The sequence below is a fragment of the Natrinema sp. HArc-T2 genome, assembly GCF_041821085.1.
Lineage (GTDB): Archaea > Halobacteriota > Halobacteria > Halobacteriales > Natrialbaceae > Natrinema.
On record NZ_JBGUAZ010000002.1, the window covers coordinates 54,595 to 108,716 of the forward strand.

The window sequence follows — 54,122 nt, forward strand, 5'->3', positions numbered from 1 at the left end:
ACCCGCACCGGGCAAGATCACCGAGAGACCGGCAGCGAGGATCGCGCGGAGCCATGTCATTGTCGGCTAGTGGGAGACCGCTGCCCTTAACATTCCGATTTCGGTTATTCTCGAGCGACAGACTGATCAGGCGCTACAAACGGGTGTGAACCACTCGGTGAATAGCTATGACTCGTTGCACGCGTTGACGGTCGTTTCGATCGTCGTCGATCCCGTCGTGGCCCTGATTTCGATCGGCACGGAAGCCGTAGCGTTACACGATGCACCACTCACATCGATCGAGCCGGTCTCGTCAGCTCCGACAGCGTCGTCGGGCGGGTCAACCGTCACGTTCGATGCCTGGTCGTTGGCTCCTGAGTCGGCAACGGTTGCCGCCTCGACCGAGAGTGGTTCCGGAAGACGGTTCGTCACCGTCACGACCGACCCGTTCTGCGTGCTGTTGAACGCCACCGACTGCTCCGACTCGTCGTCGGCGATCGCCACCTCGACCGGTCGTTCGACCGCAACCGAACTCACGCCGCCGCTCGAGACGAGAAGCGAGACGAGCGCGAGGCCGACCATCGCGAGCCCGAGTCGCGACGTCATCGCGGCGGGTCACCCCGTCCGATCCGATTGCGATGCGCGTAGCTCGTGTGCACGACCGCGGTAACGCCGAACATCGCAACGAAGATCGCCGCGAGTGCCGTGCCGCCGAGGTTGACGAACGGGAAGATCGCATACCGGGCGAGCACAGTCAGTGCCAGCCCGACGACGGTCAGCCCGAGGTAGACGTGGCTCCACGGGATGTCCTGTGCGGGGACGTACTCGAGGTACATCTGGAGTGCCGCCGCCTCGTCGGTCAGTTCGACGACGCCGCGGGACTGGTCGTACTCGATCGCGCCGGCCTCGTCGAGTTTCGGCAGGTGCGACTGCCGGAGCGCAGTGTAGACGCGCTTTCGCTTCTTCCAGGGCAGCTCGTCGGCTGGGATATCGTACTCCCAGGCTGAAATCGAGTCAACGAGCGACCGCAGGTCGACGCGTTGTTCCTCGGTCTGCTTGAGATAGTGGAGCACCCACCGCCGTCGACGGTTGCTCAGCATCGTGAATATCTCGTCACGTGTCAGTTCGTCCGTCCGCGATTCGTCTCGTTTCGAAAGCGTCGTCACCCCATCATCCCCCACCGACCCTGTTACCGGTTAGTCTGTTAATTAATTGGAAGCTATAGATCTCGACACCGACAACGACCTCGAGGACCGTTGCTCTGGTTCCGGCACGACCATCCCTGAACCGATTCAAACTGATATAACTGAAATGAACTGTCATTCGAGACAGATATGGGCTCGACGACGGTAGATAGAGGCGTTCTAATCCGACGTTTTTCGCTGACAAACGGTGGCTGCAGTGGTGGAAACCAGCCCATAGCAAAACCGGACACTCATGTCCGGTGAAACGACGTGCACCGTATCTCGTCGATACGTCGTCGCGTCAGCGAGGGCTAGAAGACGATGTCAGAAACGGGAGCAGGCGATGGGACAGTGCTTCGACGAGTGGCAACGATCGGTGTCGTCGTCCTCGTCGGTCTGTTGGTGTTCGGACACGTCCTCGGTGTGCCACTCGGGCTCGGCTACGTCGAAACCGGTAGCATGGAGCCGACGATCGACGCCGGCGACGGCTTCGTCGCCGTTCCGACCGCCGTCGCCGGTCCCGTCGAAGAAGGGGACGTCGTCGTCTACGATGCACAGGAGATCGAGGGCGGCGGGCTGACGACCCATCGAGTCGTCGAGAAAACCGATCACGGCTACGTGACGCGGGGGGATGCGAATCCGTTCACCGATCAAGACGGCGGCGAACCCCACGTCACCGACGGGCAGATCGTCGCGAAAGCCTGGCAGATACACGGCGAGGTCGTGACGATTCCCCACCTCGGGACAGCCGCGATGGCCATCCAGGGCGGACTCGAGTCGGCCCAGTGGTGGCTCGCGTCGACGCTCGGCGTCCGAGCGCTGGCCGGCAGTCAGGGACTCTCGTATCTCCTGCTCGGGTTCGGGCTGGTCGTCATCGTCCTATCGGCTGTGTTCGATGGGCGTGGAACGCCCGACCGCGAGCGCGCTCGAGCACGCACGCGTAGAGACGCGTTCGATGCTCGGCGACTCGTCGTCGGGATGGGGGCACTCGTCTTCGTGGTCGCGCTGGCGACGATGGTCGCGATGTCGGGCTCGGTCGAGATCGGCCTCGTGAGCGCCGAGTTCGACTCCGAGCGGCCCGACGTCGTCCCCGCAGGCGACACGAAGACACACACGACCGAACTGCGAAACGGCGGCGTGTTGCCGGTCGTGAGCATCACGGAACCGGCTAGCGACGGCATCGAGATCGACGACGACCCGCGGGTGCTCACCCACGGCGAGCGCGTCAACGCGACCGTCGCGCTGACCGCACCGCCGGAGACGGGCTACTACCTGCGCTCGTACACCGAACGCCGGTACTTCGCGGTGCTGCCGCCGCCAGTAATCGCTCGATTGCACGCGATCCATCCATGGGTGGCGATGACCAGCGTGGCGACCGTCGTCACCGGGCTGTTCGTCCTGCCGGTCGCGCTCCTCGCGGGCACCGGCACGATCAGAACCCGGTCGCGGCGGCGATCGGATTCGACTGACGGATTCTTGAAGTGATAGCTATGCACAGGAGACGTTCGACTCTGGGGAGGTATCGACAGTGAACAGCGATCGGTTACTCGTCCGGGCGCGAGCCGCGCTCGCCGAGTGGTACACCCTCGTCGTCGTGGTGTTGCTCGCGGTGGCGCTGGTCGGCGGCTGGGGGGCGTACACGTCGCTTGCCGGCCCCGCTGAGGAGATGAATCGAGACACGACCGAGTCGTGGTCGACGACCGGCAGCTTCGACCACAGTGCGGAAGTCACGTCGGAGAACGAGGTGTATCCCGTCGGCACGGAACTCTCCGATCGGTCGGTCTACTTCACCGACGTGACGCCCGAACTCGAGGGGACGTTCACCTACCGGTACGACGCCGACGCCGGCGACGTGACCGCCAACGTCGAACTCGAGCGGGTGATCCGCTCTGCCGACGACGAACAGGAGTACTGGGTGGTCAACGAGACGATCGCGGAGACGTCAGCCGAGGGCCTCGCACCCGGCGAGGAGGTGACGACCGACTTTGCGGTCGACGTTCCCGCGACGGTCAACGAGAGCGAACGCATCGAGGAGAGCCTCGGCGGCTCGCCGGGCTCGATCGAAACGGTCGTCGTCGCGACCGTGGCGCTGCAGGGGACGGTCGACGGCGAGTCCGTCGAGCGAACCGAGCAGTACGAGTTGGCGCTCGAGCCCGACGGCTCGACCTACACTGTCAGCGCCACTGAGAGCGACCGAGACGGGGGTCAGCAGACCGAGACCGGCAGCGAGGTCACGACTGCCTCCGCCGGCGGCCTCGGGCTGATTCTCCCGCTGGTGGTACTCCTGGGATCACTGGGCGGACTCGGTGCGATCGTCGCGGCGAGACACAGCGAGCGGCTCGCGCCCTCCGAGGTCGAACTCGAGCGCCTTCGAAGCGAGTACGAGCGCAAGGAATTCGACGAGTGGATCTCTCGCGGCTCGCTGCCCGACGAGGTTCGGGATCGGCCGCGGATCGAGGTGTCGACGCTCGAGGACCTGGTGGACGTGGCGATCGATTGTGATCGGCGCGTGCTCGAGGACGAATCGGCTGGTGAGTACTACGTGGTTGATGGAGAATCGCTGTACGCATACGAATCGGAGGAACTCGAGAACAGCGATCTCCAAGGTGAGACGCCTTCTGACGGGGAAGCGTTCACCGTCGAACCCGTGACTGATGGCAGCGAGATCGAGGACGAGGAGTGACCCCTCGATCGGCTGTGAAAGCCGGTCGCTTCGGTGGCTAGCTTTCCGCGTCACCTCGAATGCGGTTCGTCATTGCGAAGCGTTCACGGGGTCGTGGCTCGCCGTTCTTTGGCACGTTCGTACCCCCGTTTCCAGCCTTCCGTTGGTGTTGAGCATGTTGGGCAGCAGTGCACGCATGGTCGGGGTACGGTCAGGTGAGGATAGCGCCTCGAAAGAGAGCAGACAGAACGTCGCCTCGAGTTTGTCACCCATCTGTGGGCGAGTGTGCGAAGGGTGCGCCCAGAACGGACTCGAACAGTTATTCCACCACAGACAAAGTCGGTGATTCATGCCTTGAAACGGGTCGTCGATGAGGCCAGTTCACAGCGTGCCGGTCTCGCTATCGAAAACGTCACGAGTTGATTATGATCCTGCTACCGTCGGTTAGACGGTCCCCAACATCTCTCGCTTCGAGTAAACAATTGTTTTCCCATCTCTGCAGACGGCCCGTGTCGAGACGACTGGCGATGGCTGCGGTCACCGCTGGCGGTGTATACAAAACAGGGAGTCTCCCATCACCCTGAATCGACGCGTCGAACTCGAGGTGGTCGACGATCGGTTGGTTGACGCGAGCTCGAGAGAGACGCGACAGGTGACAGAACTATGGAACGACGTAAATTCCTGATCGGAGCAGGGAGTACAGCTATCGGTGCAAGCGCGCTCGTCGGTTCAGGCGCATTCACGAGTGTAAGTGCGAATCGAAAGCTAGTGGTTGAGACTGCTGACGATGCTGACGCGTTGTTAGCGCTTGAGGCAGAAGGTACGCCGAACGCTAACGAGTATGTCGATGAGACCGGTAACGCAATATCAATCGATATCTCGACCGCAGCTGGCGACGGCGTCAATGACGACGCGAAAACCATCGTCCGGAATCTCTTCCAAGCGAGTAACGAGGGTTCACAGGCAGTGTACGTGTGGGCAGAAGGACTCCCGACTGGAGTCTCCATGTTCCATGACGACGACGGTGGAACGAACTACAAAATGACAGGTACCGGTAATAACCAGGGTGCATTCTCAGACACAAGCAATCTTGATCCCAGTGACCCAGCCGACGTAAACGACCCAAAGAACCCAGCAGGATACGAAGCTGCACCCAAGCTTACGGTCGGAGAGACCCTACACAACATTGGCCTCTCAGTCGATACTACAAATGGAGAGGTCAACTTCGACGATGACATCGTGATCAAAGCTGTCGCCGCGGCCGAGGTCGAGTAACTGGATTTAGCTGACGGGCGTAAACGTCGCGCCCGTTTGTTATAATCATGAAAAGACGACAGTTCATCGTCGGTCTAGGCGGGCTCGCGGCCAGTTCCAGTCTCGTGCTGGGATCCGATGCCTTCACGAGCGTCGGCGCCGAGCGTCGTTTAGACGTCCAGACCGTGGATGACAACGATGCGTTGTTGATACTCCAACAGCTCGGCGACGGTAAACGAAGTGTCGAGGACGATACACCCGAGAAAGTGGAGTTCAGCTTCCCCGGTCTGGAGGAACGATTAGATGACCCCCGTCTCGGACTCGGCGTCGACTCTGTGTACGAGTTTGACCGAGACGCTAACGAGTCAGGGGATCAAAATTCCACCGAAGGCCTGCTCCGCATCGAGAATCGGGGGACACAGACCGTCACGGTCTACTCCAAACACGAGACCAACTCCGAACTCGAGATCGAACTGTATGACGTGGCGGACGACGATGAAACGTCGCTCCGAGACGACCCTGCCGAACTCGGTGTCGGTGAACACGTCGACGTCGGATTCCGAATCCGGACGTTCGGGGCCGACGCTGGTACCTTCGACGAAACGCTCACGATCATCGCAGAAAAGACGGAGTAGGAACGGTGGGCCCGGTGCCGTTACGGCCGCGGGAAGATTTTCTTTTCTCCTTCGCGAACCAGTACACCGTTCTTCTCGGTTGAGATTACTGAGCAGTAATTAGGCGAGATCAGAAACGAGCCGTGACAGTGTCTCGAGGTCGTACTGTCCCGGCGCAGTCGCCTCCGCAGGATCGACAGGCGCATACCCAATTTTCGACCCGTACACCGGAGCCACCGCACGTGTGTGACTCCCGACCTCGCCCATCGCCATCGTGGCAACAGTGTCCCCGTGCGAGGTCAGCTGCTCGGTCGCCGACAGCAACGCGAGCGTATCGGCCTTCGATTCGGCTGTCACCGCCAGCTTCGCCACGTCGGCGTACTTGCCCGCCTCGGTTAGCGTCCGCACTAGTTCTTTCCGTGGCGGTGTCCCTTCGAAGTCGTGGGCCGACGCGACGATCGACACGTCGCGCTCGCGAGCCGTCTCGAGCACCCCCTCGGCTTCCCCATCCAAAATCGACTCGAGTTCGACGTCAATCGCCTCGACGGCCTCGAACGCGGTTGCCTCGGCCAGTGCCTCGAGTCGTCCTTCATCGTTAGCCTCACCACCCTCCCATTCGGCCCGGTTCGTCGCGAGGATCGGCAACTCGCCGTCGTAGGCCTCGAGCGCAGCCAGCGGCTCGTCGGCTAAGTCCATTCGAAATTCGATCGCATCGGCGTGCTCGCGGGCCGCAGGTTCGTCCGAGAGGTCGGCTGTCGACGCTGCGAGCACGAAGGAATCGAAGGTCAGTCCCATTGCTACGGAGTGCGGTCCAGCGCGACAAAAACGGTATCGTTCCGGCGAGTGCCGCGATTATGCCATTCCGATGGTCTCCTCGGCCTCGAGGAGCTCGTGGTACCGGTTGCGGATGGTGACTTCGGAGATGTCGGCAACGTCGGAGACGGCAGCCTGCGTGGTCTTCTCGTTGGTCAGCAGTGCGGCGGCGTAGACCGCGGCGGCCGCAAGGCCGACCGGCGACTTGCCGCTGTGGACGCCCTTCTCCTTGGCGTTCTGGAGCAGCGAGCGCGCGCGGTGTTCGGCCTCGTCCGAGAGTTCGAGCCCCGAGGCAAAGCGGGGGACGTAGCTCTCGGGGTCGGCGGGCTGGACCTCGAGGCCGAGCTCGCGGACCACGTAGCGGTAGGTGCGCGCGATTTCGTTTTTCTCGACACGGGAGACGTCGGCGATCTCGTCGAGGCTCCGGGGGACGCCGGCCTGGCGGGCGGCAGCGTAGACACAGGCCGTGGAGACGCCCTCGATGGAGCGCCCAGGAAGAAGGTCCTCGTCGAGCGCGCGCCGGTAGATGACGCTGGCCGTCTCGCGGACGTTCGTGGGGAGGCCGAGCGCGGAGGCCATCCGGTCGATCTCGCCGAGTGCCTGTTTCAGGTTGCGCTCCTTGGAGTCGCGCGTGCGGAAGCGCTCGTTCCACTTGCGCAGGCGCTGCATCTTCTCGCGCTGGCGCGAGCCAAGCGAGTTGCCGTAGGCGTCTTTGTTACGCCAGTCGATGTTCGTCGAGAGCCCCTTGTCGTGCATCGTGTTGGTCGTGGGCGCGCCCACGCGGGACTTCTCGTTTTTCTCGGCGGCGTCGAACGCACGCCATTCGGGACCGCGGTCGACCGAGTCTTCCTCGACGACCAGTCCACAGTCCTCACAGACCGTCTCGCCGTGTTCGTCGTCAACGACGAGCTGGCCGGCACATTCGGGACAGACCAGGTCTTCGTCCTCGGTTTCGGTCTCCTGTTCGTTCGTTTGGGGTTCGCTACGTCGTACTCTCGTGTTCGATGGTGCGTTAGTCATACGGTGGCGAGTGCTGCCCGGCCGAACCGATCGCAAAAGCCCGGACGGATCCGTTACCTCCCACGTTCAGACACTCGAAGGATAAGGGTTTCGAAATCTCAGCCAGATAAGCCTCGAAAACGGGTAATTCGGGCAAAAGAGTATGATAGATAGAAACATTAAAGCACAGTATCAGCCGAACCGGAGCCACCAACTGTCCGCCGTTCGAACGGTCGCTATGAAGCTTGCAGTCGGCAGTACAAACCCTGTCAAGGTCGACGCAGTCGAGCGAACGCTCGAGCCATACGAACCGACCGTCGTCGCCGTTGACGTCGACTCCGGGGTGGGCGAACAGCCGTGGTCGATCGAGGAAACCGTCGCCGGCGCCGAGAACCGCGCCCGGCGAGCGCTTGCGGCGACCGATGCCGACTATGGCGTCGGGCTCGAGGGAGGGGTGGCGCGACTCGAGGGCGTGCCGGGACTCTCGTTGATCATGTGGGGAGCCGTGACCGACGGCGATCGACTGGAGCGTGGCAGTGGCCCGGCACTGCGGCTTCCCGACAGCGTCGCCGAGCGGGTTGACGCCGGTGCGGAGTTGGGGCCGGTGATGGACGACCTGCTCGGAACTGACGGCCTCGCCGAATCCGAGGGTGCTGCAGGCGCGCTGACGGCTGGGCTGACCGATCGAACACGGGCACTCGGTGAAGCGGTCGCGTGTTCGATCGGCCCGTTTCTCACGGCGTATTACGGCGGCGACGATTGACGCCCGTCGAACGGCTGGCGCGCTTGACGGTCGATCCACTGATCTGATCACATCGACCAGTAATCATCACGATCAGCTGAGTGTCAGAACCACGAATGGTTTAACCGGCTGTACCAACGGACCCTTTCCGACCGATTATTCATCTCTTACTCGCGGGTAAAACCGCATGACTGGAGCCAGTTAACCGTGCGTACCAAACCCCCTAAGGTCGATCCTGTCATCCACAGATGTATGAGCACTGCAATGGCCCCCGACCTCACGAGCAAACAACAGCGGATTCTGGAGTACCTTCGGAACAACGCGGCGACGAAGACGTACTTCAAATCCCGCCTCATCGGCAAGGAACTCGGGATGACGGCGAAAGAGGTCGGGTCGAACATCACCGCCCTGCAGGAAGGCAACTACGACGTCGAAATCGAGAAATGGGGGTACTCCTCCAGTACCACCTGGAAAGTCGACGTTTAACGCCATCTCGGCATCCGGTGCCATTTCAGCTCGTTTTTACCGATCGTTTCGACCGTCGCCACCCAGCGACCAGCGACGCCGAACTCTCTTTTCGCTGCACGCCCTCCATCCGGATAGATGACGACGGTACTGTTCGACATGGACGGGGTCCTCCTCGAGGAGCCACGCACGGACCCGCAGGTATACGCCGACGCAGCGGACGCGGCCCTCGCCGAACTGGGAGCCGAACCGACGCCGGCCCAGCGTCGCGACTTTAGAACCCACGAGTACGAACGGATTCGGACACACTGCGAGGAGCTCGGAATCGATCCGGCACGGTTCTGGACACTGAAGGAGACACACGCCTCGAGTGGCACGCACGACCGCCTTCGGTCGGGTGAGCGCGGCATCTACGAAGACGTTGCGGCGATCCGCGAACTGACCGATCGAACTACGACCGGTCTGGTCACCAACAATCGCCAGGAAACAGCCGAGTTCGTCACGGAATTCGTGGGAATCGATTTCGACGTCGTTCGCGGGCGCGATCCGACACTCGAGGGCTACGAACGCCGCAAGCCAGATCCGTACTACCTCGAGGAGGCACTCGCCGAGCTTGACGTCTCCGACGGGCTCTACGTCGGCGACTCCCCGAAAGATGTCGTCGCCGGACAGGCGGCTGGCCTCGAGACCGCGTTCCTCCGGCGGTCGCACAACCGCGAGCGCGAGTGTCCGCCGAACGCGACCTACGAACTCGAGTCACTGACCGAGGTGCTGTCGGTCATCGACGAACCAGTACTGTAAGACGATCCGACCTACGAACTCGAGTCACTGACCGAGGTGCTGTCGGTCATCGACGAACCAGTACTGTAAGACGATCTTACCGGCTGCTAATAGTGGCTTAGCCGCGGTAGTCGAGTAACTGATCGGCGTTCCGGGCGAAGTTTTGTGCCCGCTCGCCGAAGGAGTCGGCGTGACCGACGACCAGTAACAACACCGCTTCCGGGCGCTCGACGGCGTAGCCATCGTCCCGCGAGAGGAGGCCGGCCTCCTCGAGTTGGCCGGCGTACTTGCTCACCGTCGGGGCCGAGACGTCGAGCGCCTCGGCGAGGTCGCCGGCGGTGGCGTCGGGATTCGACAGGAGTTCGATCAGCATGCCGCGCGGGGTCTCCCGCCGCAGATAGCCAAGCGCCCGTTTCTCGAATTCGTCGAACCGACCGGCTGTGACGAAGCGTTTGTAGTCGCCGTCGCGATAACGCTCGATCGCACCCGCGTCCTCGAGCCGACGCAAGTGATGTTGGGTTTCGCCGGTGCCGAGCTGGAGGTCGTCACGGATCTTCGAGAAGTGCGCACCGGGCGTCGTCGAGAGATAGCCCGCGATCGCGTCGCGGGCGTCGCTTTCACCCGTTTCGGCCGCCGCCGAACTCGATCGGCCAACCAGCGGGGAGGCGGCACCGAGAGCGGCAAACCGGCGGAGGGTCGCTCGTTTCTCGTCGTCGACCCCATCGGGTGCTGTCATTACTATCTATCGTCCAGCACGGCGCGCCCGGTAAAACCGGTTTCGCTCCGCTTTGTTCACTGAAAACTACTAATTAGCTCTCGAATACAGTTCGAGCACGTGATACAAAACGGGGGTGACTGCGGGCCAGCGCCGTCCGATAGTAGCCATGAGTTCGAAGGCGATGGAATTTCAGCGAAAAGCGACTCAAAAGGGGCGGCGCTGACCGACCGAGTCCGTCGTCAGTTGTTCGTCGCAGTATCCTCCGTGTCGTCGTTCGGCACGTCAGTGCCGCCGTCGGTCTGTCCCTGGAAGTCCTGATCCATTTCCTCGATGACCTCGTCCGGATCGGAGATCTCCGCGGGATCTTTTCCTTCCTTGATCGCCTGGGCCTCCTGTTCCATCGCCTCGACGTCCATGTCCGCCTCCTGATCGATCTCGCCGATGATCTCGGCGATGTCGTCGAGCCCGATCAGCTCGCGGGTTTCCTCGTCGAACTCGCGGCTCTCGAGTTCAGCGCCGTCGGCTTCGACGTCGCTGCCCGAGAGGTGCTTGCCGTAGCGCCCGACCAGCGAGGTGAGTTCCTGGGGCATGACGAACGTCGTCGACTCGCCCTGGCCGATGTCGGCGAGCGTCTCCATACCCTTGTCGATAACGGCGCGTTCGCCCATCGATTCGGCCGAGCGCGCCCGCAGGACCGTCGAAATCGCGTCACCCTGGGCCTCGAGGATCTGGCTCTGTTTCTCACCCTGGGCGCGGATGATCTCGCTCTGTTTGTCACCCTCCGCTTTCTCGACGGCACTGCGGCGTTCACCCTGTGCCTCGAGGATCATGGCACGGCGTTTCCGCTCGGCGGAGGTCTGTTGTTCCATCGCGCGCTGGACGTCCTTCGAGGGGTTGACCTCGCGGACTTCGACCGACTCGACGCGGATCCCCCACTCGTCGGTGGGTTCGTCGAGTTCCTGGCGGATGCGTGCGTTGATCTCTTGGCGTTTGTTCAGCGTGTCGTCGAGTTCCATGTCGCCGAGCACGGCACGCAGCGTGGTCTGGGCGAGATTCGAGACGGCGCGCTTGTAGTCGTCGACCTGGAGGAAGGCCTTCTTTGCATCCATCACCTTGATGTAGACGACGGCGTCGGCGGTCACCGGCGAGTTGTCCCGCGTGATCGCTTCCTGCCGGGGGACGTCAAGCGTCTGCGTTCGCATGTCGAACCGGTAGGTGTTCGAGACGAACGGCGGGACGAAGTTGATCCCCGGCTCCAAGAGTTTGCGGTACTCACCGAAGACTGTGAGGGCACGTTTCTCGTACGCGTCGACGATCTCGATCGCACTGAGCAACGCGGCGATGACGAGAACGAGGACGAGGGCACCGACGATTAACAGGGCACCGCCGGTAGTTTGCAGTGGAACCAATGATGTCACCATATTTCGGGGTTACGACGGCGGGGAGAAAAGCGTTCCCTTGTTTCAGCAACATATGCGCGAGAATGTCACTCAGTTTCCCGATCGTTCCGTCTCGGTTTCGGTCTCCCGCTCGTCGTCGACATCGTCAGTTCGCTCGCTGTTGGGTCGGTCGGTGGAATCGGGCTCGGGCTCGGACGACTCGTCCATGCGTGCAAGCGCCCGATCGATCTCGTCTTCGCCGAGTGCCTCAAGCGATTCGACCGTCAGTACGTTCCCGCCGCCCGGATCGAGAACGATGATCTCTTCACCCTCCGAAATCGTGCCATCGGTCGTCCGTGCGCTATAGTAGGGCGCAAAGCCGCCGCCGTCGAGTTTGACCTCGCCGTCGCGAGTCGTGACGGTCTCGGTGACGTAGCCCGTCCGACCGGCAAGCGAATCCGAGTCCGTCGTCCGGGCGGTCCCTTTCCCGCCGTAGAAGTCGAACTCCCGGTAGACGTAGGCCGCAGCGAGCCCGATGACGAGCGTCAATGCGGCCAAGATGAACGGGCTCGCTGCGGGCGGGAAGACCATACCCACGAGGCCGGCACCGACCAGCGCGATCCCGATGACGATGAGGTGGGCACCGGGCGAGATGGCCTCGAGGACCATCAACACGAGCCCCGCAACGAGCAACAACAGCGGGATATTCCCCACGAGGGATTCGACCATATGCGGGGTTAGGCCTTGTGCCGATTAAATGTTTACCGCACGGAAGAAGTGAGATAATCGGTCGAACGTGGACAGCTCACCCGAGCGGCAGCATCAGGAGGCGAGCGATGACGAGCACCATCGCAATCGCACCAAGCAAGACGAACAACGCGTTCTCGAGGTCGGGATCGCCGGGTTCGATCGGCGTCGAGCTGGCTTCGGGTGTATAGCCGTCAGACTCGGTCTCGGTCGCGTCATTGGCCCCGTCGTTCGCAGAGAGATCGAGCGGGATCCGATCGTCCTCGTCGGCTCGCTCGACGCGATCGGCCGGGCTCGAGTCGCTTGCCGGTCCGCTGTCCGGGTTCGCCGTCGACGACTCGCTCCATCGATCGTCGGCGTCGTCGCCGGGTCCGGACGGCTCGTTTGCCATACGCAGCTATACTGGCCCGGGCGTCAAAAACCCGCGGTCCGAACCGTGGCGGCGTGAGTAGAGGGGGCCCGGGCAGTCGCGAGTCTCAGGCACGCTCGTGTCGGTCCCCGATGTCGCCGCCGTAGACGACACCGTGTTCGGCGTCGAGGGTGACCGCTTCGCCCTCCGTCAGCGCCGTGACGTCGGCATCGCTGAGCATCGGAATCCCCAACTCACGCGCGACAAGCGCCGGATAGCCGGTCATTCCTCGCTCGGCGTTGACGATGCCGCCGAGGCGGCTCGTCTCGCCGGAAAACTCCTCGTCGAAGTCGGCAGGCAGTGCGACAATAGCCCCGTCGGGCACCGCCGAGAGGTCGCCGTCCGACAGATGGACGACCGGGCCGGTCGCCCGCCCCTCGACGACGACCTGGCCGGTCGTCAGCGTGTCGGCGGCGACGTGGACTTTCAGCATGTTCGTCGTGTTCGCCCCCTCGAGTTCGGTCATCATCCCACAGAGGACGACGACGGTATCGCCGCTTTCGGCGACACCAGCATCGAGGGCGGCCTGGACGGCGTTTTCGACGACGGCGTCGGCACCCTGCCCCGAGACGTCGGCGTACAACGGGGACACGCCCCAGCTCAGCGCGAGTTGGCGACGCACTTGCTGGCTCGGTGTCGAGGCGACGACCGGCACACCGGGGCGATACTTCGCCGTCTTCAGCGCCGTATAGCCGGACTCGGTCGCAGCCACGACGGCGTCCGCATCGATGTCCCGCGCAAGGAATCGCGCCGAGCGCGCGAGGGCGTCGGTCCGCGCCTCGCCCGAGGCTGGGACCCGCTGCTCGAGTAACTCGGCGTACTCGTTGGATTCTTCGACCTGTCGGACGATGCTGTCCATCGCGTCGACGACGGCCACAGGATGGTCACCGACTGCTGTCTCGGCCGAGAGCATGACCCCGTCGGTGCCGTCGAGGACGGCGTTGGCGACGTCCGAGGCTTCCGCGCGCGTCGGTCGACGAGCCGTGACCATCGAGTCGAGCATCTCGGTTGCCGTGATAACCGGGCGTCCCGCCTCACGGCAGGTTCGGATGATCCGCTTTTGGATCATCGGCACGTCCTCCATCGGACACTCGACACCGAGGTCGCCGCGTGCGACCATCACGCCGTAGGCCGCGTCGATGATCTCGTCCATGTTCTCGACCGCGCCGGCGCGTTCGATCTTCGCGATGATCGGGATGTCCGCCCCCAGTTCCTCGAGCACCTCGCCGACCTCGTAGACGTCTTCGGCGTCCCGGACGAAACTCGCCGCGACGAAGTCGACGCCTTTCTCGACTGCGAGCTCGAGGTCTTTCCGGTCCGATTCCGTGACGACATCCAATCCAAGTTCGACGCCGGGGACGTTGACCCCCTTCCGGCCGCCCAGTTCGCCGCCGGTGTCGACGCGGGCACGAACCCCATCGGCGTCGGTCTCGAGGACGGTCGTCTCGATCAGGCCGTCATCCAGCAGGACGCGATCGCCCGGCTCGACGGCGTCGATCGGCAGCGAGAGCCCGATCGTCTCCGGGGTTGCCTCGTCGCCGTCGACGAACCGGATCTCGGAGTCGGTCTCGAGCGTCACCGTCTCGCCCTCGGGCAGCGGTGCGGTCCGGATCTCCGGGCCTTTCGTGTCGAGCATGACTGCGACGGGTTCGGCTCGCTCCTCGTCGACATCGCGAACGCGGTCGATCAGGGCCGCACGATCCTCGCGAGTCCCGTGACTCGCATTCAGCCGTGCGACGGACATCCCAGCCGCGGCGAGGTCCCGAATCGTCTCCCGGTCGTTCGACGCAGGCCCTAGCGTACAGACGATCTTCGCGTTTCTCATATCGTGAGCTACCGCCAGCACTCCCTAAAAGATGGTCACTTACTCGCGTTCGAGTTGCTGTCTTCACCCTGTTGACCGTCGCCCCGTCGTCTGCCACGCCAACCGTTTTTTGCAGATCGCCCCTCCGACCCGACATGCCAACTTACGCTACGCTCGTCAATCTCGACGACCGCGATGTCCAGAACGCACAGGAACTCGCCTCGATCTGGGGCGAGATCAGAACGGAGTTCGAAGCGCACGGAGCGAAACTTCACGACTCCTATGCGGCCCTCGGCGGGTTCGACTTCCTCGTCGTCTTCGAGACCGACGACGACGAGGCAGCGTTCAAATCGGCGTTGACGCTCCACCGCCACGGCCTCGAGGGCGAGACGATGGAGGTCGTCCCGACCGAGGACTTCTCGCAGGTCGTCGACGAGGTGTGATTCATACGATCTGCTGTCAGTCAGTACCGGTGCACCCACGATCGTCCTGCGGGTGCACCAGTAACCAGTGACAGGAAACCGTATCAGTCCGCCGGTCGCTCGAGCAGCCGGGTCACGCGCTCGCCGCTGACGACTTCGGGGATGATGACCGCGTCGGCACCGGCTTCCTTCGCGACCGACTCGTACATCTCCTCACCGACGCGAACGAGGATTTCGGGTGCGTCGGTTGCCGTCCCGCTGACGACCGCGATCTGGATGTTGACGTTCGAATCGTCGATCGCGGCGACGAGTTTCGTCGCTCGCTCGACGCCCGCGGCGCGCAATGTCTGTTCCTGTCTGGCGTCGCCCTCGACGAGCAGATGACCGTCCTCTCGAACGCGTGCCGCGGTGTCTTCGTCGCGCTCGATGACGACGACCGTTCGGCCCGCGTCGGCGAGCCGGTTGGCGATCGTTCGTCCGAACATGCCGTACCCGCAGACGATAACGTGCTCGTCGCTGTCGTCGATTCGTCGTTGCATTGTTGCTCGTGATACCTCCGTTGGAATCCGTCCGCCGAACGTCTCGGTGACGACCGTTTCGCCGATCCACAGCCCCGAGAGGACGATTCCGACCGTCACCACGATGGCGTAAGCCTTCGTCGCTCGCTCGGGGCCAGCATGGTCCTGAAAGTGCAGGTCGATACTCGTCAGATCGACCAGCCAGAACGTCGCCTCGAGGGGACCGACACTGCCGAGAGCCGAGAAGCCGACGATGCCGGCGACGACGACCGTGGCGAAGCAGCCGATCGGGACCAGTGCCCGTCGCAGGACCGGTCGCCCTGCGAGGTGGGAAACGAATCCTCGGTGCACAACTGAGGCATGATAGCAGCCCACATATTTCTATCCGTTGGTGCAAACGTTAGTCGATCCGCACGGCTAACGTGACTACCAAGTCCGATATCGGCAAAAATTCGACGAACAGGACGCCGTTACTGGATCTTCTCGCCGAGCGCGGCGTTGCCGTGGGTCGTCAGCAGGTCCGCCTCGTCGCCCGCTGCGAGGATCATCCCGTTAGATTCGACGCCGAACAGCTCTGCGGGTTCCATGTTCGCCAGCAGCACGCACCGCGTCCCCGGCAGTTCCTCGAGGTCGTGGAGTTGCTTGATCCCCGCAACGACCTGGCGCGTCTCGAAGCCGATGTCGACCTCGAGACGCGCGAGGTCGTCGGCTCCCTCGATCCCCTCGGCGGCGACGATTTCGCCGACGCGGATGTCCAGTTCCTGGAAGTCCTCGAATCCGATCCGGTCCTCGAGCAGCGGCTCGAGATCCTCGGTGTCTGCCATATCGCTGGTTTCGTCCCCGTCGGTGTCGTCGCTTTCGGTTTCGGCCTCGTCGTCATCGTCAGCCGCGGCGGCTTCGACGCGTTCCTCGAGTTTGGCGGTTAGTTCCTCGACGCGCTCGTCTTCGATCTTCGCGAAGAGTTCGCCGGGTTCGTCGAAGGACTGTGGTGGTGCCGCGAGTGCCTCCTCGAGTTGGGCGTCGGCGATCTGGCCGTCCTCGCCGATCTGTGTCCACAGCGCCTGAGCCTTGTCGGGGGTGATCGGCTCGAGGATGACGGCGACTGCCTTGGCGATCTGGACACAGTCACGGATAACCTGTGCGGCCTTCTCGGGGTCATCGTCGGTGAGCTTCCAGGGCTCGTTGCGCTGGATGTACTCGTTGCCGAACTGTGCGAGCTGGGTCGCGGCCTGCCCGACACCGCGCATGGAGTAGTCGTTGACGTGCTCGCGGACGTCGGCGATCGCCTCCTCGATGCGTTCTTCGACCACCTCGGAGACTGCAGTGTCGGGGGTGCCCTCGTAGTTACGGTAGGCAAACAGCAGCGAGCGATACCAGAAGTTGCCGACGGTCCCGACGAGTTCGCCGTTGACTTTCTCCTGGAAGGCCTCCCAGGAGAAGTCGACGTCCTGCTGGAGCCCGCCGGTCGTCGTCAGGTAGTAGCGCAGCAGGTCGGGGTGGAACCCTTCCTCTAAGTACTCCTTCGCCCAGATCGCGCGATTTCGGCTGGTCGAGAGGCCTTTCCCGTTGATCGTGATGAAGCCGGTCGCGGCGATCCCGCGCGGCTTGTTGTAGCCTGCCCCCTCGAGCATCGCTGGCCAGAAGATCGTGTGGTGCTGGATGATGTCCCGACCGATGACGTGCATGATCTCGCCGTCGCCTTTCCAGACCTGTTCCCAGTCGAAGTCGTCGGCGCGCTCGGCGTACTGCTTCGAACTCGAAATGTACTCGATCGGCGCGTCGACCCAGACGTAGAGGACGAGGTCGTCGCCCTCGGTGTCAGCCTCCCCGTTCGGGTAATCGATCCCCCAGTCCATATCGCGCGTGATACACCAGTCCTGCAGGCCGTCTTCGATCCACTGGCGGGGCTGGTTGCGCGCGTTCGAGGTCCCCTCGAGGTCGTCCAAAAAGTCGGTGAGGAAGTCAGCGAACTCCGAGACCTCGAAGAACTTGTGGGTCCGCTCGCGGTACTCCGCGGGATTGCCCGTGATCGTACTCGTCGGGTCTTCGACCTCACCTGGTTCGAGGTGGCGCTGGCAGCCTTCGTCACACTCGTCGCCGCGGGCTTTCGCGCCACAGTAGGGACAGGTACCCTCGACGTAGCGGTCGGGGAGGTACTGGTCGGCATCCGGATCGTAGGCGACCTGGATCTCCTTCTCGTAGATGTAGCCCTCGTCGTCTAACGTGCGGACGATTTCCTGGGTCGTCTCGACGTTGGTCTCGTCGTGGGTGTGGCCGTAGTTGTCGAAGTCGACGTTGAACTGCGGGAACGTCTCCTCGTACTGGTGGTGCCACTCGAGTGCGAAGTCTTCCGGATCGACGCCCTCCTGTTCGGCGTTGACGGCGACCGGCGTGCCGTGCATGTCAGATCCGCAGACATAGATCGAGTCCTGGCCAAGCGTCTGCAGCGCACGATTGAACGCGTCAGCACCGATGTACCCCCGCAGGTGACCGATGTGCAGGTCGCCGTTGGCGTAGGGCAACCCGCAGGTCACGACGGCGGGTTCGTCCGTCGGAAACTCGTCGTTGCTCATGGTCGTCACGTTGCGCTGCCGGGCGTAAAACCCGCCGGTTTCGATCGCCCGACCGACGACCGCTATCGATTCGGCGAACAAGCAGACCACATGCGGTGGCGCGCACTGAAGCGCAGTGAACGACAGGTGGACTGCGCTTCGACACTGCGTGAGGGATGAGCGAGGGAAGACTGACCGAGCGAATCGGCTGGGGTGGGTGTGGTACCTATAGGTGCCAGTCCGAGCAGAGCGCTTGCTTCGGAGCCGGACACAAGAGAGCGGTTCACAAAACAGCGCGACCAGCCTGTTCAGCCCTCCCCGCTCAATCGTCACTCGCGACCGGCACGCTCGCACGAACCTCGAGCCGGTCTAAATCCCCGATAAACGACGCCAGCATCTCGCGGCTGACGTGGGGCATACAGACGACACGTAGCTCGCCCGTGGCGGTCCGCGAAATCCGCCAGCCCTTCGCGCGTAAGGCGTCGAACGTCGACCGGGGCACGTCGGCTGCGACCAGCGGCAGCGTGGGGTCGGCGACCTGGTAGCCGCGTTTCTCCAAGGCGTCGGCGAGCCACTCGGCGTTGTTCTGTGACCGGATGTACTGGCTGCGATAGCCGGTGGGCCAGAGTTCTTCGATCGCCGCAACGGCGCTTGCGACCCCGGCACCCGAGCGGGTGCCGGTCAGCGTCGCCTGCGAAGTCGACTCGAGATAGGGCGTATCGACGGCGAGTTCATCAAGCAGTTCCGGCGAGCGCACGAGTAAGCCGCCCGAGGGCACCGCGGCCTGGCCCATCTTGTGGGGGTCGATCGTCATTGTGTCGACGGCGGCGTGGCCGAAGTGCCACTCGTAGTCAGTGAAGGGGAGGACGAACCCGCCCCAGGCGGCGTCGACGTGGAGCATGGCGTCGACCGAGTGGGCGATCTCGCCGAGGACCGGAATGGGATCGACGCGGCCGTACTCGGTCGTCCCCGCGACGCCGATCACCAGCGCCGTATCCTCATCAACGCTGGCGCGGACCGCTTCGAGGTCGGCTCGATGGCGGTCGTCGGTCGGGACGATTCTGAGTTCGACGCCGAGCAGATCGGCGGCTTTCTGGAAGCTGAAATGGCCCGACTCGGGCATGACGACGTTGGGCGTCCGACTGTCGGCTCGCTCGCGGGCGATACGGACGGCCTGGATGTTGGCTTCCGTCCCGCCGCTGGTAACGTATCCTGCCGGGTCGTCCAGGCCCGCGATCTCGCCCAATAGACTGATCGCGTCGTCCTCGAGCGCCGAGACGTTGGGATACGTGCCTGGATCACCGGGATTCGTCGCGAGAAACCGCTCGGCCGCGTCGCGCGCCGCCGGGTGGGGTTCCGTACACATCGACGAAAGAACCCGGTCGAACGCTTGCGGCTCGATTTGCATATCACGTATGTAAACGGTCGTCGGTTTATTTGTTGCGTTTGACGATGTTTCTCGACAGCAGCCGGTTCGACGCCGCTGCGGACTGGACGTTCGGTGAGGAACGAGAGCCATCACGGGCCAGCACTGCACGCCCGATCGAATGACAGCACTCCGATCAATGTCTCGCAGTTGATGTGGAACCACCCTGACGGTAGCAACTCACGCCCGTCGAAAGCGTGCCTTCAAGTCCGCCGCCGCGCAACGCCTCCCTATGAACCCAGGCGACCGCGTCCGCGTCGACCGCGCGGATCGCACGTACGAAGGCGTGTTGCTCCCCTCGAGTACGGACGAGCACCTCGTGGTGAAACTCGAGGGCGGCTACAACGTCGGCGTCGATCGCGACGATGCCGACGTCGACGTCCTCGCGGAAGATGTCTACGAGATCGACGGGACGGACTCGACGGGGACCGACGAGGGCGAGAGTTCCGAAATCGAGTTCGACGACGACCTGCCGACGATCTCACTCATTTCGACCGGCGGGACGATCGCCTCGACGGTCGACTACCGCACCGGCGCAGTGACGGCGCAGTTCGACGCCGAGGACGTCCTGCGCGCCGTTCCCGACCTCGCGGGCCGGGCGAACTACCGTGGCCGCGTCGTCGCCAACATCCTCTCGGAGAACATGGAGCCGCCGCTGTGGCAGGACCTCGCCCAGGCCGTCTACGAGGAGATCGAGGCCGGTGCCGACGGCGTCGTCGTCATGCACGGCACCGACACGATGCAGTACTCTGCATCGGCACTGTCCTTTATGCTCGAGACGCCGGTTCCGATCGTCTTCACGGGCTCGCAGCGCTCGGCCGACCGCCCCTCGTCGGACAACGTCATGAACGCCGTTTCGGCCGTCGAGGCAGCCAAAAGCGACTGCGCGGAGGTCATGGTCTGTATGCACGCCTCCGAATCCGACGACCGCTGTGCGCTCCACCGCGGCACTCGCGTGCGAAAGAACCACACCTCGCGCCGGGACGCCTTCGAGACCGTCGGGGCGAAGCCGATCGGCGAAGTCGACTACGAGAACGAGGCGATCACGTTCCGTCGCGACTACCAGCAACGCGGCGAGGCCGACCTCGAGCTCGTCGACGACCTCGAGGACGACGTCGAACTCGTCAAGTTCACGCCCGGGATGGACCCCGCGTTCCTCGACATCGTCGAGGGAAGCGAGGGGCTGATCATCGAGGGAACCGGTCTCGGCCACGTTCACACCGACCTCATCCCACGACTCGAGGAACTGATCGACGACGGCACGACGGTCGTCATGACCAGCCAGTGTCTCGAGGGGCGGGTCTGTGACCGGGTCTACGACACGGGTCGGGACCTGCTCGAGGCGGGCGTCATCGAAGCGGGCGATACGTTGCCAGGGACGGCCAAGGTCAAGCTGATGTGGACGCTCGCGAACAGCGAGGACGTCGAAGAGGCGATGGGAACGTCGCTGACCGGCGAGCTTCAGGCGCGGTCGGTTCCCTGGGAGTAGACGACTCGATCCCCCGATATTCTGAGTGCTGTCGATCGTTGGCTTTCGAACTCGACGGGTGCCGAAGGCTGCAAAATTCTTTGCCGACCGCCCACGTGAGACGTATCTGTTCGACCGACGATGCCATCTGATCCAGACGCCGACGTCTCCATCGAGATCCGCCGCGCGACCCACGACGATTACGATGCCGTCGCCGCCTTCACCGGTGACATCTGGGCCGACCGCGGCGGCGACTACATTCCGCGGGTCTACCACGAGTGGCTCGAGGACGAGCCCGGTCAGGGAACGAAAACCTTCCTCGCGGAAGTCGACGGCGAGGCCGCAGGGATCGTCCAGGCAGTGATGCTCTCGCCGGACGAGGCCTGGTTTCAGGGAATGCGCGTCGCAACCGACTACCGCCGGCAGGGCGTGAGTCGCCGGCTCAACGAGGCGACCTTTGAGTGGGCCCGCGAGCAAGGCGCGACCGTCGGCCGGGTCATGATCTTTTCGTGGAACGCCACCTCGCTCGGCGCGGCACGAGCCAGCGGGTTCGAACCGATCACCGAGTTCCGATTCGCCCATCCGGAACCCGACCCGGACGCCGAGGGTCCGTTCCACGTCTCCCACGATCCCACCGCGGCCTGGCGTTACTGGACCCACAGCGACGCCCGCGCACACCTGTCAGGACTCGGTCTCGCACCCGAGGAGTCGTGGGCCACCCGAGAACTCACACACGCCGATTTCGAGCGGCTGGCCGACGAGACCGCTGTCTTCGCAGTCGAGAGTGATGATGGACTCACAGGAGTGGCCTACCGATCGCGAACGTACGACAGCGCAGTCGGGACCGACGACTCGAGTGAGGCGGAGACGGAATCCAAGACGTGGGCCGAGTACGGCGTCGCCGCGTGGGACGACGTCGACGCCGCCCGCTCGCTGTTGGCCGCGATCGCCCGCGACGGCGCCGCCTGCGATGCCGACGCCACGCGCGTCCTGATTCCCGAAACCGCCCGCCACGTCACCGACGTCCCGTTTTCAGGGGCCGATATCGCCGAGGAACCCGACTTCGTGCTCGGGATCGATCTCACGGAATAGCGCCGACTTATGCCGATTCGAGCCGTCGTACTCGCTCGAGTCGGGCGTCACCCACCACTGACCGGCGGAAACAGCGCCAGTTCGTCGTCGCCCTCGAGTTCCGTTGCCAGTCCCTCTTCTTCGACAAGGACGTTCGTGCCGTTGCGAAGCACGTTGATCTGTGAGCGCAACTCGCCGTCCTCAAGGACGCGATCCTCGAGGACCGGTTTCGCCGCGAGCAGTGCATCGAAAGCGTCGCCGACGGTGTCGCCGGCTGCTACGTCGACGGTTACGTGTTTGTCCCCCGCGCGTTCCGCGAGGTCTGCGAACAGTTTCCACTCCGTTGGCATACGTGGCGCTATCGCTGCCGGCGGCAAGTAGCTACCGCTCCTCCGACTGGTCGGGCACCGAATCGCGCTCGCTGACTGCATTCGCCCCGCCAGCACGGGTCGTGGCACGGTCCTGCTCGGCTGTGTCGCCGGCTGCTGAGTCGACCAGCGTTCGGTCGGTCACCCGCCGGAGCGCGTCGGGTCGGCCGAGCACGTAGGCGACGTCACCGGCTGCGAGTCGAACGTCGTCGGTCGGCAGCGGCAGGGCTGTCTCGGCGTCGTCGCCAGCGCGCTCGAGGGCGACCACGAGAAGCGGCAACGCGCCGACTGAGTGGCCGATCAACGGATCGCCTGACGTGACGGGGATCGCCGTCACCGTCTCGTCGGCTGCCCGGAGCAGGGACACGAGTTGCCGTTCGGCATCAGGGCTCCCCGGCAGCGTCGTGAGGCGATACGCCCTGTCTGACTCGAGGTCGCGGGCGTCGGCGGCGTCGACGGCGACCGTCGCGACGTCGTCGACGGCGGCCCGCAGTTCGCCGCCGGCGATCCGTCGGACGGGGCCACCCTCACTGCGGGTCCAGATCCGAACTGCATCGCCGGGACTGGCGTCGGCTGCGGGATCTGCCTCGAGTGCGACGGCGACCGTTCCGGGCGCGAGCGTCGGACCGATCCCCGCCGGTCGGCTCCCGACCGCGAGGTAGTCGACCGTTCCGTCGCCAGCCAGTTCGACGTCGACGTGCCCGACGCCGAAATCGCGCTCGAGGCGGGCGACCAGTCGCTCACGAAGCTGGGCGACGGAGAGCCGACGCGGGAAGAGCAAGGTCTCGCCGGCGAGCTCGTCTTTGACCGACTCGTCGACGGGGTCGTAGCCGTCGATGTCCGCGATCTCGTCGGGGAGGTCGACGGTGACGACGCGACCCGCCGACCGAACGAGTTGCGTGACGTCGGTGATCGTCCGTGGCGTGGCCGTCAGGAACACGTCTCGGGCGACGTGGTCACCGAGACGGCGACCGCCGTCGGCAGCGATTGCGCTGGCGACGAACACCGCGACGGTGTAGACGGCAGTGCCGGGTTCGGTCAAGCCGGTGTTCCCGATGATCGCCTGTTGCAGTGCGGTCTGGGTGTTGAGCCAGAGCGCAACGATCGTGACGCCGACGAGGACGGCGACGCCGTCGGGGATCCTCTCCGCGCTGTACCACCGGTAGGTCGCCGCCACCATGGCCGTCGTCCCAGCCGACAGAATGGCAAATCCGCCGATCCGGAGGATCGCCGTCAGCAGCGTCTCCGTCGGAATCGTCTGTGCAGGAACGGGAGCGATCACAGGCACGGGCAGCCACCCCCTCGAGCGTCGCCGAACACTCGGCTCATCGGGCGACCGCCTCCACGAACGCGTCGACCGCGGCGCCCGGGCCCGCGACGAACGCTTCGTCTCCGGCCGCGAGCCGGCGTTCGATACCGGGTGCGAACACCCAGCCGTGACGACGGTCGCCGGTTTCGCTCCCCTGGCGTCGGACGGCAAGCACCGTCACGTCCGGCGCCGAAGCGGGTTCAGTGCCGGCTTCCGGCTCGCCGTCTGCATCGACAGTCAGCCGGCGGATGGCGTAGCCCTCGCGTTTGAGCAGGGCAAAGGCCTCGAACTCCCGGCTCGTCCCTCGAGAGCGGACGACGAGGCGGACCGATTCGGCCTCGAGAATGGGTTTGACGTCCCGGCGAGCGATGGCGATGGTCACGCGACCGGGGCCGCCGGCGGTCGCCGTGGTCGGTCGCGCTGTGGCGATGAGTGACTCGCGTGCGTCAGCGTCGTCTCCATCGGTCGCCACCTCGGCTGCGGGTTCGTCGGGGGCGGGAATCGCACCGGGGTCGTCGTGGTCGGCCCGGACGCTCAGCACCATTCCGGTGATAGAGCGGTCGCCGGCGCTGACGGTGACCTCGTCGCCACGGGCAAGACCTGTCGGGACGAGCGTCGCGATCGAGACGGCGCGCTGTCCCGCCGACACTCGCCGCGAGAGGTTGCCAGAGGGCGGTGCCGCTGCGATCGTCGCCCGTGCCCGTTCGTCGATCGCGACCTCGACGGTCGCGAGGTCGTGGTCCGTTCGGAGGCGTTCCTCGAGTCGGGTCTCGAGTTCCGAGAGGGGGAGATCGGCAGGGAGGCGCCACGAGCCGGCTTTGAGTCGCCCGCGGAGGTCGGGTGACAGCGGCGGGTATCCCTCCATGTCACGGATCTCGCCGGTCGGACGGACGGTGACCTGACCGACGGAGCCGACGAGTTCGACCACGTCGGCTGAGAGAGTGCGCTGTCGCAGGGAGGTCAAAGAGAGTCGGCGGGGGAGTTCGGCCCCGAGTTTGTCGCCCTGATTGTGGGCGTAGAGTGCGAGCATAAGCACGACCAGAACGGCGACGAGCAGCCGCGGTGACTGCGCGATCGTCGGTTCGACGAGGCCGAGCAGACCACCCTGCACGCTGGCGATCGATAGCGCGAGGACGACGACACCGAACCCGGGCAGCGTGACGCCGGTGAAATACCGGACGAGAAAGCCCAGCGAGCCAGCGACGAAGGCGGGGACGATGCCGGTCAGGAGCCCGAGATAGAGGCCGAGCAGGAGTTCGACCGGAAGGGATGGCATTGTGGGCTGGTGGCGCGGGACGGGTAAAGTAGCATCGGCGGACAGTGAGTATCCGTCACCGGTCAGGCTCGCCGATCGCACACCCCTGTGGCTGGCAGCCACCACCTACGATGCAGACACGAGGCGTTTAACTAACACTACCACCGACGGTGGATATGGTCGACGACCGGTCGCTGCGAGCGCGGCTGCCGGAGAACTGGCGACGTATCCTCACAACGCGGGCAGCCGTAGTGCTCGTCTTGCTCGTTGCCTTGCTCTCGGTTGCGACTGCCGTCGTCAACATCGGGACCAACGCCGTCGGCGGCCCGCTCGAGGCGTACGTCCCCGACGCCGTCCGAAACGCCGCGGCCTTCACCGGGGCGCTCACCGGCTTTCTGATGGTCGGCAGCGCGCTGTCGCTTCGGCGCGGGCTCCGCGCCGGCTGGTGGGCGACGCTGCTGTTGCTCCCGCTGACCGCAGCACAGGGACTGCTCCAGTCGAGTCCCTATTCGTTTCCGCTGGTCGTCCTCTCGGGCGTGTCGATCCCGGTCCTCCTGCTCACCCGCAAGCGGTTCGACAACTCGCTCTCGCTGTCGACGACCCAGATCGCAGCCGGTGCCGCACTGGTCGGGGTCCAGGTGTACGGAACCATCGGCGGCTACACCCTCCGGGAGGACTTCGACGGCATCAGCACCATCCTCGACGCGTTTTATTTCACGTTGATCACCTCGAGCACGGTCGGGTACGGCGACGTGACGCCGAATCCGGCGTCGGTGCAGGCAATGTTGTTTACCATGTCCGTGCTCATCCTCGGCGTCGCGAGTTTCGGTATCGCCATCGGGGCGCTCGTCGGCCCCCTGATCCAAGATCGTATCTCGAGAACACTCGGAAAGATGACCGACTCACAGCTTCAACTCCTCGACGAGCACCTCCTCGTGCTCGGCTACGGCGAACTGACTGAACCGATCGTCGACGAACTCGCAGACACCGGCCATGAGTTCGTCGTCGTCACCAACGACCAGGAGGCCGCAACGGCACTCACGAACCGAGACATGCCGGTCGTCACCGGCGATCCGAGTGATGAGGACCCGCTTCAGCGCGCGAAGATCGATCGTGCAGCCGCGGTCCTCGTCGCCACGAACCACGACGCCGAGGACGCACTGACCGTTCTTACTGCTCGCCAACTCGCTCCCGGGGCACGGATCGTCGCCGCGGCGACCGACCGCGAGAACGTCAAGAAACTCGAGCGCGCCGGCGCAGACGCTGTGATCAGCCCGGCACAACTGGGCGGCCATCTGCTCGTGCGATCTGCACTCGGCAGTGACGAAAGCGGTCTGATCGACCGGATCCTCGAGAGGTGATCACAGACGACGGTGAGGGGTTCAGAGTTCCGTTCCCAGACCGTCGCTCTGCACTCCTGATTCGATAAGTACAGCAACCTCTTTTACCGGGGGCATCGACGAGCGTCGAGGACGCTCGCCTCAACCCCCGGCAAAACCCGTTGATGCCAAAAAGCCGGCGGAGCGGGGTGAAACCCCGCGACGCCGGGTAACCGCTCGCTCTGCTCGCGGATGCTGGCTCGCTACCGCGGCGTTCCAGTCGCACACCTACGCATCTTCTAGTTCACTGTGAGATTATACTCACCCATGAACAGTACTTGTGAAATCCATCTCTGTTATCCTCGTCACTGGTAGCGCGAGCCAGCCACCCCTCGCACCGAGTGAGTGAGGCGGGCTGCTGCCCCGAGTGACCGGTGCACTCGCAGGACGGTCGCAGGTGACTGGCACTGACTGGCGGTAATCCGTCCGAGACGCTGGTTCTGTGGCTGTGGCTCCAGCAAAGGACCACTCACACTTCAGTGGAGTATCAAGGATCGCGATCAGCGTTGAGGGCATTGAACACGATATCCGGATCACGCATCAGCCGATGAACGAGATAGCTCCCCTCACGATCCCCTCCTCCGGTATGCTCGCTTTCAGTAATCCCGAGGAACGCTTGTTCTTTGAGGAGCCGTCTGACTCGATCATGTGACAGGGGGTCCGATCCCTCCTGGGTCGCGATCGTCGTGTAGAGATCGTATATTTTCGCCGTCCGGAACTGTTTTTTCTCCTCTGACGCGGTCAGTGCAGCAAGCGCTCGTAAGATGAACTTCACGTGTGGTGTCTGTCCACTCACGAGGCGATGGAATCGGTTGACTTCTGCCTGGGTGATGGCTTCATCGACGTGCGCTTCAGTTACCTGTCCGTCGCCGTTCTTCTCCGCGAGACGGCCTGCTTCGTAGAACGTCTCGACGGCTTTGCGTGCATCACCGTGTTCTCGAGCAGCAAGCGCTGCCGTCTTCGGAATGACTTCGTCCGACAGCACACCCGGTTTGAACGCGTCTTTCCGGTTTTCAAGGATCGCGCGTAATTGTGTTGCACCGTATGGATCGAACACGAGCTCGTTATCCTGCAAACTCGAATCCACGCGCTCGTTCAACCGTTCTCGATACTCTATCTTATTACTGATACAGATAACACCGATGAACGTGTTTGATTTCCCGCTCTCACGCGCTCTCGACAGGCTCCGAAGCAGGTCTTCGTTCTCGAGCTTATCGATTTCGTCGAGGATGACCACGAGTGAGTCGACGTCGTACTCAGAAAGGAGGTCCCATGTGATGTCACGATAATCCACGGCACTCAATCCCGTTTGCGGGATAGACGCATCCGCGTCGAGATTCTCGTTCAGTTCCCGGGCCAGTTCACGGCTTGCTTGCGTTTCTGTCTGATAATCCGAGCAATCGACATATGCGTATTTAAGCGCGGCTCCGTTGGTAGCGGCTCGTCTGGACGCTTGACGCGTGACACATCTCGAGACGAGCGATTTACCGGTCCCTGTTTTCCCGTAGATGATCGTCGTTTCTGGCGGCCCACCTTCAGTTGCAGCAGCGAGCGCACTCCCAACCGATCGGATTTCCTCGTCACGACCGACAACGCGGTCAAGCTCAGGAACATGACCGACTCGAACGAGCTCCCGGTTTGCGAAAATATCACCCGTATCGAATATGTCGGTCAATTTCCCATCCTCTGCCATGAGCCGATATTACGTTCCAGGGAATTAAACGCACCGAACCAGACGACGACTGAGAGTCGAAATTCGAGTGCGAGAGATCCTATTGGGGGAGTACAACATTCCTTAATAAGGATAGCCGAGAGCAGTCCCACCCCTCGTACCGAGTGAGCTACGGAACTACTTCGTGTCTAATTCATACGTCGTATATAAACACTCCGTAAATCGGGAGATCATATTCCAAAAAGCTGCTACCGTACTTCACTAACCAACAGTAATATCGAAAGGCATAAGAATTAATTAATAGGTTCGTATGCTCTTCGCGGGTACAGAACCGCTCTGCAGGACTCTGGTGGTCGTTCCACGGAAAGCCACGGTTCTGTTTTGAGCAGTCCTCACTCGGTACGAGGGGGGAGGGAGTGTCCAGAGAGAATAGTATCACGACACACACTCACTCGGTACGAGGGGTCACAGCAATGACTGTCGATCAGACAGCTGCGGCACAGAACGCCCACCATTTCTGTCACTACAAGTCGTTCCAGAACTTTACTCGAGTTTTTGCTCCGGGCGCGACGGCGTCGCGCCCACAGCGAAAGCGGTCGATCGGCAGGTACAACCGGCAGGATCAGCGATGCCGTCCCCGGTGGACGATCGCCACGTCAGCCTCGAGGTCGCTGAGTTTGCGAAACGTCGGTGGCGAGACGAACCGCGAGGCGGCAGACCGGTCGGTACTCGAGCCGACGAAGCAGACGTCGTACCGGGGTGTAACGCGGGAGAGATAGATCTCGACCGACGCGGTCACGACGTGCGTTTCGAATCGGCCCGAGAACGCGTCGACGAGATCGGCGAGCGTGCCCTCGGCGGATCGACGATCCGATTCGCTGTCGATACAGGTGCTGACGGTCACCGGTCGACCGGATTCCGTGACGCGGATCGCGAAGTCGACCATCGCGCGAGCGGTGTCGCCGGCACCCCGAACCGCGACCAAGCTACTTCGCCAGCGTCGCCGGCGAGTGCCGTTCGACCGGAACGCGATGACGTCGATCTCGCTGTCGAACAAGCCCTTGAGAAACGACGAGAGCCCGCCGCTCTCGTGTTCGGCATACGGCGCGACGACGAGATCACAGTTTTGCTGGCGGGCGGTCCGGAGGACGAGACCCGCGGACTGGTCGGGTGCGGCTGCGACGACCGCCTCACAGGAGACGTCGTAGGCAGTCTCGAGATCGGAAGACAGCGACTCGAGTTGGCGGGCTACGTCCCCGGCTGCGCGTTCGACCGGCGTCGACTCGCCGTGGCCGTCGTCACGCTGCTCGGCGTCGGTTTCGTCGACGACGTCGAAAAGCACGATCTTGCCGGCGTCGTGGGCTCCGGCGACCGCCGCGGCAAAGCGGGCGACGGTCTCGTCGGCATCACCCATCGGAACGAGCACGTGATCGTCGCCGGTGGTCGTCCCGTAGAGATAGCGAGCGCGCTGCTGGTAGAAGTGTCGCCGCCAGACCACGAACGAGACCGCGACGAACGTACTCGAGACGACGATTCCGAGGACGTACACCAACTGCGCGCTGCCGGTCAAGAGGACGAGGAGCGCAGTCGAGAACGCTGCTGGCTCCTCGAGATCGAGCGCCCACGTGCAGACGCCGGTAAAGAACACGCTCAGCGCAGCACCCGAGGCGCTGACGGTTCCCCCGTCGAACCCGGCGGCTGACACCAGTGCGAGTGCAAGCCAGCCACAGAGCGCACCGGCGGTCATCCCGCCGATGAATTTCGACGGCGTGGCGTAGGCCCCCTCGGGATCGGCAAACAGCGTGTACGTCCCCGAGGCAAGCGGTGGGAACAGTAGGAACGAGACCGCTGCAGTCGCGTTCGACAGCCACGTCACCGCTGCGATCAACAGCGGGACGAACACCAGCACCGAGAGATGTAAGAGGTTCCCCGTGCGCTCGACCCAACGCAAGAAGGCGTCGAGTTCGCGTCGCTCGAGCCGGCGCAGTCGTCTCACGAGCGCCCACAGCCACGCTCGAACGCCCTCGCGCATAGCGTTCCGTTGATTCGGGCACGACCAAAACTGTTTGGCTAGCCGTTCGTCGGCGCACCCTCGAGAATCGCCACGCCGCTCGAGGCCCCGATGCGGTCGGCACCGGCCTCGAGCATCGCGACGGCTTCGTCGTAGCTGCCGATGCCGCCGCTTGCCTTGACGGGGAGATACTCACTCATGAGCGCGACGTCGTCGGTCGTGGCACCACCAGCGGCGAAGCCAGTCGAGGTTTTGACCATCGCCGCGTCGGCCGCTCGGGCGGCCTCGCAGGCCCGGTGTTTCTCGGCGTCGGTCAGGAGTGCGGTTTCGATGATCACCTTCACGGGAATCGGGACAGCGGCGACCAGTTCCGCGAGTTCGTCGCTGACCGCGTCGTCGTCGCCGGCTTTCAGCCGACCGATATTAAGAACGACGTCGAGTTCGTCGGCACCGGCCCGCCACGCCGTCACGCCTTCCTCTCGTTTCACGTCGGGATCGTGGTGGCCGTGGGGGAAGCCAACGACCGTCGCAAGCGTCACGTCGGGGGCGTACTCGGCGGCCAGTTCGACCGCGTACGGCGGGGTGCAGGCGTTCATTCCGTACTCCTGTGCATCATCGAGAACCGTCCGTACGTCGTCGGGCGTCGTCTCGGGACCAAGGACGGTGTGATCGATCAGGGGCGCGAGATCGCTACGATCCATACCGGTCTGGACTCGCCGGACGGGCAAAAACCCGCCCGGTCACTTTTTACTGCAGCTGTGCAACCCCTTCACATGGAAGGTGCCGAATCCGGCGTCGTGCCGGCCGTCGAGTCCACCGCCGACGACATCACCGCGATGCGAATTCGCGGTGCCGCGTCGATCGCCGACGCAGCCGCCGGGGCGCTCGCAACGCAGGCCGAACGCTCGACAGCCGACAGCCCGGCAGCGTTCGAACAGGAACTCCGGGCAGCGGCGGCAATGCTGTACGAGACGCGACCGACCGCGGTCAGCCTCCCGAACGCCCTTCGCTACGTCCTTCGCGGGATGGACGGCGAGACCGTCGCCGACCTTCGATCGTCGACGATCGCTCGCGCCGAGCGCTTCCAGCGCGACCTCGAACAGGCCCAGGATCGGCTCGGCGAGATCGGCGCACACCGGCTTCAGGACGGCGACACCGTGATGACACACTGTCACTCGACGGACGCGCTCGCGTGTCTCGAGGCCGCCCTCGAGGCGGGCAAAGACCTCGAGGCGATCGTCAAGGAGACCCGCCCGCGAAAGCAGGGCCACATCACAGCTCGACAGTTGCGCGAGTGGGACGTGCCGGTGACGCTGATCGCGGACAACGCGGCCCGACGGTATCTCGACCGTGCGGATCACGTCCTCGTCGGGGCCGACAGCATCGCCGCCGACGGCAGCGTGATCAACAAGATCGGCACGAGCGGGCTGGCGGTCAACGCCCGTGAACGGGGCGTGCCGGTGATGGTCGCAGCTCAGACTATCAAACTGCATCCGGACACGATGACGGGTCACACTGTCGAGATCGAAATGCGAGCGGAGCGCGAACTGCTGTCCGACGAGGAGCGAGCGGCGATCATCGGCGACGCGGCGGGCGAGAACGCCGAGACAGAGGTGACCGAAGACGCCGACAGCCAGCCCCCGACCGACAGCGGGCTGACCGTCGAGAACCCCGCCTTCGACGTCACGCCGCCGCGGTACGTCGACGCGATCGTGACCGAACGCGGCCAGTTCCCGCCTGAAAGCATCGTGACGCTCATGCGGGAACTGTTCGGCGAGCCGACGGACGATCCGTGGGAGAACTGATACGGTTTGCTGTACCGATGTCCCGGCCCGACCGCAGGGCAGTCGGGGTTACACCGGAACCGACTGCCAGGAGTCCGTACGAGGCTGTCGACCTCCTCTCCGAGAGCAGCCTCACGGCGACCTGCAATCGGGTGTACCGCGGCGGGCAGTGGCGACGGGAACTGTTCCTTTCGTGGATATTCGGCAATCGGAAAGTGTTAGTTACTGGTGTGAGCAACACCTCGCTATGGTAGTCCCCGAGGGGTTTGTCGTCCCACCATGGTACTTGCTTGTCCCAGTCGTCGTGATACTGGGGGGTGTCATCGCGCTGCTGTGGGCGCTCGAGCCGCCGGTGACCGATCGCACGGTGATCGCGTTTGCGCCCTGGATGATGTTCGGCTCGAGTCTGCACGTCCTCTACAAGCTGGATGCGTTTCCGGCGACCATCGAGCCCCTGTTCAGCGCGCCGATGGTCTATGCGGTAACTGCGGTCGTCGCGGGGTTGGTCTGGATCGTCGCGATCTTCCTCCACGTTGGAGGCCTCCAGCCGACGATCGCGCGGTTCGTCGGGATCGCCGGCACGGCGTTTTTCACCGTCTTTGCGATGTTTGCTATCTTCCAGAGCATCGAGTTGGGGACCTTCGCGCCGTTCTGGCCCGTCGTCGCCGTCATCGTCGCCGGCATCGTCACCGCCCTCGCGTGGCTCGTCCTCGGGCTCTGGTTTACCGACGTCGCGGCGACGACGGGCATGACCGGGGCGCTCGTCGTCTTCGGGCACACGTTAGACGGTGTCACGACAGCGGTCGGCTACGACGTCCTCGGGGCCAGCGAGAACGTCCCCCTCTCGTTGCTGATTCTGGAGGCCGGAGACTCGCTCCCGACCGCCGACGCGATCGGTGCCGGCTGGCTGTTCGTCCTCGTCAAGGTCAGCCTCGCGATGGTCATCCTCGGACTGTTCCGGGAGTACATCGCGGAACGGCCCTCCCAGGCGCGGACGATCCTCGCGCTGGTCGCCGCGGTCGGGCTCGGGCCGGCCGTTCACAACACGCTGCTGTTCATGGTGGGTTAACACTACCGGGGGCGGTCCGGTCTGACAGAATGACGGTCACCGCCACTAGATTTTTATCAGCGACTCTCGTGCACCTACTATCATTGAATGGCTTCAGTATCGGTTCTCGTGGCCGGCCACGTCAACTGGGACGTGACCCTTCGGGTCGACAGACTTCCCGAACCTGACGGCGAGGCCTCGATCCGCTCACAGCGCCAGTCCGGAGGGGGCAGCGCTGCCAACGTCGCCGCTGCACTCGCCGGGCTGGGCGTCGAAGCCGAACTCATCGGTAGCGTCGGCGACGACGACCACGGCCTGCTCGCCCGCCGCGAACTCGAGACCGCGGGTGTCTCGCTGTCGGGTGTTCGCGTGATCGAAGACGCAGACACTGCCGTCAAATACCTGCTTGTCGACGACGACGGCGAGGTCGCGATTCTGGGCAACGACGGTGTCAACGAGGCTGTCACGCCCGCCGACCTCGAGCCGGCCCGGATCCGTGCGACCGACCACGTCCATCTGACCGGCCAGCGACCCGACACCGCCGCAGCGATCGCACAGCTCGCAGACGACGCCGGGATTTCCGTCAGTTTCGATCCCGGTCGTCGACTCGCCGACCGCGACTACGACGATGCGCTCGCGCTCGCCGACATCGTCTTCGTGACCGATCGAGAAGCGACGGCGCTGCTCACGGACGAGTCGCCAGCGCCGATGGTCGACGACCGGATCATCGTCGTCACCTGTGGTGCTGACGGCGCGGAAGCGTACACTCCGGACGGCTCGCTCGCACATTCGGGGTTCGACGTCGAGCCGGTCGACACAGCCGGCGCAGGCGATGCCTTCGCCGCGGGCTTTCTGTCGACCTGGCTCGAGGACGGGTCGGTCGATCGTGCACTCGCGTACGGGAACGCCTGCGGGTCGCTGACTGCCAGTCGTGATGGCGCGCGGAGTGCGCCGGCGGCTGCGACCGTCGAGGACGTGCTCACGCAGTGAGTGGAATAGTTGGTTTTTTAACACCCTCGCTATCGTCGAGCACCGCTACAGTCGGGCGATCTTCACCCGATGGAGTCTGACGGTAATTATATACGAAGCGACGTTGGCCACTCGAGTGAGACGGTCACGCTATCGTGACTGAGAGACATGACGAAAGGAAGGGTAACCGAGTCCAACGGATGTAGCCCCAGACGGCGCATCCAGTACGAACGAGACGCCGACGAGTCGCCGAGCATCGCCGCTGCCATGGCACTGGCCCAGTATTTCGGTGACGATATCACTGCGACCAGTACGCGGCTGTACGACTACATCGACCCGGATGCACTCGATAGCCTCTTTGCGGACACGAATCGTGGAAAGAGGCGGACAGCCGGAACGGTCGAGTTCGAAGTCGACGACGCCCTCGTCACGATCCGATCCGACCGTATCGACGTGCGCCCGACTCGGTAAGCGATCCGCCGGGCGCACATCGACGTGGGATTGCGGGTGGTATCGAGAACCGACGCGACGAACCTTTTTTCTCAATACCGACGGAAGCAACCGGTATGACACAGCCCCATCTACTGGTCGACGAGGGAGAGTTGACGGACATCGCGCTCATCCCGGGTGATCCCGGACGGGTCGACCGCATCGCCGACCACTGTGACGAGGCCGAAACGATCACGGAAAACCGCGAGTACAAGATCGTCAACGCCACCTACAAGGGACGAGAACTGACGATCTGTTCGACGGGGATCGGCTGTCCCTCGGCCGCAATCGCCATCGAAGAACTGGCCGCCGTCGGCGTCGAGACGTTCCTCCGGGTCGGTACCACGGGGGCGCTCCAGTCGGACATCGAGATCGGCGACATGGTCGTCGCGACCGGCGCGGCGAAAAACGAGGGGACCACCAAACGGTACGAGGCCGTCGAGTACCCCGCCGTGCCGGACTACGAGGCGCTGTCGGCGCTGGTCGACGCCGCCGAAGCGAACGACGAGGACGTCCACGTCGGCCCCATCGCCTCCGACGACGCCTTCTACGCCGAAACCGATGAGGCCGTCGCCGACTGGGAGGACGCCGGCCTCCTCTGTGTCGAGATGGAAGCCGCCGCCGTCTTCTCGCTGGCTCGCCGAAAGGGGCTGCGCGCTGGCGCGATCTGTACCGTCGACGGCAATCTCGTCGAAGGCACGCAGAAAGGAACCGACACCGACGACGACGAACTCCCCGACAAAGCCAAGAACAACGTCGGTCGTGCGATCGACATCACGCTCGAGGCAGCGACCACCCTGTAACTGGCGACGGTTCGTCTCGTTACGTCTCCTGGTCGGATCGCGGCAGCACCACGAGCGGTCGGTCGGCCTGCGAGAGGAGTTTTCGTTCGACGTCGCCGGAGAGCAGCTTCAGCCACCGGCTTGCGCCACGCGGTGTAAAGACGATCGCCGTCGCGTCGAGTTCTCGAGCGCGGTCTAAAACCGTTGCTGCGACATCGGTGCCGTACAGGAGCTCCGTCTCGAGGGTCACCGATTCGTCGGCCAGGAAGGCGCCGACGCGGTCGAAGATGCGCGCAGCGCGCTCTTCGCGCTGTTCGACGCCTGCCTTGTCGGGTGCGCCACCGGCCTTCTCGATCACGTGGACGGCGTGGATCGTCGGGTGCTCGTCTTCGTCGTCGATCGTGTCGAGAATCGCCTGGCACGTCTCGTCGGCGTCGTCTTCGCTCGCGATCGGAACCACGATCGTCTCGAGGAGGGGTCTAGCCATCGGTCCGCCTCCCGGTGTGGCCGTGTTCGGACCGTCTCGTGTCGTCTCGCAGCGCGATCCCGGCTGGGTTCGCTGTCTGCTGTTCGCTGAAAGACCCGGTCATCGTCCTGGTGTTCCGCCGGAACACGTATAAATCTCCTCGAGACGATCACTGATCGTGTCGGTTCGGACCCTGCTTTCGGTTCTATTTCCGGTTCCGTTTCTGTTTCTCGAGGGGTCCACTGGTTACTGCAGGACAGCTATCACGTCGTGAGCTGCGCTGCGAGCGCTGTCGTCCGGTCGGTCAGCGTGTCGGTCGTCTCAGCGGCGTCCTGTAACGTCTCGTTGATCGTGGCGAAAAGCTGGTCGAACGCGATCGACCCACCGATGTCGTGCCAGTCAGCCGTTTCGCGGGCCTCGAGTCCACAGGTCGAACACGTCTCTTCTTCGAGCGGGGCGAAGCAGCCGTGACAGCGCTCGAGCGCCGACACGACCGTCTCGCTCAGTTCGACGGCCTCGATGAGCGTCGACTGGAGGGCCGTCGCCGTCTCGGTGAACGCCAGAAGTGATGGCCGAACGTCGGAGTCGACAGCCGATTCGAGGGCAGCGAGTTCCTCGAGGCGGGCGTCGACGAGCGCGATCGCAAGCAGAACGTCGCGCCGGGTGTGCTGGTACTCCGACACCGCGTCGTCGCTGTCGACCTCGGTCCCATCGTCGCGGGCGGACTCGAGGGTCGCAGGCAGCGATGTCGACAGCGACGCGAAGGCAGCGAGATCCGAAATCGTCTCACCCTGCAGCCGGGTCGCGTCGCGAACGCGGTGAAACAGCGCGTCGGACTCGATGGAGGCCGCCGCGAGAGATGGCTCGAGCGCATTGAAACAGACCTCACAGACGGTGACGAGGGCGCTTTCGTGAACGGCATCCTCGAGTGGCACGTCACCGATAGGATAGGGATGAAGCGTCGCCGGTTCATCGTCACCACACTGTTGACACGTGAACGCATCGCGGTCGAACACGGCCTCTCTGTCGGCGATCCAGTCGCGTGAAGTCATGGACAAGCGAAGACAGCGCGGCGACAAAAACACACTGGCAGCAGCGACGATCGGGACACCGGCGGCGAGAACCAACCACTAACACACAGCGCCACGAAGCCCCGCTATGACCGACACACCGGACGAAACCGATCGACCGACCGACTCGGACACAGGTGATCGCTTCTCCCTCGAGCGTGCAGGCGACCGCACGGACGTCGCCGAACTCTTCCGCGAGTTGACGGCCGCTGTCGAGTCGGGACGACCGGTTACCTTCTCCGACGACGGCCAGACGGTCAGCATCACGGTTCCGGACCGCGTCGTCGCCGGACTCGAAGCAACGAGCGAGCCAACTGCCGACCACCCAGTCGCCGAACTGGCCCTCACACTCGAGTGGGACGACCCCGACGGCTCGAGTGTTCGGGTCACCGATCGTGACGAGGACGACGCGACGGACGCCGAGCCGACCGACGGCGATGGCCGAACCAGCCGCTTCGAGGTCTACGAGGATGCGGCGGGCGAGTGGCGCTGGCGACTCGTCCACTGGAACGGCAACATCATCGCCGACAGCGGCGAAGGGTACGCCTCACGGTTCAACGCCGAACGGGCGGCTCGCGGCGTCATGCGAAACGCGCCGACGGCGAGCATCCAGCGACGCGATTGAGACGGACTCCTGTCAGTCAGTGCCGGTGGGACCGTGACCCGCACTGCGGTCCCACCGGGAACTCGGGACAGCAGACCGTATGAGACGGACTACCGCCGAACGTCGCCGTCGAGCTCGAGATCGAGGTCGGCCGACCAGTCGATACGCTCGTACTCGAGCGACGGGGTCGAATCGACCGGGACGGCGTTGTACTCCCGGAGGAACGCGACGATCCCGCTCGTTCCGCCGAAGTCGCCTCGATACTGCCGGAACAGGCGTGGGACCGTCGCTTTGGCAGCGTCGTGATCGTAGGAGACGTTTTCCTCCAAAAACCACTCGATGGCGATGTCCAGTTCCTCGTCGACATCGCGAGGTGAGTAGACCGCGATCGGCGGACAGTGGTCGGCCCCGTGACTCAGCGCGAAGTGGATCCGTGGATCACACGACTCGAGGCGGAACTGCCGTTCGAACGACGAGGGAAATAGGCGTGGCAGATAGCCCATCCCCCACGGCAGTTTCGAACTCCGAAGCAGTCCGTGCTCGATGTCGTTGAGACTCAGCCAGACCCCACTGATCGGGATCTGATCGCGTGCGAAGAACTTCCACTCGTCGAGCAGCCCGCCCTCGAATAAGTCGTCGTCGGCCTCCTCTTCGAGCAAAAGCTGGGCGTACGCGTTATAACAGTTGAGCCAGAACGCGAGCTTTCCCTTGCGACCGGACAGCGCTCGATCCAAGTGCGACCGCTCGAGCGTCGCGAGACGTTCCCGCAACGGGTCCGCATCGCCCTCGGTCTTGACAGTATAGAGGAGATCAGCCGAGAGCGAGAGCGGATCGAGCTGCGTCGACATTCGGGTATGACTTCACGAACCAAGCCCTTGAAGCCGTGTGACGGTTCACTACGACAGTCCTGACTGACGATACGTTCAGGCCGTGGTTTTATCTCGGTAACCCTGGAAATAACACCCGTGAACCTCAGCAAGGGCTTTCTACTGGTTGTCGTTGCCCTCTTTGCGTATCTCTCGTTGCTGCTCGTACTCCCGTTTTCCCAGTACGTTCTCGGCGCCATTCTTGTGGCATACATCCTCTCTCCGATCCAGACCGGACTCGAGAGACGGGGCGGGATTTCACCGTCGATCGCCGCCTTCGCCCTCGTCGCCGCGACGGTTGCGGGTGTCGTCGTGCCGCTGGTCATCGTCATCGCACTGGTCGCAAGCGACGCCCGACGGCTCGTCGAAAACACCGAGACGGGATCGATCGGAACCACCGACCTCGAGCGATACATCGAGGAACAGACCGGCATGAGCGTCGATCTGACAGCCACACTCGCCGACTCCGCACAGGGAATCGGCAGCACGGTCCTCGAGCAGTCGACGGCGTGGTTTAGCGCACTGACCCATACCGCCGTCGGGCTGGGGGTTGCGATCTTTCTGCTCTATTACCTGCTCAAAGACGGGGACGCACTGTTGGCCTGGATCAGGGAGTTGACGCCGCTGCCGGACGACGTTCAGGACGAGTTCTACCGGGAACTGGACGCGGTGATGTGGGCGGTCCTCGTTGGCCACGTCCTGATCGCAATCATCCAAGGAACCCTCGCCGGGCTCGGGCTGGTCGCGACAGGGGTTCCAAACGCCGCGTTCTGGACGGTCGTCATGATTGTCCTCTCGTTGATCCCGCTGATCGGCTCGTTTCTCGTGTGGGGGCCGGCCGTGGGCTTTCTGTTCCTGACGAATGAACCGGTGCTTGCGGTTGGACTTCTCGGCTACAGTACGATCATTGTCGGCCTCTCCGACGACTACCTCCGGCCCCTCCTCGTCGATCGCTACGCCGATCTCAATCCCGCCGTGATCATCCTCGGTGTCCTCGGCGGCGTCTATGCGTTCGGCGTCATGGGACTGTTCTACGGCCCCGTCGTCCTCGGCGCGCTGATCGCGACGCTGAACGTGATGAACGATCACTACAACCGACTCGAGAGAACCCCCGGAATGCAGTAGGAAAACAGCGGTCCCGACGGCCAGACGACCGTTACTGTGACTCGGGCGTGCCCGAGAGCAACTCGTCGACGAGCCGCGTGAACCGGTCGACGAGCCGATCGGGGACCGTCGGTGTCACCGTCGTCAACAGCCGGCCAGTCGCGTCGGGGTTTGCAAGCTCGAGGACGACGCGGTTGTGTTCGTCGTAGCGCTTGTCGACGATCTCGTGCTCGACCAGTCGGTCAAGGTGGTACTCGAGCGTGCTCCGGGCGATTCCGAGCTCGTCGGCGATGTCGTCGGGTGCAGCCGGCTCGTGTTCGATCAGATGCGTGACGATCTCGCGGGCGGTTTCGCGACGGAACAGCGCCAGCGCACTCCGCTCCCACGCGTCGTACTCCGGCGGATAGTAATGTGTCCGGCCGTACCACTCTTCCCGGACGAGGCGATCGTCCTCGAGCAGTCGACGGATATGATACTGGACCTGTCCCGGCGCGAACGCCGACTCCCTGACGAGTTCGTTGAAGTGAACACCGGCGTTGGCCTGAACATGGGCGTGGATCTTATCTCGCGTGTCGGTCATATCGCTGTCTCCCCTCGTGGGTCGTGTCGTCGCCTAGTGGTGGGGGCCATATAACGGGTTCACCGCGTTCTCACTCGCCGAGAACCGCCCAGTTACGGCGTGTAAGCTCGGAGACGGCCAGAAGGGCCGTCGGTCAGGTACTCCGGCAGCCAACTGTATCACAGCCACACGAGCTTTTCACGGACGGACCAAAGCGAATAGGTAGCTGCCCTTCTCAGTACAGATGTCGATCACATGGTGCTCGCGCTGTCGTTTGTCGACGAGTGGCTTGATCCACAACTCGCACCCATCCTCGTCGCCGTTATCATCCTCGCCGTCCTCGGAACGACGGCGCTGTTCATCATCGGCCTCGTCGCATACTCTCGCCGTCGAACAGCCCGTTACGTACTGATAACGACCGTGTTAGGCATACTCGTTGTCCGGTCGGTGATCGGGCTGGGCACTGTCCTCGGACTCACCCCGATGACGGTCCATCACCTCATGGAACACGGCTTCGACTTCCTCATCGCGGTGTTGCTCCTCTATGCGGTCTATCGAAGTGGCTCCTCGAGCCAGAGCCCGCCGCGGGGCTTCAACGAGTGACCGGCGAAGTCATACTGTCGGACAGCAGTCAATACGACGTCGGTCACGAATTCGCGATCGTCTCCACCGGCGACGACCGCAGCAGAGCGACCGACCTTCACGTCGTTCTGTCCGGCAGTATCAGCAACAGCAAGCGATCGGGATCCGTCGGGCTTTTGCCGGCCGACCCCTGACGATGGAACGAGACGGATGGCCCGGTATCACATCGAAACGTATGGGTGTACGTCGAATCGCGGAGAGAGCCGTGAGATCGAGCGACGGCTCCGCGATGCGGGCCACTACCGGGTCGACGGACCGGACGAGGCCGACGTCGCGATCCTCAACACCTGCACCGTCGTCGAGAAGACCGAGCGCAACATGCTCCGGCGGGCCGAGGAACTGGCCGACGAGACGGCGGATCTCTTTATTACCGGCTGTATGGCCTTAGCCCAGGGCGAGGAGTTCGCCCAAGCCGACATCGACGGTCAGGTCCTCCACTGGGACGAGGTCCCCGAAGCCGTCACCAACGGCGAGTGTCCGACGACGACCCCCGACGCCGAACCGATCTTAGACGGCGTCGTCGGTATCCTCCCGATTGCACGCGGCTGTATGTCCGACTGCTCGTACTGTATCACCAAACACGCGACCGGCAAGATCGACTCCCCGTCGATCGAGGAAAACGTCGAAAAGGCCCGCGCACTGATTCACGCCGGCGCGAAAGAGATCCGCATCACGGGCCAGGACACCGGCGTCTACGGCTGGGACGAAGGCGAGCGCAAGCTTCACCGCTTGCTCGAGGAGATTTGTGCCATCGACGGCGACTTCCGGGTCCGCGTGGGGATGGCTAACCCGAAAGGCGTCCACGGCATCCGTGAGGAACTCGCCGCGGTCTTCGCCGAACACGACGAACTCTACGACTTCCTGCACGCGCCGGTCCAGTCCGGCAGCGACGACGTTCTCGGCGATATGCGCCGCCAGCATCAGGTCGAAGAGTATCTCGAGGTCGTCGACACCTTCGACGCAACACTCGACTACTGGACGCTGTCGACGGACTTCATCGTCGGCTTCCCCACCGAGACCGACCACGACCACGCACAGTCGATGGCCCTGCTGCGGGAGACCCGCCCGGAGAAAATCAATGTGACGCGCTTCTCGAAGCGACCGGGCACCGATGCCGCCGACATGAAGGGGCTGGGCGGCACGGTCAAGAAGGAACGCTCGAAGGAGATGAGCGAGGTCAAGCGCGAGCTCGTCGCCGACGCCTACGCGAACATGGTCGGCAAGCGTCGCGAAGACTGTCTCGTCGTCGAGGAGGGGACCGCCGACTCCGTCAAGTGCCGCGACTCCGCCTATCGCCAGATCATCATCCAGAACGCGAGCGAGTACGGCCTCGAGCCCGGCGACTTCGTCGACCTCGGGATCACGGCCCACGAGACGATGTACGCGTTCGGAACGCCGGTATAGCGTTCACACCCAGTGGGCCGTCCACCGGACATCGATTTCTTGCCGCAAGCGGCCCGTACGACTCGTGTTATTTATCCTCTCCCGACTCGACGACGACAGCGCTGTCCGCGTCGGGGACGGTCGTCCCCTCCTGTGTGGCGAACGCCTCGTGGACGTGCTCGTAGGTTGCCTCGAGTGCTTCGACGATCACCGTGGTATCGCTCAACACCGGCATGAAGTTGGTGTCGCCCTGCCAGCGTGGGACGACGTGGGTGTGTAGATGGTCGTCGATCGAGCCACCTGCCCCATTTCCGAGGTTCAAGCCGGCGTTGAACCCGTCTGGCTCGAGTGCATCCTCGAGCGCATCGAAGGTTCGCTGTTTCAAGCGGGCATGATCGAGGAGAATCTCGTCTTCAAGCGCCGCATACTCGCCGGTGTGTGCGTATGGAATTACCATGGTGTGACCCGGGTTGTACGGATAGTTGTTCAGCATGACGAACGCGTGATCGCTTCGCGCGACGATCAGGTTCTCCCGGTCGGTCTCCTGCTCGGGGAGTTCACAGAAAACACAGTCCTCGATCTCCGTGTTCTTGTTCTCGCGTCTGATCCACTCGATACGCCACGGTGCGAACACCTGCTCCATACAGGTGGTCTCTCGAGGCGTGGTTAAAGGGTTTCAGCTCCGACACCCGCGTCAATCAGTCCGATACACCAAGATAGGAGTCATAGTAGATTACAATTATGTCTTGAAGGGGTATGAGTTACCCGTAAACAGTCGCGAACGCTCTGTGTCGTTTTTTCGACGAAGTTAACGCTGTCTTGCGATTTTGGAGTTGCACGCTGCAAAATGAAGCAGGGGTTTAAGGTAATGCTACGACAGGTAATATGACAATGGCAACGACTGACGATTCCTTTAACGGGATGACCGAGCACTGCGATGAATGCGATCTCGAAACTCTCCACGAGGTGTCCGTTCAGATCCGTACCGAGAGCCTCAAGAAAGAGAACGCACAGTTCTCTCGCGAGCCCTACCGTGTGGCGGAATGTCAACGGTGTGGCAATCGCACGAGTCAGCGGATGAACAACGCCTGACTGACCCCCACGGTTCGATCAACACCGTCCGTTGCTCGGTCTCCCGTGGTCGTCATTTCCTCCACGATTTCTCCCGGTCCGATTCTGCGGTTGCCGATGTCGATCGCCGGTGACTGTCGTTATCGCGCCGTCGTCACTTCGCAGCCGTCCTCGGTGACGATGATCGTATGCTCTTTCTGGCTAACGAGATACCCGTCATCCTCTTTGAGAACGGGGTACCCGTGGACGATGTCGTTTCGCTTGAGTCGACGCAGCGCCATCTCCGGGCGATCCGTCTCGAGCCAGCGCGTCGCAAACGGCAGCGTCCGGAACTCCTCGGTGATCTGCTCGAGCGCGTCGCGGGCCTGCCGGTTGCGAACCGTTCCCTCACGCTGGAGCGAAAAGATCTCCTCGCTTGCGCCCTCGGTTACCTTGCCACCGCCGTCGGTTGCGAACGGCTCGATCGCGACGACGTCGCCGACCTCGAGCGTCGTGCCCTGCGAGACGGCTCGGTTGGGAATGTTCGGACTGGTGTGTTGTTCCCAGTGGCCCAGGCCGTGGCCCGTGAGGTTGACAACGGGGTTGTAGCCGTAGCCGTCGATCACGTCCTCGATTTCAGCACCGATGTCGCCGGTGTTAACGCCCGGCTCGACGATTTCGAGCGCGGCCTCGAGCGCCTGTTCGGAAGCCTCCGCGAGTTCGGGAGTGCCCGACAGGTCGACGGTGATGGCGGTGTCGGCCAGCCAGCCGTCGACGTGGACGCCGATATCTAAGTTGACCATCTCTTCACCGAAGGTCGTCTCGTCACCGATCGATGGCGTCGCGTGGGCAGCCTCCTCGTCGACGGAGATGTTGACGGGAAAGGCGGGCTGGCCGCCGAGTTCCCGAATCCGGTCTTCGGCCCACTCGGCGACCTCGAGTTGGCTCGCGCCAACCTCGACGCGGTCGGCTGCTTCCTCGCGTACCTGGGCGAGGATCTCGCCCGCCTCGCGGTGTTTCTCGTACTGCTCTGACTCGAGGTCGACCTCGGATTCGGCCATGCACCGGGGTTGGTCCGGTCGACAAAAAGAGGTTCCGTCTCCTCGTCGGTCGACGCCAGCGATCGGTGTTCGTACAGGCCGCGACGAGGGCGCTGTCGGCGGGACACTCGGCAGCGTGGCTAACGCGAGAAGAGTACGAGCCGGGAGAGAACATTTCCGCACGACGACCGTTACGGAAGAAATACAGCATAGTTCGCCGTCATCTCCTGAAACGGTCGCCACGGGTTATGTCGGATGCACGCGTCGAATACGATGGCGTGAGAGACGCCACGAACCGAGTGGGTTGTGAGACCGGCTCGAGCAGACGGCTGTCGTGACGAGACCGCGGGCACGAACGGTCCCGGCGGGTGGAACCACTGGTCTCGAAGCGGCGGTCAGCAATGCGGTTTCTCGCTTGCACGCGAAGCAGTTGATGAACGGTGGCACCGATGTACTCACTGCCTATCAACAGGTATCGATCGCCGATCCTCATCCGACAAGCGGAGACGGACGATCAGTTTGCATCGTACAGCCGACAGTAAACGACGTTCGCCGACGGAACACGGCTTGGCATCTCCCCAAATCCTATTTATTGTCGGAGAATAAAATTTTCCACTATTTGTCTTTATACAACCATATCCTACATGATTTACCATCCTATTTTCGCAACCTTGGGCGCTCAAACGCCCGTTTTCGGCAGTTTCACAGAACCGGCACCGAACAAGAATCGGGCAGCTTTTGCCAGTGCGAGACGGAAATGGTAGACCTTTTACCCCCGTCGGCGAACCGTACAGACGAGATGAGCTACGACAAGATCGAGGTCCCCGAGGACGGGGAACAGATCACGCTGAAGGAAGGAACCGAGGACGAGCTCGAGGTGCCGGACAACCCGATCATCCCGATCATCTACGGTGACGGTGTCGGAAGCGACGTCGGCCCCGCCGCACAGAAAGTGCTCGAGGCTGCCGCAGAGGCGACCGGTCGCGACATCAACTGGATGCGACTGTACGCCGGCGAGTCCGCTCGCGAGAAATACGACGAGAACCTGCCCGCCGAGACCGTCGAGGCGATCAAGGAACACCGCGTCGCCATCAAAGGCCCACTGACGACGCCCGTCGGTGCCGGCTTCCGCTCGCTGAACGTCGGCCTGCGCAAGAAACTCGACCTCTACGCGAACGTCCGCCCGACCTATCACCTCGACGGCGTCCCGTCGCCCGTCAAGGAGCCAGGTCAGATGGACATGATCACCTTCCGTGAGAACACCGAAGACGTCTACGCCGGCATCGAGTGGGAAGCCGGGACCGACGAAGTCCAGGAAGTCAAGGAGTTCGTCGAAGACGAGATGGGCGCAACGGGCGTCATCCACGACGGCCCCGTCGGCATCGGTGTCAAGCCGATCACGGAGTTCGGAACGAAGCGACTCGTCCGTGAGGCTATCGACTACGCTCTCGAGAACGACCGCGACTCCGTTACCCTCGTCCACAAGGGTAACATCATGAAGTTCACCGAGGGGCAGTTCCGCGACTGGGGCTACGAAGTCGCAGAAGAGGAATACGGTGACGAGGTCATCACCGAGGACACTCTCTGGGAGGAGAAAGACGGCGAAGCGCCCGACGACGCCGTCGTCGTCAACGACCGCATCGCCGACAACATGCTCCAGCAGATCCTCACCCGCACCGACGAGTACGACGTCGTCGCGACGATGAACCTGAACGGGGACTACATGTCCGACGCCTGTGGTGCCCAGATCGGTGGCCTCGGCATCGCGCCCGGCGCCAACTTCGGTGAGGGCCTGATGCTCGCCGAGCCCGTCCACGGCTCCGCACCCAAGTACGAGGGTCAGGACAAGGTCAACCCGACCGCGATGATCCTCTCGGGCCGCATGATGCTCGAGTACATGGGCTGGGACGACGCCGCCGACCTCGTCCGCGACGCCGTCGAGGAGACCATCTCCTCGGGCAAGGTCACCTACGACCTCGAGCGCCAGCTCGAGGACGCCGAGAAGCTCGCCACCAGCGAGTTCGCTGAGGAAGTCGTCAACAACATCGAGAAACTGGCATAAGCCAGTTTTCGAGCAATCAGACACAACGGTGTCTGATGACATCGAAAAGATCGCATAAAGCGAGCGTTTGAGGAGGCAGAACGCATCTCGTTCTGCCGCTCTCGAAGCCGCGATTTCCGTTTTCTTTGTCTCTACATCGGGAGGCCCACGCGCTGTTCCCGTAACGCTCTCAGCGCCGGCAGGCGTAGCCGCTCGCGATGGACGAACTCGAGGCACAGATCGCTGACACCGAACAGGAACGCGAAGACGCCTTCGCGGTTCGTCACGAAGTATTCGTCAAGGAACAGGGCGTCGACGACACACTGGAGTACGACGCACACGACGCGACGGCGACCCACTTCGTCGCGTACGACGGCGATGAGCCGATCGGCGCAGCACGGCTGCGCGAGTACGAAGATGGGGTCGGGAAGGTCGAACGCGTTGCGGTCCGCGCGTCACGACGCGAAGCCGGCGTCGGTCGGGCACTGATGGAACGACTCGAGCAACACGCAGCGGCAGTCGGGTTCGACACACTGACGCTCCACTCACAGACGCAGGCAGCCGACTTCTATCGCACTCTGGGCTACGAGCGCCGCGGCGCGACGTTCGAGGAGGCCGGCATTCCACACGTCGAGATGCGGAAGTCTCTCGAATAGGGTACGTGACGCTCGAGCGGCGCTGGGACGTGGCGTCTGTCACCCGTCTGACTGAGTTTCAAGTTCTCGTACGTGGCCATCGCTATTGTAATGCCAGTCATTCACACACCAACGAAGGCAGTCGCGGCCACAGTCGCTGCGATGTGGAAAGTCGGTCGGATACTCGTTCCGCTCGGGATCGCGGCCCTCGTCACTGGGCTTGGCCTGCTCGTCTTCTTCGGCGTGGTTGCAACACTGCCATGACGGACCACGCTCGGCCCGACAGTGACGGCGTCCGGGTCAAGCAGTGCTGACGCGGTCCCGAACGTACCGTCCGGCCAGGCCAAGCAGTGCCAGGGCCATTGCGACCGCAAAGGCAACGACGAACGCCGAGAGCGGGTCGGTGATCGTCTCGAGTTCCCCGCGGACGAACTCGCCCGCGAGGACGGCGGCGACGGCAAAGAGCACGAGGCCGCCAAGGTTTGCCACGGTCGAGTTCGTCGTCGGGACGACATCGGGGTCGTTCAGGAGCACGAGGATGACGGCGATAGCGAAGGGGGTGCCGACGAGGCCAAAGGCCAGCGTGAGCACGAGTAACTGGAAGAACGCACCGCCAACGAACGCTCCGACGGCGGAGATGAGCGCAACGGCGGCGACGGCGGCGCGATACCGGCTGTCGTCGGTCGATCGCTCCCAGCCGAGTTTGTCGGCGAGCAGGTACGGCGGGACGATCGTATTCCCACCGAGCGTCGAGACCGCGGCACCGAGCAGGCCCGCGAGGAACACCCAGGTGGCATATTCGCCGGCGACCGGGCCGAGGGTCTGGGCGGCGCTGATGCCGTCGATGGTCGCGGGATCGACGCCGGCTGCCGGGAGCACGCTCGCCGCGACCAGAAAGACCGCGAGGCTGAAAACGCCGAACGCACCCAGCATCGAACTCACGATATCGACGACCGCGGTGTCGGCGTCACGGACGGTCCAGCCGCGGGCGCGCATCGTGTAGCTTTGCATCGTCAACAGCGTGATGTGGACCGCACCGCCAAGGATGCCCGCGGCAACGAGCGCACCATTGACACCTGCAGGAATCGCCGGGACCAGTCCCCCCGCCGCCGCAGCGGGGTCGATCGGGACGACGAACGCGGCTGCAACGAACGTGACGACGACCATCGAGACGAGCACCTTGGCGCCGATCTCCGCGACGCGGTAGCCCCCGCCGGCGAGTCCGAGCGCGAGGATCACGGCCCACGTAATTCCCCAGAAACGCGGATCGGCTAGGACGGCGACCCCGATACCCGCACTCGCGACGATCGTCGCGCTGACCTCGGCTAGCGTCTTCATGATGATCACCTGCGCCAAGCCGGCGGCCAACACGACATCGACCACGAGCACCCAGGCCCAGGTCGATCCCAGATGGCGGTCGACGACCGAGACGATTCCGTCCTCCGTGAGCAGCCCCAGCCGCATGGCGAGATACTGGCCGAGAGCACCCAACACCGCCGAGCAGACGACGACCCACAGCAGGGCGTAGCCAAAGCTCGCGCCCGCGACCAGCAGGCTGCCCATCGTCGCCGGGCCCGCCGCGATCGCACCGGCGAGCCACGTCGGGCCGAGTCGCTCGAGCGCCGTTCCGATCCGTCCACGCTCTACAGACCGCTGTTCGGTTGCCATGCAGGTATCTTACGAACCGGATAGTATAACTCCGTGGTATTCGATAGTGGTGGCGGATAGACACGACGGTTAGCGGGGCTACTCCTGCCAGTTCGGGTTCTCCCGTGGTGGGCTGAAAATGTCGACACCGCGAACAGTCTCGTCACCGCGGTTTTCGGCTGCATGGGGCTGATCACCGGGAATCGCATACGAATCCCCGGGCCCACAGACGAGTTCCTCGTTCTGGACGACGAACACGAGTTCGCCCTCGCAAATGAATCCGGTCTGTTCGTGGGGATGACTGTGTTCCTCGACGACCGCGCCGGGTTCGATCTCGAAATGCTGGACGTTCATCGACTCGGTGCCGGCAAGCAGCGCCAGATGGACGCCATCGGCGGCTTCCGAGGGGTCACTGTCGGTTAGGGAAACGCGTTCCATACGCCTCGAGACGGTGGCAACCGCCTAAAATCCCCACTGGTAGCATTTCACTTCCGCTCCGGTTGCCGAATGTTAAACTGCCGGGACGGCCCATTACCAGCTATGTACGCCGTCGTCGGTTGCAGCGAGTGTTCGAACCTCTGGATCATCGAGGGCCGATCGGAGACGACCCAGTGTCCCCGCTGTGGCGCGCGCAAGGCCTACGAAAAGCGCAAGAAGTTCGTCGAGACCGACGACGCGGCCCACGCTCGCGACGTGCGCGCGTCGATGCTCGCAAACCGGCAGGGAGAGGGTGAAGCGTTCGCTAAACTGGATTCCTTTGCCGAACTCGAGGCCGACGTGGCCGACGGCGTCGTCGACGAGACGGAGTACCTCGAGGAATCCGGGCTGAACGTCGACGAGGTCGAAGCAGCTGGCGACCGCGATCCACGCGGACCGAGTCCGAGCGGCAGCAAACAGGATATCGTAAAGCGGGCGCTCAAGGCCCTCGAGGAACCGACCGAAGACGAGGTCGTCGCGTACGCGGGCGAGCGCGGGGTGTCTGCGGGATACGTTCAGAAGGCGCTCGAGAAACTCATGCGACGCGGGGTCGTCAGCGAAAGTCGCGGGCAGTATCGGCTCCTCTGAGAACGTCGGCTGCTATTCGAGACAGACCCAAGAGAGCAGGAACTCGCTTAGCGACCCAGATCCTCGTGGGCACTCGCGAGATGTCGCGAGGACAGCGCGCCGAGCAGGGAGAGTTCACCTGCGAGCGCGCCGACGGCGATGATCTCGGCGAGCGCGTCGGCGTTCGAGCCCGGTGGGTCGCCACCGCCACGCAGTCCGAGAACCTCGAGCGCTTCGGCCTGTGTGGGCAGTTTCGTTCCGCCGCCGACGGTGCCAACCTCGAGCGAGGCCAGCGAGACGCTGGCGTAGAGGTCGGTAGTGCCGTCCTCGCGCTCGCGGGTGTTCATGGTGGTGATGGTGTTCGCGCCTTCGACGACCTGGGCCTCGTCCTGGCCGGTCGCGAGGAAGGCCGCGCCGACGACGTTTGCGGCGTGGGCGTTGAATCCAAGGCTGCCCGCTTTGGCGCTGCCGATCAGGTTCTTGCGGGTGTTAGCCTCGGCGATCGCGTCGGCGGTGGTATGCAGACGGTCCTCGACGAGTTCGCCGGGGATCACAACGTCGGCGGTCACGGAGCGGCCCCGTCCCTCGACGGCATTGATGGCAGCGGGTTTCTTGTCCGAACAGAGGTTTCCGGAGAGTGCCACGAGCGAGGCAGGGGTTTCGGCCTCGACGACCTCGCAGGCCTCGCCGGTGGCGATCGTGGCCATGTTCATCCCCATCGCATCTTTGGTGTCGTAGGCAAAGCGCAGGTAGACGGAGTCGCCGACGACGTAGGGTTCGACGTCGAGCAGTTCGCCGTGGCTCGTCGTCGACTCGGCGGCGTCGCGTAGCGTCTCGAGGTTGTCCTCGACCCATTCGACTGTTTCTGCGGCCTCGGCGACGCCGTCGACCCGGAAGACCGGCGCGCGGGTCATCCCGTTTTTCGTCACACGCGCGTCCGCGCCGCCCGCCGCGCGGATCACGGCGAGCCCGCGATTGACCGACGCCAGCAACGCGCCCTCGGTCGTCGCCAGCGGCAGGTAGTGGTCGCCGTTGGCCGCACCGCCGTGGACGGAGACAGGGCCGACGACACCCATCGGCACCTGTGCCGCACCGATCATGTTCTCGATGTTCGGCTCCGCCTGCTCGGCGGGGAAGGCGTACTCGCCGACGGTCTCGAGGTCGGCATTGGTCTCGCGTTCGACGAACAATCGACGTGCTTCGGCAGCGGTGTCGTCGTCGGCGTGGTCCTCGAGTTCGTGAATGCGAACGTCGCCGTCGCGGACGCGCTCGGCGAGTTCCTCGGGATCGGTCATGGATGGGTCGAGACGGTCGGCTACCCTAACAGTTGCTGATTCCCCTGAGTTGGGGGTCACCGATCCTGAAAGTCGAACGAGACATCGTCGCTGACGGCGCGATAGCCCGACAGCGCCTCGTAACAAAGGAGAGAGAGCAACGCGCCGGTACCGATCGCCGCAAGCAGCAGATAGCGCGCACCCGCTGCGTCGTCTGCAAGCGCGACCGCGAACGCGGCTGTGGTGACAGCCACAAATCGGAGTCGCGTCCGCGAATGTGTCCCCGCCCCCGTATACGCCAGATACAGCTGTGGAAAGGCGACAGCAACACCACCAGCCAGCAGGAAGGCCACCAGTGGCCCCCCGCCGAGCGCGATCCCAGTCTGTCGCTCGACGACGACCGAGCACGCAACGAGGAGCACGAACGCCAGAAACGAGCCGAAGACGACACGACCCTCCCGATCGATCATAGTGACCGATCACCAGCCGAACAGGTCAAGCTTGTGCTCAGTTGCAGTTTTGGTGGGCCGCCGCCCCGTCAACAGGGAGAGCACGCGGCGACTCAGCGCGCGAGATCCTGCTTCGCCTGCCGAATCTCGTCGTGAGCCTCGCCCGCGCCATCGACGCGGGCAAGCCCCTCGGCGGCCTCGAGCGTGCGGACGGCGTTGTCGAGAAACGAGAGCACGTCGCCCGGATAGGCATACACCATGTATTCGTCCGTCATCACGTCGACGATCGCATCCGGACCTAACCCCTGTGCGCGCAACTCGAGGAGATACTGGATAAACTTCCGCTCTGGGCAGCCACAGTAGGGGTTGTTATCGCAGTCACAATCGAGGAAGTCCTGCGTAAAATCGAGAACCCGATCGCGGGTCGCGTCGTCGAGTTTCTCGAGGCCCTCGCCCTGAAAGAGCATATCGAGCGTCGCCCCTTTGAACGCCCCCTTGGGGATGTTCGTCTCGAGCTGGGAGCTGAGCTGGCGGTGGTTCTTGATGTAGATCTTGTCGGTGATGGCCACGCGTTACCGGTGGTACCGGGTGTGTGCCGAAAAACGTCTCGGTCGTGAGTCACGCGCTCGTGGCCGGTCACCCGCGATCGAAATCGTGCGATACGGAGTCGCACACTCCGATCCCGGAGTCGTAACGTATTTCAGGCCAACCGCGTGTAGAATATGATGTAAGCGCGTCCGGGTTGGGGTAGTGGTTATCCTTCAGCCTTGTGGAGGCTGAGACGCGGGTTCGATTCTCGCACCCGGACTTTCTATTGCGTACCGATCTTCGAGCGGCAGAACTCGTCAGGTGGGAGTCTACAGGCGGTTCGACTTCCACCCGATCTGTTCGGACCGACTCCCGTTCTGGGGCGCTTGGAAACAACCGTAACCCACCCATCTCCGGACAGTATCACCCATACGTGTGGACACGCTATCTCACCCGATGGTCGAGACGAGTGATCCACTCGAATGTGATTCCTGTGATGCGACGGTCCCTGTCGACGAGGCGCGCCGGACGAAGACGATGGGCGGACTGGATCCAACGAAGTGGCAGACACTGTGCTGTCCGTCCTGTGGCTCGCGGCTGCAGACGATCTACGTCGGCGAGTGATAGCTGCCGACTAGTCGCAGGCCGGTCACTCCGCAGCGTCGGTCAGTCGCTGGATTTCCGCATCTGACAGCGACAGTTGCGAGGCAGCAACGTTCGACGAGAGATGCTCGAGATCGGACGTGCCCGGAATCGGGAGCATGACGTCGGCACGCTCGAGCAGCCACGCCAGCGCGACCTGCCGCCGTGTCGCGTCGTAATCTGCAGCGATGTCGTCAAGGAGATCGCCGTGTGCGGCCAGATCATCGCCATCGATCGGTGCCCACGGGATGAAGCCGATGCCGTCGTCGGCACAGATCTCGAGGACCTCCCGACTCCCGCGATCGTTCAGATTGTACCGGTTCTGGACGGTCGCGATTTCGACCTGCTCGCGCGCACGGTCGAGGAGTTCGGCAGAGACGTTACTGACACCGACCTCGTCGACGAGCCCGTCGTCTTTGAGTTCTGCGAACGCCGCGATCGAGTCCTCGAATGGCGTGTCGTCGTCGGGTCGGTGAAACTGGTAGAGGTCGATCGTGTCGGTTTGCAACCGGTCGAGCGAGGTGAGTGCCTGATTGCGAATGTAGTCCGGATCGCCGTGCGCGATCCAGTCGCCCGCGTCGTTGCGCAGCAGCCCCGCCTTGGTCGCGACAACCACGTCGTCTCGGTCGCCGATCGCCTCGCCGATCAACCGTTCGCTGACGGCAGGGCCGTAGGAGTCTGCCGTATCGATGAAGTCGACGCCGCAGTCGACGGCATGGCGGACCACCTCGCGTGCAGCCGTCTCGTCGTTGGGCGCGCCGATAATGTCGTCGCCACAGAGTCGCATCGCACCGAAGCCGAGGCGGTGGACGGTCGTCTCGCCGATTTCGAACGTCTCGCTCTCGTTTGTGATCGAGTCGTGGCTCACAGTTTGAGTACCGGGACATAACGGGAAAGTCGTTGGCGGTTGCGAGCGTCGTCCCGGAACCGCCACTGTTTGGCACTGTGACCAGTGGACAGCACTAAACAGCCAGCGACCGTAACACCCCTATGACCACTCCCGAACAACTCTACGCCGCAGTGGTCATCGGGCTCTTACTCGCTGCGATCGGGATCAGTATCCCGGTGCTCAAAGGGATTTATCGGGACGGCCTCGAGCGACAGTCCGAGAGGCGAAGCAACGATGTCGAGGCGGAGACGGCGATATCAGAGCCAACGGTGTCCGACGACGCCACGGCAGACCGAAGGCGACTCCCGTGTCAGCAGTGCGGCATGGAAAACGATTCCGCGTTTACGTACTGCCGAAATTGTCTCACACCGCTGTGACGTAAGCCAGTAGGAATACGACCCGCTTTGGCGTACCCTCGCACTTCTCATTCCCGTCTACGATTTGCTCGTCCTGTGGCGAATCTCTGACACCGCCGCCGAACACGTAGTGGAAGAGCAGTCCGGTCCAGTTATCGTCCCTCTCTGGATTATTTTCTTCCCCGGTGCGATGTATCTGATCCAGGCTTTCATCCCATCAGTGCCGACGACATCATCCGTCAAGTCCTCGAGTTGTGAATGCGACTCGATGTACTCCTGCATCGCTTCACGGACTGCCCGTGACCGATTGGCAAGTCCCTCGTCTTGCCAGACCTGGTCGAACTCTTCGACGACTGCATCTGGAATATTGAAGCTCGTTCGCATAGATTTCTGTTCGTCACCCTTGTACAAGAGTTCTGAGTAGAGCGATCTCCGGTTCGGTACTAACTCGGTCCTCGTTCGATAGGTGTCTCCCAGAGCAAGATTCCTGTAGAACTAATGATGAGGATGACACCAGCCACAGCGAGAGCGAACAATGGAGTGACGATGTCGGAGATGATGCCACTCCCGAGTTGGAAGGGGACAACTGCGAGTCCGCTGACCATCGCCATGGCGCTGAGAACAGTCGCACGTCCCATCGTCTCAATACGATCGTTGATATACTGGCTAGCGAACGACCGCGTCACATCAGAAAGCCCGCGAACCAGCAGGAACGTCGGCAAGGCAAGAGCCGGGACGAAATACATCCCCACCAGTGCCCC

The 54,122-nt window shown here is 63.4% G+C and carries 59 protein-coding genes, 1 tRNA gene and 1 pseudogene (2 of these 61 only partly in view); 28 read left to right on the forward strand and 33 right to left on the reverse strand.

Features of this window, described 5'->3' with window-relative positions; genetic code table 11:
• The 3 genes from ACERI1_RS04635 to ACERI1_RS04645 form a co-directional block, all read right to left on the reverse strand.
• Positions 1-60, reverse strand: partial view of a zinc ribbon domain-containing protein gene (locus ACERI1_RS04635; RefSeq protein WP_373616907.1) — the 5' portion only. Its footprint begins 372 nt before the window's first position; the window shows 60 of its 432 coding nt (coding positions 1-60); its start codon is at positions 58-60; the stop codon falls past the left edge of the window.
• Positions 61-165: 105 nt separating this feature from the next.
• Complete coding sequence (locus ACERI1_RS04640) at positions 166-585, reverse strand: hypothetical protein (RefSeq protein WP_373616908.1); 420 nt, start codon at positions 583-585, stop codon at positions 166-168.
• Complete coding sequence (locus ACERI1_RS04645) at positions 582-1,160, reverse strand: hypothetical protein (RefSeq protein ID WP_373616909.1); 579 nt, start codon at positions 1,158-1,160, stop codon at positions 582-584. Before ACERI1_RS04645 ends, ACERI1_RS04640 begins: the two co-directional genes overlap by 4 nt.
• Before the next feature lie 324 nt (positions 1,161-1,484).
• Between ACERI1_RS04645 and ACERI1_RS04650 the strand changes: the two genes are divergently transcribed.
• From ACERI1_RS04650 to ACERI1_RS04665, 4 genes are all read left to right on the forward strand, one after another.
• Positions 1,485-2,648: a signal peptidase I gene (locus ACERI1_RS04650; protein ID WP_373616910.1), complete on the forward strand. Its 1,164-nt coding sequence runs from the start codon at positions 1,485-1,487 to the stop codon at positions 2,646-2,648.
• A gap of 43 nt (positions 2,649-2,691) precedes the next feature.
• Positions 2,692-3,846: a DUF5305 domain-containing protein gene (locus ACERI1_RS04655; protein ID WP_373616911.1), complete on the forward strand. Its 1,155-nt coding sequence runs from the start codon at positions 2,692-2,694 to the stop codon at positions 3,844-3,846.
• Positions 3,847-4,488: 642 nt separating this feature from the next.
• Positions 4,489-5,100, forward strand: coding sequence for a hypothetical protein (locus ACERI1_RS04660; protein WP_373616912.1), 612 nt, complete (start codon positions 4,489-4,491; stop codon positions 5,098-5,100).
• Positions 5,101-5,147: 47 nt separating this feature from the next.
• Positions 5,148-5,714 carry a hypothetical protein gene (locus ACERI1_RS04665; protein ID WP_373616913.1) on the forward strand — a complete coding sequence of 189 codons (567 nt, stop codon included), beginning with the start codon at positions 5,148-5,150 and terminating at the stop codon, positions 5,712-5,714.
• A 99-nt stretch (positions 5,715-5,813) separates the two neighbouring features.
• Here ACERI1_RS04665 and ACERI1_RS04670 read toward each other — a convergent pair whose 3' ends face one another.
• Together ACERI1_RS04670 and ACERI1_RS04675 are read right to left on the reverse strand one after the other, a co-directional pair.
• Entirely contained in the window at positions 5,814-6,488 is a 675-nt protein-coding gene (locus ACERI1_RS04670; protein WP_373616914.1) for a type I 3-dehydroquinate dehydratase, read from the reverse strand.
• 57 nt (positions 6,489-6,545) lie between these two features.
• Complete coding sequence (locus ACERI1_RS04675; RefSeq protein WP_008008992.1) at positions 6,546-7,526, reverse strand: transcription initiation factor IIB family protein; 981 nt, start codon at positions 7,524-7,526, stop codon at positions 6,546-6,548.
• Positions 7,527-7,743: 217 nt separating this feature from the next.
• Between ACERI1_RS04675 and yjjX the strand changes: the two genes are divergently transcribed.
• The 3 genes from yjjX (at position 7,744) to ACERI1_RS04690 (ending at position 9,513) form a co-directional block, all read left to right on the forward strand.
• Complete coding sequence (gene yjjX, locus ACERI1_RS04680; protein WP_373616915.1) at positions 7,744-8,268, forward strand: inosine/xanthosine triphosphatase; 525 nt, start codon at positions 7,744-7,746, stop codon at positions 8,266-8,268.
• A gap of 243 nt (positions 8,269-8,511) precedes the next feature.
• Positions 8,512-8,733, forward strand: coding sequence for a hypothetical protein (locus tag ACERI1_RS04685; RefSeq protein WP_373617486.1), 222 nt, complete (start codon positions 8,512-8,514; stop codon positions 8,731-8,733).
• 117 nt (positions 8,734-8,850) lie between these two features.
• Positions 8,851-9,513 carry an HAD family hydrolase gene (locus tag ACERI1_RS04690; RefSeq protein ID WP_373616916.1) on the forward strand — a complete coding sequence of 221 codons (663 nt, stop codon included), beginning with the start codon at positions 8,851-8,853 and terminating at the stop codon, positions 9,511-9,513.
• Positions 9,514-9,610: 97 nt separating this feature from the next.
• Here the strand turns inward: ACERI1_RS04690 and ACERI1_RS04695 are convergent, their stop codons facing one another.
• The 5 genes from ACERI1_RS04695 to pyk form a co-directional block, all read right to left on the reverse strand.
• Positions 9,611-10,228, reverse strand: a complete 618-nt coding sequence (locus ACERI1_RS04695; RefSeq protein WP_373616917.1) for a winged helix-turn-helix transcriptional regulator — start codon at positions 10,226-10,228, stop codon at positions 9,611-9,613.
• A 221-nt stretch (positions 10,229-10,449) separates the two neighbouring features.
• The gene (locus ACERI1_RS04700; RefSeq protein WP_373616918.1) at positions 10,450-11,631 is read right to left on the reverse strand and encodes an SPFH domain-containing protein; all 1,182 of its coding nucleotides are present in this window, start codon (positions 11,629-11,631) and stop codon (positions 10,450-10,452) included.
• Positions 11,632-11,700: 69 nt separating this feature from the next.
• Entirely contained in the window at positions 11,701-12,318 is a 618-nt protein-coding gene (locus ACERI1_RS04705) for an NfeD family protein (RefSeq protein WP_373616919.1), read from the reverse strand.
• Positions 12,319-12,394: 76 nt separating this feature from the next.
• On the reverse strand, positions 12,395-12,727 hold the full coding sequence (locus ACERI1_RS04710; protein WP_373616920.1) for a hypothetical protein: 333 nt from the start codon (positions 12,725-12,727) through the stop codon (positions 12,395-12,397).
• 85 nt (positions 12,728-12,812) lie between these two features.
• Positions 12,813-14,570 (reverse strand): pyruvate kinase, encoded by a 1,758-nt coding sequence (pyk, locus tag ACERI1_RS04715; RefSeq protein WP_373616921.1) that lies wholly within the window; start codon positions 14,568-14,570, stop codon positions 12,813-12,815.
• A gap of 134 nt (positions 14,571-14,704) precedes the next feature.
• Here pyk and ACERI1_RS04720 point away from each other — a divergent pair, with 134 nt between their 5' ends.
• Positions 14,705-14,992 carry a GYD domain-containing protein gene (locus ACERI1_RS04720; RefSeq protein WP_138778188.1) on the forward strand — a complete coding sequence of 96 codons (288 nt, stop codon included), beginning with the start codon at positions 14,705-14,707 and terminating at the stop codon, positions 14,990-14,992.
• 83 nt (positions 14,993-15,075) lie between these two features.
• Here ACERI1_RS04720 and ACERI1_RS04725 read toward each other — a convergent pair whose 3' ends face one another.
• The 3 genes from ACERI1_RS04725 to mfnA form a co-directional block, all read right to left on the reverse strand.
• Positions 15,076-15,840 carry a TrkA family potassium uptake protein gene (locus ACERI1_RS04725; RefSeq protein WP_373616922.1) on the reverse strand — a complete coding sequence of 255 codons (765 nt, stop codon included), beginning with the start codon at positions 15,838-15,840 and terminating at the stop codon, positions 15,076-15,078.
• A 119-nt stretch (positions 15,841-15,959) separates the two neighbouring features.
• Entirely contained in the window at positions 15,960-18,062 is a 2,103-nt protein-coding gene (metG, locus tag ACERI1_RS04730) for a methionine--tRNA ligase (protein ID WP_373616923.1), read from the reverse strand.
• A gap of 301 nt (positions 18,063-18,363) precedes the next feature.
• Positions 18,364-19,449: a tyrosine decarboxylase MfnA gene (gene mfnA, locus ACERI1_RS04735; protein ID WP_373616925.1), complete on the reverse strand. Its 1,086-nt coding sequence runs from the start codon at positions 19,447-19,449 to the stop codon at positions 18,364-18,366.
• Between the two features lie 250 nt (positions 19,450-19,699).
• Between mfnA and gatD the strand changes: the two genes are divergently transcribed.
• Positions 19,700-20,956, forward strand: coding sequence for a Glu-tRNA(Gln) amidotransferase subunit GatD (gatD, locus tag ACERI1_RS04740; protein WP_373616926.1), 1,257 nt, complete (start codon positions 19,700-19,702; stop codon positions 20,954-20,956).
• 120 nt (positions 20,957-21,076) lie between these two features.
• On the forward strand, positions 21,077-22,027 hold the full coding sequence (locus tag ACERI1_RS04745) for an N-acetyltransferase family protein (protein WP_373616927.1): 951 nt from the start codon (positions 21,077-21,079) through the stop codon (positions 22,025-22,027).
• A 47-nt stretch (positions 22,028-22,074) separates the two neighbouring features.
• On the opposite strand, the gene ACERI1_RS04750 is transcribed toward ACERI1_RS04745, so the two are convergent.
• From ACERI1_RS04750 to ACERI1_RS04760, 3 genes are read right to left on the reverse strand one after another with little or no spacing between them, the layout of a single operon-like run.
• Positions 22,075-22,356 (reverse strand): ubiquitin-like small modifier protein 1, encoded by a 282-nt coding sequence (locus tag ACERI1_RS04750; protein ID WP_373616928.1) that lies wholly within the window; start codon positions 22,354-22,356, stop codon positions 22,075-22,077.
• A 31-nt stretch (positions 22,357-22,387) separates the two neighbouring features.
• Entirely contained in the window at positions 22,388-23,656 is a 1,269-nt protein-coding gene (locus ACERI1_RS04755; protein ID WP_373617487.1) for a TrkA C-terminal domain-containing protein, read from the reverse strand.
• A 43-nt stretch (positions 23,657-23,699) separates the two neighbouring features.
• On the reverse strand, positions 23,700-24,959 hold the full coding sequence (locus ACERI1_RS04760) for a potassium transporter TrkA (protein WP_373616930.1): 1,260 nt from the start codon (positions 24,957-24,959) through the stop codon (positions 23,700-23,702).
• Positions 24,960-25,114: 155 nt separating this feature from the next.
• Here ACERI1_RS04760 and ACERI1_RS04765 point away from each other — a divergent pair, with 155 nt between their 5' ends.
• A complete protein-coding gene (locus tag ACERI1_RS04765) occupies positions 25,115-26,299 on the forward strand; it encodes an NAD-binding protein (protein ID WP_373616931.1) in 1,185 nt (394 codons plus the stop codon).
• Between the two features lie 505 nt (positions 26,300-26,804).
• Here the strand turns inward: ACERI1_RS04765 and ACERI1_RS04770 are convergent.
• The 3 genes from ACERI1_RS04770 to deoC form a co-directional block, all read right to left on the reverse strand.
• The gene (locus ACERI1_RS04770) at positions 26,805-28,010 is read right to left on the reverse strand and encodes a Cdc6/Cdc18 family protein (protein WP_373616932.1); all 1,206 of its coding nucleotides are present in this window, start codon (positions 28,008-28,010) and stop codon (positions 26,805-26,807) included.
• Positions 28,011-28,611: 601 nt separating this feature from the next.
• Positions 28,612-30,021 (reverse strand): HPP family protein, encoded by a 1,410-nt coding sequence (locus ACERI1_RS04775; protein ID WP_373616933.1) that lies wholly within the window; start codon positions 30,019-30,021, stop codon positions 28,612-28,614.
• 38 nt (positions 30,022-30,059) lie between these two features.
• On the reverse strand, positions 30,060-30,701 hold the full coding sequence (gene deoC / locus ACERI1_RS04780; protein WP_373616935.1) for a deoxyribose-phosphate aldolase: 642 nt from the start codon (positions 30,699-30,701) through the stop codon (positions 30,060-30,062).
• A 72-nt stretch (positions 30,702-30,773) separates the two neighbouring features.
• On the opposite strand from deoC, the gene ACERI1_RS04785 reads away from it, so the two are divergent.
• The 5 genes from ACERI1_RS04785 (at position 30,774) to ACERI1_RS04805 (ending at position 35,093) form a co-directional block, all read left to right on the forward strand.
• Complete coding sequence (locus ACERI1_RS04785) at positions 30,774-31,805, forward strand: ribose 1,5-bisphosphate isomerase (RefSeq protein WP_373616936.1); 1,032 nt, start codon at positions 30,774-30,776, stop codon at positions 31,803-31,805.
• Positions 31,806-32,031: 226 nt separating this feature from the next.
• Positions 32,032-32,853 carry a DUF63 family protein gene (locus ACERI1_RS04790; protein WP_373616937.1) on the forward strand — a complete coding sequence of 274 codons (822 nt, stop codon included), beginning with the start codon at positions 32,032-32,034 and terminating at the stop codon, positions 32,851-32,853.
• A gap of 87 nt (positions 32,854-32,940) precedes the next feature.
• Complete coding sequence (locus tag ACERI1_RS04795; RefSeq protein ID WP_373616938.1) at positions 32,941-33,822, forward strand: PfkB family carbohydrate kinase; 882 nt, start codon at positions 32,941-32,943, stop codon at positions 33,820-33,822.
• A gap of 147 nt (positions 33,823-33,969) precedes the next feature.
• Complete coding sequence (locus ACERI1_RS04800; protein ID WP_373616940.1) at positions 33,970-34,272, forward strand: HalOD1 output domain-containing protein; 303 nt, start codon at positions 33,970-33,972, stop codon at positions 34,270-34,272.
• A gap of 95 nt (positions 34,273-34,367) precedes the next feature.
• A complete protein-coding gene (locus ACERI1_RS04805) occupies positions 34,368-35,093 on the forward strand; it encodes a nucleoside phosphorylase (protein ID WP_373616941.1) in 726 nt (241 codons plus the stop codon).
• 19 nt (positions 35,094-35,112) lie between these two features.
• On the opposite strand, the gene ACERI1_RS04810 is transcribed toward ACERI1_RS04805, so the two are convergent.
• Both ACERI1_RS04810 and ACERI1_RS04815 read right to left on the reverse strand, forming a co-directional pair.
• Positions 35,113-35,559 (reverse strand): universal stress protein, encoded by a 447-nt coding sequence (locus ACERI1_RS04810; RefSeq protein WP_373616942.1) that lies wholly within the window; start codon positions 35,557-35,559, stop codon positions 35,113-35,115.
• Between the two features lie 242 nt (positions 35,560-35,801).
• Positions 35,802-36,590 carry an HNH endonuclease gene (locus ACERI1_RS04815; RefSeq protein WP_373616943.1) on the reverse strand — a complete coding sequence of 263 codons (789 nt, stop codon included), beginning with the start codon at positions 36,588-36,590 and terminating at the stop codon, positions 35,802-35,804.
• Between the two features lie 106 nt (positions 36,591-36,696).
• Between ACERI1_RS04815 and ACERI1_RS04820 the strand changes: the two genes are divergently transcribed.
• Positions 36,697-37,233 carry an amphi-Trp domain-containing protein gene (locus tag ACERI1_RS04820; protein WP_373616944.1) on the forward strand — a complete coding sequence of 179 codons (537 nt, stop codon included), beginning with the start codon at positions 36,697-36,699 and terminating at the stop codon, positions 37,231-37,233.
• Between the two features lie 89 nt (positions 37,234-37,322).
• Here ACERI1_RS04820 and ACERI1_RS04825 read toward each other — a convergent pair whose 3' ends face one another.
• The gene (locus ACERI1_RS04825) at positions 37,323-38,060 is read right to left on the reverse strand and encodes a DUF547 domain-containing protein (protein WP_373616946.1); all 738 of its coding nucleotides are present in this window, start codon (positions 38,058-38,060) and stop codon (positions 37,323-37,325) included.
• 117 nt (positions 38,061-38,177) lie between these two features.
• Between ACERI1_RS04825 and ACERI1_RS04830 the strand changes: the two genes are divergently transcribed.
• On the forward strand, positions 38,178-39,203 hold the full coding sequence (locus tag ACERI1_RS04830; protein WP_373616947.1) for an AI-2E family transporter: 1,026 nt from the start codon (positions 38,178-38,180) through the stop codon (positions 39,201-39,203).
• Between the two features lie 31 nt (positions 39,204-39,234).
• Here ACERI1_RS04830 and ACERI1_RS04835 read toward each other — a convergent pair whose 3' ends face one another.
• Positions 39,235-39,762 carry a winged helix-turn-helix transcriptional regulator gene (locus ACERI1_RS04835; RefSeq protein WP_373616948.1) on the reverse strand — a complete coding sequence of 176 codons (528 nt, stop codon included), beginning with the start codon at positions 39,760-39,762 and terminating at the stop codon, positions 39,235-39,237.
• A gap of 234 nt (positions 39,763-39,996) precedes the next feature.
• On the opposite strand from ACERI1_RS04835, the gene ACERI1_RS04840 reads away from it, so the two are divergent.
• Together ACERI1_RS04840 and ACERI1_RS04845 are read left to right on the forward strand one after the other, a co-directional pair.
• Positions 39,997-40,344, forward strand: coding sequence for a hypothetical protein (locus ACERI1_RS04840; RefSeq protein WP_373616949.1), 348 nt, complete (start codon positions 39,997-39,999; stop codon positions 40,342-40,344).
• A 189-nt stretch (positions 40,345-40,533) separates the two neighbouring features.
• Positions 40,534-41,787: a tRNA (N(6)-L-threonylcarbamoyladenosine(37)-C(2))-methylthiotransferase gene (locus ACERI1_RS04845; protein WP_373616950.1), complete on the forward strand. Its 1,254-nt coding sequence runs from the start codon at positions 40,534-40,536 to the stop codon at positions 41,785-41,787.
• A 67-nt stretch (positions 41,788-41,854) separates the two neighbouring features.
• Here ACERI1_RS04845 and ACERI1_RS04850 read toward each other — a convergent pair whose 3' ends face one another.
• Entirely contained in the window at positions 41,855-42,409 is a 555-nt protein-coding gene (locus tag ACERI1_RS04850; RefSeq protein ID WP_373616951.1) for an HIT domain-containing protein, read from the reverse strand.
• 248 nt (positions 42,410-42,657) lie between these two features.
• Here ACERI1_RS04850 and ACERI1_RS04855 point away from each other — a divergent pair, with 248 nt between their 5' ends.
• Complete coding sequence (locus tag ACERI1_RS04855; RefSeq protein WP_138778128.1) at positions 42,658-42,858, forward strand: hypothetical protein; 201 nt, start codon at positions 42,658-42,660, stop codon at positions 42,856-42,858.
• Positions 42,859-42,977: 119 nt separating this feature from the next.
• Here the strand turns inward: ACERI1_RS04855 and map are convergent, their stop codons facing one another.
• Positions 42,978-43,877, reverse strand: coding sequence for a type II methionyl aminopeptidase (map, locus tag ACERI1_RS04860; RefSeq protein ID WP_373616952.1), 900 nt, complete (start codon positions 43,875-43,877; stop codon positions 42,978-42,980).
• 778 nt (positions 43,878-44,655) lie between these two features.
• On the opposite strand from map, the gene icd reads away from it, so the two are divergent.
• From icd to ACERI1_RS04875, 3 genes are all read left to right on the forward strand, one after another.
• Positions 44,656-45,918: an isocitrate dehydrogenase (NADP(+)) gene (icd, locus tag ACERI1_RS04865; protein ID WP_373616953.1), complete on the forward strand. Its 1,263-nt coding sequence runs from the start codon at positions 44,656-44,658 to the stop codon at positions 45,916-45,918.
• Between the two features lie 197 nt (positions 45,919-46,115).
• Positions 46,116-46,553 (forward strand): GNAT family N-acetyltransferase, encoded by a 438-nt coding sequence (locus tag ACERI1_RS04870; protein WP_373616954.1) that lies wholly within the window; start codon positions 46,116-46,118, stop codon positions 46,551-46,553.
• 90 nt (positions 46,554-46,643) lie between these two features.
• Positions 46,644-46,796 (forward strand): hypothetical protein, encoded by a 153-nt coding sequence (locus tag ACERI1_RS04875; RefSeq protein WP_373616955.1) that lies wholly within the window; start codon positions 46,644-46,646, stop codon positions 46,794-46,796.
• 36 nt (positions 46,797-46,832) lie between these two features.
• Here the strand turns inward: ACERI1_RS04875 and ACERI1_RS04880 are convergent, their stop codons facing one another.
• Together ACERI1_RS04880 and ACERI1_RS04885 are read right to left on the reverse strand one after the other, a co-directional pair.
• On the reverse strand, positions 46,833-48,200 hold the full coding sequence (locus ACERI1_RS04880) for an NRAMP family divalent metal transporter (protein WP_373616956.1): 1,368 nt from the start codon (positions 48,198-48,200) through the stop codon (positions 46,833-46,835).
• Between the two features lie 78 nt (positions 48,201-48,278).
• Entirely contained in the window at positions 48,279-48,617 is a 339-nt protein-coding gene (locus ACERI1_RS04885; RefSeq protein WP_373616958.1) for a cupin domain-containing protein, read from the reverse strand.
• Positions 48,618-48,719: 102 nt separating this feature from the next.
• Between ACERI1_RS04885 and ACERI1_RS04890 the strand changes: the two genes are divergently transcribed.
• Positions 48,720-49,244, forward strand: a complete 525-nt coding sequence (locus ACERI1_RS04890; RefSeq protein WP_373616959.1) for a DUF5817 domain-containing protein — start codon at positions 48,720-48,722, stop codon at positions 49,242-49,244.
• Between the two features lie 47 nt (positions 49,245-49,291).
• On the opposite strand, the gene hmgA is transcribed toward ACERI1_RS04890, so the two are convergent.
• The 3 genes from hmgA to ACERI1_RS04905 all read right to left on the reverse strand — a co-directional run bounded on the left by hmgA (position 49,292) and on the right by ACERI1_RS04905 (position 51,515).
• Positions 49,292-50,518 (reverse strand): hydroxymethylglutaryl-CoA reductase (NADPH), encoded by a 1,227-nt coding sequence (gene hmgA, locus ACERI1_RS04895; RefSeq protein WP_373616960.1) that lies wholly within the window; start codon positions 50,516-50,518, stop codon positions 49,292-49,294.
• A 56-nt stretch (positions 50,519-50,574) separates the two neighbouring features.
• Positions 50,575-50,967 carry a hypothetical protein gene (locus ACERI1_RS04900; RefSeq protein WP_373616961.1) on the reverse strand — a complete coding sequence of 131 codons (393 nt, stop codon included), beginning with the start codon at positions 50,965-50,967 and terminating at the stop codon, positions 50,575-50,577.
• Positions 50,968-51,059: 92 nt separating this feature from the next.
• Positions 51,060-51,515, reverse strand: a complete 456-nt coding sequence (locus ACERI1_RS04905; RefSeq protein WP_373616962.1) for a DUF5814 domain-containing protein — start codon at positions 51,513-51,515, stop codon at positions 51,060-51,062.
• A 167-nt stretch (positions 51,516-51,682) separates the two neighbouring features.
• Here ACERI1_RS04905 and ACERI1_RS04910 point away from each other — a divergent pair.
• A tRNA-His gene (locus ACERI1_RS04910) sits at positions 51,683-51,754 on the forward strand.
• A 176-nt stretch (positions 51,755-51,930) separates the two neighbouring features.
• Entirely contained in the window at positions 51,931-52,098 is a 168-nt protein-coding gene (locus ACERI1_RS04915) for a hypothetical protein (protein WP_373616963.1), read from the forward strand.
• Positions 52,099-52,123: 25 nt separating this feature from the next.
• On the opposite strand, the gene ACERI1_RS04920 is transcribed toward ACERI1_RS04915, so the two are convergent.
• Complete coding sequence (locus ACERI1_RS04920) at positions 52,124-52,984, reverse strand: aldo/keto reductase (RefSeq protein WP_373616964.1); 861 nt, start codon at positions 52,982-52,984, stop codon at positions 52,124-52,126.
• 122 nt (positions 52,985-53,106) lie between these two features.
• Between ACERI1_RS04920 and ACERI1_RS04925 the strand changes: the two genes are divergently transcribed.
• Positions 53,107-53,382 carry a zinc ribbon domain-containing protein gene (locus ACERI1_RS04925; RefSeq protein WP_373616965.1) on the forward strand — a complete coding sequence of 92 codons (276 nt, stop codon included), beginning with the start codon at positions 53,107-53,109 and terminating at the stop codon, positions 53,380-53,382.
• Between the two features lie 192 nt (positions 53,383-53,574).
• Here ACERI1_RS04925 and ACERI1_RS04930 read toward each other — a convergent pair.
• Together ACERI1_RS04930 and ACERI1_RS04935 are read right to left on the reverse strand one after the other, a co-directional pair.
• Positions 53,575-53,745 (reverse strand): annotated as a pseudogene (locus ACERI1_RS04930) (CopG family ribbon-helix-helix protein); the annotation flags it as partial.
• A 59-nt stretch (positions 53,746-53,804) separates the two neighbouring features.
• Positions 53,805-54,122, reverse strand: partial view of an MFS transporter gene (locus ACERI1_RS04935; protein ID WP_373616966.1) — the final stretch only. It continues 912 nt past the right edge of the window; the window shows 318 of its 1,230 coding nt (coding positions 913-1,230); the start codon falls outside the window, past its right edge — the gene reads right to left on this strand; its stop codon occupies positions 53,805-53,807.

Excerpts from the sequence above, each read along its gene's own strand:
- ACERI1_RS04670 (WP_373616914.1), bottom strand. The coding sequence starts at position 6,488 with ATGGGACTGACCTTCGATTCCTTCGTGCTCGCAGCGTCGACAGCCGAC.
- ACERI1_RS04870 (WP_373616954.1), top strand. The coding sequence starts at position 46,116 with ATGGACGAACTCGAGGCACAGATCGCTGACACCGAACAGGAACGCGAA.
- ACERI1_RS04925 (WP_373616965.1), top strand. The coding sequence starts at position 53,107 with ATGACCACTCCCGAACAACTCTACGCCGCAGTGGTCATCGGGCTCTTA.
- ACERI1_RS04690 (WP_373616916.1), top strand. The coding sequence starts at position 8,851 with ATGACGACGGTACTGTTCGACATGGACGGGGTCCTCCTCGAGGAGCCA.
- ACERI1_RS04885 (WP_373616958.1), bottom strand. The coding sequence starts at position 48,617 with ATGGAACGCGTTTCCCTAACCGACAGTGACCCCTCGGAAGCCGCCGAT.
- metG (WP_373616923.1), bottom strand. The coding sequence starts at position 18,062 with ATGAGCAACGACGAGTTTCCGACGGACGAACCCGCCGTCGTGACCTGC.
- ACERI1_RS04650 (WP_373616910.1), top strand. The coding sequence starts at position 1,485 with ATGTCAGAAACGGGAGCAGGCGATGGGACAGTGCTTCGACGAGTGGCA.
- ACERI1_RS04850 (WP_373616951.1), bottom strand. The coding sequence starts at position 42,409 with ATGGAGCAGGTGTTCGCACCGTGGCGTATCGAGTGGATCAGACGCGAG.
- ACERI1_RS04820 (WP_373616944.1), top strand. The coding sequence starts at position 36,697 with ATGACCGACACACCGGACGAAACCGATCGACCGACCGACTCGGACACA.
- pyk (WP_373616921.1), bottom strand. The coding sequence starts at position 14,570 with ATGAGAAACGCGAAGATCGTCTGTACGCTAGGGCCTGCGTCGAACGAC.
- map (WP_373616952.1), bottom strand. The coding sequence starts at position 43,877 with ATGGCCGAATCCGAGGTCGACCTCGAGTCAGAGCAGTACGAGAAACAC.
- ACERI1_RS04750 (WP_373616928.1), bottom strand. The coding sequence starts at position 22,356 with ATGCCAACGGAGTGGAAACTGTTCGCAGACCTCGCGGAACGCGCGGGG.
- ACERI1_RS04720 (WP_138778188.1), top strand. The coding sequence starts at position 14,705 with ATGCCAACTTACGCTACGCTCGTCAATCTCGACGACCGCGATGTCCAG.
- ACERI1_RS04640 (WP_373616908.1), bottom strand. The coding sequence starts at position 585 with ATGACGTCGCGACTCGGGCTCGCGATGGTCGGCCTCGCGCTCGTCTCG.
- ACERI1_RS04845 (WP_373616950.1), top strand. The coding sequence starts at position 40,534 with ATGGCCCGGTATCACATCGAAACGTATGGGTGTACGTCGAATCGCGGA.
- gatD (WP_373616926.1), top strand. The coding sequence starts at position 19,700 with ATGAACCCAGGCGACCGCGTCCGCGTCGACCGCGCGGATCGCACGTAC.
- ACERI1_RS04705 (WP_373616919.1), bottom strand. The coding sequence starts at position 12,318 with ATGGTCGAATCCCTCGTGGGGAATATCCCGCTGTTGTTGCTCGTTGCG.
- ACERI1_RS04685 (WP_373617486.1), top strand. The coding sequence starts at position 8,512 with ATGGCCCCCGACCTCACGAGCAAACAACAGCGGATTCTGGAGTACCTT.
- ACERI1_RS04660 (WP_373616912.1), top strand. The coding sequence starts at position 4,489 with ATGGAACGACGTAAATTCCTGATCGGAGCAGGGAGTACAGCTATCGGT.
- ACERI1_RS04700 (WP_373616918.1), bottom strand. The coding sequence starts at position 11,631 with ATGGTGACATCATTGGTTCCACTGCAAACTACCGGCGGTGCCCTGTTA.
- ACERI1_RS04900 (WP_373616961.1), bottom strand. The coding sequence starts at position 50,967 with ATGATCGATCGGGAGGGTCGTGTCGTCTTCGGCTCGTTTCTGGCGTTC.
- ACERI1_RS04770 (WP_373616932.1), bottom strand. The coding sequence starts at position 28,010 with ATGGCAGAGGATGGGAAATTGACCGACATATTCGATACGGGTGATATT.
- ACERI1_RS04840 (WP_373616949.1), top strand. The coding sequence starts at position 39,997 with ATGGTGCTCGCGCTGTCGTTTGTCGACGAGTGGCTTGATCCACAACTC.
- ACERI1_RS04760 (WP_373616930.1), bottom strand. The coding sequence starts at position 24,959 with ATGCCATCCCTTCCGGTCGAACTCCTGCTCGGCCTCTATCTCGGGCTC.
- ACERI1_RS04815 (WP_373616943.1), bottom strand. The coding sequence starts at position 36,590 with ATGACTTCACGCGACTGGATCGCCGACAGAGAGGCCGTGTTCGACCGC.
- deoC (WP_373616935.1), bottom strand. The coding sequence starts at position 30,701 with ATGGATCGTAGCGATCTCGCGCCCCTGATCGATCACACCGTCCTTGGT.
- ACERI1_RS04795 (WP_373616938.1), top strand. The coding sequence starts at position 32,941 with ATGGCTTCAGTATCGGTTCTCGTGGCCGGCCACGTCAACTGGGACGTG.
- ACERI1_RS04915 (WP_373616963.1), top strand. The coding sequence starts at position 51,931 with ATGGTCGAGACGAGTGATCCACTCGAATGTGATTCCTGTGATGCGACG.
- icd (WP_373616953.1), top strand. The coding sequence starts at position 44,656 with ATGAGCTACGACAAGATCGAGGTCCCCGAGGACGGGGAACAGATCACG.
- ACERI1_RS04855 (WP_138778128.1), top strand. The coding sequence starts at position 42,658 with ATGGCAACGACTGACGATTCCTTTAACGGGATGACCGAGCACTGCGAT.
- ACERI1_RS04790 (WP_373616937.1), top strand. The coding sequence starts at position 32,032 with ATGGTAGTCCCCGAGGGGTTTGTCGTCCCACCATGGTACTTGCTTGTC.
- ACERI1_RS04805 (WP_373616941.1), top strand. The coding sequence starts at position 34,368 with ATGACACAGCCCCATCTACTGGTCGACGAGGGAGAGTTGACGGACATC.
- ACERI1_RS04775 (WP_373616933.1), bottom strand. The coding sequence starts at position 30,021 with ATGCGCGAGGGCGTTCGAGCGTGGCTGTGGGCGCTCGTGAGACGACTG.
- ACERI1_RS04765 (WP_373616931.1), top strand. The coding sequence starts at position 25,115 with ATGGTCGACGACCGGTCGCTGCGAGCGCGGCTGCCGGAGAACTGGCGA.
- ACERI1_RS04890 (WP_373616959.1), top strand. The coding sequence starts at position 48,720 with ATGTACGCCGTCGTCGGTTGCAGCGAGTGTTCGAACCTCTGGATCATC.
- ACERI1_RS04675 (WP_008008992.1), bottom strand. The coding sequence starts at position 7,526 with ATGACTAACGCACCATCGAACACGAGAGTACGACGTAGCGAACCCCAA.
- ACERI1_RS04825 (WP_373616946.1), bottom strand. The coding sequence starts at position 38,060 with ATGTCGACGCAGCTCGATCCGCTCTCGCTCTCGGCTGATCTCCTCTAT.
- ACERI1_RS04800 (WP_373616940.1), top strand. The coding sequence starts at position 33,970 with ATGACGAAAGGAAGGGTAACCGAGTCCAACGGATGTAGCCCCAGACGG.
- ACERI1_RS04875 (WP_373616955.1), top strand. The coding sequence starts at position 46,644 with ATGCCAGTCATTCACACACCAACGAAGGCAGTCGCGGCCACAGTCGCT.
- yjjX (WP_373616915.1), top strand. The coding sequence starts at position 7,744 with ATGAAGCTTGCAGTCGGCAGTACAAACCCTGTCAAGGTCGACGCAGTC.
- mfnA (WP_373616925.1), bottom strand. The coding sequence starts at position 19,449 with ATGCAAATCGAGCCGCAAGCGTTCGACCGGGTTCTTTCGTCGATGTGT.
- ACERI1_RS04835 (WP_373616948.1), bottom strand. The coding sequence starts at position 39,762 with ATGACCGACACGCGAGATAAGATCCACGCCCATGTTCAGGCCAACGCC.
- hmgA (WP_373616960.1), bottom strand. The coding sequence starts at position 50,518 with ATGACCGATCCCGAGGAACTCGCCGAGCGCGTCCGCGACGGCGACGTT.
- ACERI1_RS04695 (WP_373616917.1), bottom strand. The coding sequence starts at position 10,228 with ATGACAGCACCCGATGGGGTCGACGACGAGAAACGAGCGACCCTCCGC.
- ACERI1_RS04710 (WP_373616920.1), bottom strand. The coding sequence starts at position 12,727 with ATGGCAAACGAGCCGTCCGGACCCGGCGACGACGCCGACGATCGATGG.
- ACERI1_RS04745 (WP_373616927.1), top strand. The coding sequence starts at position 21,077 with ATGCCATCTGATCCAGACGCCGACGTCTCCATCGAGATCCGCCGCGCG.
- ACERI1_RS04665 (WP_373616913.1), top strand. The coding sequence starts at position 5,148 with ATGAAAAGACGACAGTTCATCGTCGGTCTAGGCGGGCTCGCGGCCAGT.
- ACERI1_RS04810 (WP_373616942.1), bottom strand. The coding sequence starts at position 35,559 with ATGGCTAGACCCCTCCTCGAGACGATCGTGGTTCCGATCGCGAGCGAA.
- ACERI1_RS04880 (WP_373616956.1), bottom strand. The coding sequence starts at position 48,200 with ATGGCAACCGAACAGCGGTCTGTAGAGCGTGGACGGATCGGAACGGCG.
- ACERI1_RS04785 (WP_373616936.1), top strand. The coding sequence starts at position 30,774 with ATGGAAGGTGCCGAATCCGGCGTCGTGCCGGCCGTCGAGTCCACCGCC.